The organism is Nitrospirota bacterium (assembly GCA_026387665.1).
Classification (GTDB): Bacteria; Nitrospirota; Nitrospiria; order Nitrospirales; family Nitrospiraceae; genus Palsa-1315.
In genome coordinates, this window is sequence record JAPLLG010000002.1 from 1 (window position 1) to 56,853 (window position 56,853).

Here is a 56,853-nt window from a genome sequence, read left to right on the forward strand (position 1 = left end):
ATGGTGCGCCCGGCTGGAATCGAACCAGCGACCCTCGCCTTAGAAGGGCGATGCTCTATCCAACTGAGCTACGGGCGCCTGGATACTAGAGGTGCTTATCCCGTCGCCTTAATTGTAAGGCTCCGGGTCGGGTCAAGCATGGTATGGTCGGGGCGACAGGATTCGAACCTGCGACATCCTGCTCCCAAAGCAGGCGCGCTACCGGGCTGCGCTACGCCCCGACTCAGAACTTACACTGACTTGTTGCAACTGATATTTCGGCTAGGTACGGACTCAACGGCTTTCCGTTATACAGGAACCCTCGCGGAGAGTCTAGGCGTCGATCCTCCCGGACCTCGACGAAGGGCCACATAGGCCATGGACCATTGGGGCAACCAGCGACTAACCTAGCCGTCCATTGCCTAAACGCTTCCGAAACATGCCACCAGTCAGCGATTCCAACATGAGCCCAGCCCATTTTCCTGCCACCTTGCATCGCCGATGGACAAAATGCAGTTTTTTTATGATGTCATCCATGTTAACCTGTTTTCCTGAGCAGACTGCCTAGGAGCTAAAGCCCTAGAGATCACGCATCTAGCCCTCACCAATTCGGTTGCATCATAAAAAACTCAGACTACATGTGCTCGACAGTACTAAATCTGCCTGTTTTCACTGGAGAGCTTCCGACATGCTGAGATGGGCCCAGGCACGACCGTGGGTGCAACGATCGCTGCTTCTCGCTGCATTCATCGGCGTTGTCATGCACGGCTACCATACTGCGTTTGTTCGCATCCCCCTTGGCCGTGACTTCGACGTCCACCGGATCATGGGAGAAAGGTTTCTCGCACACGCAGACGTATATGACGGCGGCGCAGGCTTCGGCTACCCCTACATGCCGATCGCATCCATGTACTTTGCTCCGCTGACATTTTTCGACCGTGATACCGCATTGGCGCTTCGCTATACCCTTGCCATTGCCTGCTTATGCTTCACGCTCATAATGTGTTACCGGATGACCCGCGTTCAATCCGGCACGACGCCAACGGCAGGCATGTGGATGGGTGCAATCTCTATCGTCCTGGCCCTCCAGTTTATCCTCCAGGATTTAGACGACGGTGGGCCCCACCTTATCCTGCTTGGCATCCTCATCGCCGGTATCTACTCGATCTGGAAAGGACGTGAAAGGCTCGGGGCTCTGTGGTTCGGCCTTGCTATCGCACTGAAAGTCACGCCTGCCCTATTTCTGCCGTTCTTCCTCTGGAAACGCCGATGGAAACTTGCTGGCTATACAACCCTGGCCACGATGTGCTGGATCCTACTTCCAGTCCTCTATATGGGGCCGAGCTGGTGGTGGTCGCAGCAGAGGGACTGGACGCAAGTTGCGGTCGGGGCAGTTCTGGGGCACGAATCACCGGCAACCCAATCAAACGAACAGCAGGTCAGAAACCAATCGCTGAAGCAGACCCTGCTGAGATACCTCGTGACTACTCCCGAAGACCATCCCCTTCGTCAGAAAGATCCTGGCTATGTCCCAGTCCTGAACCTGCCTCCCGCAACCGCTAAAATAGTGGTGTTCGCGGTCATGGCGAGCCTTCTAGCCTTCTTTGGCTGGACGACACGCCGTCCGTACGAAGGACGAGGGGACCCGATGTGGCTGCGTGATTCCAGCGCGCTGCTCATCATCGCGCTCCTTCTTTCGCCGGTCACCTGGGTACAACATCTAGTCTGGCTCGTGCCAGCCCTGTATCTGATTGCGATGGACGCCAGAAGCAAAGAAGGATTGAGTCTCCCGGTCAAGCTTGCACTGGCCCTCTACGTTCTCTTGGCGGTTGTTCTCAATTATGAGCTACTGGGCAGAAAAAACTTTTCGTTATTCTTAACCATTCACCCCTTTGCCATAGGTATGTTGTTGCTATTGGGGATACTGCTATTCGATCGCAGACATGCAGCAATTGGAGCCTGCTCGCTCAGCGAGCAAGGCAACCGCATCATCGCCCGTGAGCCTAAAATACAATGAGAACCGTTGTCGTCATTCCGACGTATAACGAGCGCATGAACATCCTACCGTTGATCGAACGGTGCATGGCCCTGCCTATTCCCCTCGATCTCTTTTTCGTGGATGACGGATCCCCAGACGGCACGGGCGAATATCTCGAGTCGCTTCGCAGCACCTATCCATGCCTGAGGGTTATGCATCGCTCTGGAAAATTAGGATTAGGCACTGCCTACCGCCAGGCGTTCCGCTCCCTGCTCACAGAGCCCTATGATCGTTATGTAGCGATGGATGCCGATCTCTCCCATCCCCCGGAATCGATTCCTGACTTGCTTCGCGCATCGGCTGAAGCGGATCTTGTGATCGGCAGCCGCTATATGCATGGCGGCGTCTGTAAGAACTGGTCCGCTGCCCGCCGGTTGCTCAGTCGCACCGCCAACAACATGGCTCGCGCCATGCTTTCCCTCGAGGTGATGGACGCCACAGCCGGCTTCCGCTGTTATCGACGAGAGCTGCTCGATGCCCTCAATCGGGTCAACGTGCGCTCAAACGGCTACTCCTTCCAAATCGAAATGGCTTACTACAGCCAGCTCATGGGGTTCCGACTCACAGAAGTCCCGATCGTGTTTGAGGAGCGAGTTCGGGCCAAAAGCAAGATGAGCCATTCTGAGATTACCGGAGCTATCCAGACCCTAGTACAGCTCTCCCTCCACCGCTGTTCCGGGCAATCGCTGCCGAGTGACATACCGCTGCCTGAGAAAATCCGCGACTAGGACCTCTCTCTAAAACCAGCCAAGGCTGATACCTCATAAAAAAGGGACTGCCGATCCTCTTAAGGACTGCGGCAATCCCTACACGATGATCTGGAGCGGACGCGCTCCCGGCTGCGCTACGCCCCGACTCGAGTATCTGGAAATTCCATCTCTTGCAACAGGTCTTTGGCCTGAATGAACGCTTTGGCGCGATGGCTGATCCTGTTCTTGTGATCCGCCGACAATTGAGCCAGGGTCTTCCCCAACTCCGGAACGAAGAACACAGGATCGTACCCGAATCCCAAGGTCCCGCTCGCATCTTCTGCAATCACTCCGTCCAACAGGCCTTGCGCCACTCTCACTCCGTCTGACGGGAGGGCAATCGCTGCGACGGTCAGAAAGCGAGCGGTTCGCCGTTCACGAGGCACGCCGGCCAATTCCTGCAAGAGCTTCCGGCAATTGTCTTCATAGGTCGCGCCTTCGCCGGCATAACGGGCCGCATAGACACCGGGCCGCCCCCCCAGCGCATCCACTTCCAGCCCCGTGTCGTCCGCCACAGCCGGCAATCCCGTAAACTCGGCGATGGCCCGCGCTTTTTTCACGGCGTTGGCCTCGCAGGTGACCCCGTCTTCGACCACGTCCGGGGCGCCGGGAAATTCGTCGAGGCTGCGAATCGTGATCCCCAGGCCGCCTAACAGCGCGACGAGCTCTTCGACTTTATGCCGATTACGCGTGGCGATGACCAATTCACGAATCATCGTCTGCCTACTCCAATTCCCCGATCAGATCCTTCTGCAACGACGTCAGGGCTTGAATCCCGCTCCAACCCATCGCCATGAACTCATCCATCTCCTGCTTGGCAAAGGGAGTCCGTTCCGCGGTGCCCTGCACCTCGACATAGCAGCCTTTTCCCGTCATGACCACATTCATGTCGACATCCGCCATGGAGTCTTCCGTATAGGCCAAATCAAGGAGGATTTCTCCACCCACTTTGCCGACGCTAATGGCGGCCAGATAGTCCGTCAAGGGACGTTTCTTGATCACCCCTCGTTTTTTGAGCAGGGAAAACGCGTCGGCCAACGCAATGAACGCACCGGTAATGGAAGCCGTTCTGGTCCCTCCATCCGCCTGGATCACGTCGCAATCGAGCCAGATCGACCGCTCCCCCATCTGACTCATATCCGTCACCGCACGAAGGGCTCGCCCGACAAGGCGTTGAATTTCAAGCGTTCGGCCACTCTGCTTCCCTTTGACCACTTCACGCGAGGATCGGTCATGGGTCGCACGGGGAAGCATCGAATACTCCGCCGTGACCCAGCCCTGCCCTTTCCCCTTCAGGAAGGGGGGCACCTTTTCCTCAATCGAGGCCGTACAAATCACTTTTGTATCGCCCATTTCAATCAACACAGACCCTTCGGCATGTTTGATAAAATTCCTCGTCACTTTCACCGGACGGAGCTGATCTTTTCTCCGTCCATCGACACGCAATAATCCTGCTGCACTGCTCATGGGTGGCTCCTATAAATTCCCGCAAATAAATATCACGCATTATAGGGGAAGGCTCTGCCAAAGCGCAATAAAACTGCCTCTGGCATAGGCCCCCCGACGAAAGCCCGGCAAACAGGACATCGGATTGTGATCATTCCGGTCCATCAACTTGAATGAAAAAGCGCAGAGAATTCACAGCACGTGACGGCCCTTACAATCCATTGATGCACAATAGGCGCGCCTCTATATTGTTGTTCGAATCATCTTAAGATCCGACAGGAAATGTCCGATAGGAATACACGGCGGTCCACCGGCGAGGACAGTCCCCTTATCCATCGACGATTGCGCGAACACAACGCACCATGATGTTGCCCCTTGACCGACCGAGCCTGCAATCCCTCCTTGAGCTCAAGCGCATCCTCATCGTCGACGACGAAGAGGGCATCCGTCGGCTCTTGGGATACATGCTCCAAGCCCAAGGTTACGAAACGGTGATGGCATCCGATGCGCGCGACGCGCGGGTGAAATTAGCCGAACAAGCCTTTGCGTTGATTTTGTGCGATGTGAATATGCCGGGCGAATCCGGCATGGACCTGGTCCGCGACATCCTGCAGCAATATCCCCATACAGCCGTCATCATGGTGACCGGCCTCGACAGCTCGGTGCTGGCGAATGCGGCGCTGGAGATCGGGGTCTTCGGCTACATCGTCAAGCCCTTCGAGTCCAATAAAGTGATGATCGACGTCGCCAATGCGCTCCGCCGCCGCAAACTCGAACTGGAAAATCGCCTCCATCGGGAAAACCTGGAAGATGTCGTCAAAACCAGGACGCTAGCCCTTCAACAAGCGCTCGAATGGCTCGAACGAAGCGAAAAGGAGCTGCGCCTCTCGCGGGAAGAAACGATTCAACGCCTCGCCATCGCCGCGGAATACCGGGACGGCGCCACGGCGCAACATATTCAGCGCATGAGTCACTATTGTGAATTGCTCGCCAGGAAGTATGGCCTGCCGGCCGAACGGTGCGATCTGATTCGCACCGCCAGCCCGATGCATGACATCGGAAAAATCGGGACGCCGGATCACGTCCTCCTCAAACCGGGCAAGTTCACGCCGGAAGAATTCGACGTCATCTCGCAACATGCGGAAATCGGCTATCGCATCCTCAGCGGATCGGATGCGGAGATCCTCAAAGTGGCGGCGTCCATTGCCTGGACCCACCATGAACGTTGGGACGGCAACGGCTATCCCCGCAAGCTGAAAGGCGAGGAGATTCCCATCGAAGGCAGAATCGCCGCAATCGCCGATGCCTTCGACGCCCTCACCACGCAGCGGGTCTATAAGCCGGCCTTCACCCTCGATTACGCCGTCGAACTGATGAACAAACACCGGGGCACGCATTTCGACCCGAAACTGCTCGACATCTTCTTCGCCTCACGAGATGAAATCCAGCGCATCTATGACCAATATGGCGATCCCCTGTCGGACCAAACCCATGCCGATGCTGCGTGACCCCCTCTTACCCGCCTGGCTCATAGTTCAGATTCGGCCCCAGCCACCGTTCTAGCTCTGACAGGGGCATCCCCTTTCGCGCCTGATAGTCGAGCACCTGATCCTTCCCGATTTTCCCCACGGCGAAGTATTTGGCGTCCGGATGGGCGAAATAAAATCCGCTGACCGACGCGGCAGGCCACATCGCAAAGCTTTCAGTCAGAGTGATACCTGCCTGCTGCTCAACGGACAGGAGATCGAAGAGCAGCCGTTTCTCCGTATGGTCTGGACAGGCCGGGTAGCCTGGCGCAGGACGAATCCCCCGATAGCGCTCACGAATCAAGTCCTCCGTCGTGAGGCCCTCGTCCTTGCCATAGCCCCATTCCTGCCGCGCGCGCGCATGGAGCCACTCGGCAAAGGCCTCGGCCAAACGGTCGGCCAGCGCTTTGGCCATAATCGAATTATAGTCGTCGTGGTCCCGCTCGAATTCCTCACACAAGAGATCCACCCCGATGCCCGTCGTCACGGCGAAGGCGCCGATATAATCGGCCCGGCCCGACTCCTTGGGTGCGACAAAATCCGCCAGAGCAAAACTGGATTGCCCTTGCGGCTTCTCCGATTGCTGACGCAGGGTATGGAGCGTCGTCAAGACTGTCGTGCGGCTGTCGTCACGATAGACCTCGATATCGTCCCCCACACTGTTGGCGGGAAAGAACCCATAGACTCCATTGGCGGTGAACAAACGTTGCTCCACAATCTTGCGAAGCAGGGCCTTGGCATCCTCGAGCAACTCCTTGGCCTTCGAGCCCACGATCGGATCTTCCAAGATCGTCGGGTAGCGTCCGCGCAATTCCCATGTGTGGAAGAACGGCGACCAATCGATATAGGGAACCAGCTGCTCCAACGGCTGCTGCGGCAGGACCTTCCCCCCTGTAAAGGCCGGCACCGGGATATCGACCTCCGCCCACTTGGATTCGAATCGATTGGCACGAGCCCGCGTCAGGGGCCAGAGGGTCTTCGCTCCCTTATCGTGATGGGTCTGGCGTATCTGGTCATAGTCGGCGCGCACCTTCGCGGAAAAGTCGGCCTTCACATCGTCATTCACCAGACTTCCCACGACACCCACAGCCCTGGAAGCATCCAGCACATGCACCACTGAGTGGTTATAAGACGGAGCGATCTTCACTGCCGTATGGGCCTTGCTCGTGGTGGCCCCTCCGATCAGCAACGGCAGGTCGAAACCCTGGCGCGTCATCTCGCGCGCCACATGCGCCATTTCATCCAGCGACGGGGTAATGAGTCCGCTCAATCCGATGACCTTCACTCCATGCTCTTTCGCCGCAGCCAGGATCTGTTCGCAGGGTACCATCACCCCCAGATCGATCACCTCGTAGTTATTGCAACCCAGGACCACCCCGACGATGTTCTTGCCGATGTCATGCACATCGCCCTTGACCGTCGCGAGCAGGATCTTGCCGTTCGAGCTCGACGCGCCGGACGTCCTCTTCTCTTCCTCCATAAAGGGCATGAGATAGGCCACGGCCTTCTTCATGACCCTGGCGCTCTTCACCACTTGCGGCAAAAACATCTTGCCGGACCCGAAGAGGTCCCCCACGATGTTCATCCCTGCCATCAAGGGCCCCTCGATCACATGGAGCGGCTTGGCATATTTCAGCCGCGCTTCCTCGATATCCTGCTCGATAAAATCGGTCATGCCTTTCACTAACGCATGGGAGAGACGCTCTTCGACCGTGCCCGAGCGCCATTCATCGTCCTTCACTGCCACTTTGCCCTGTTGCTTGACGGTCTCGGCAAAAGTCACCAATCGTTCCGTCGCATCGGGCCTGCGGTTCAGCAATACATCTTCGACCAATTCCAAGAGATCCTTGGGAATCTCCTCGTAGACCGCCAACTGGCCGGCGTTCACGATCCCCATGTCCAGACCGGCCTTGATGGCATGATAGAGAAAGGCCGCATGCATCGCTTCCCGCACCCGGTTGTTGCCGCGGAATGAAAAGGAAATGTTGCTGACGCCGCCGCTCACTTTCGCCAGAGGCAGATGCGCTTTGATCCAACGAGTCGCCTCAAGGAAATTCACCGCGTAATTATTGTGCTCCTCGATACCGGTCGCCACCGTCAGGATGTTCGGATCGAAGATGATGTCCTGGGCGGGAAAACCGATGCGCTCCGTGAGGAGGCGATAGGCCCTCTCGCAGACCTCGATCTTACGCTCATAGGTATCGGCCTGGCCCCGTTCATCGAAGGCCATCACCACCACAGCAGCCCCGTAGCGATGCACTAATTTGGCATGCTCGAGGAGCTTGACTTCCCCCTCTTTGAGGCTGATGCTATTGACGACCGGCTTGCCCTGGATGTTCTTCAGCCCTGTCTCCAGAATCTCCCACTTCGAACTGTCCACCATGATAGGCACGCGGGAGATATCAGGCTCCGACGCCACCAATCGCAGGAACTTCTCCATGGCAGCCTGGGAGTCGAGCATGCCTTCGTCCATATTGATATCGATGATCTGGGCGCCCCCCTCGACTTGCTGGCGCGCCACCGAGAGGGCTGCATCATAGTCGCCAGCCAGAATCAATTTGGAGAAGGCCGGCGACCCGGTGACGTTGGTCCTCTCACCAATATTCACAAAGTTCGACTCAGGCCTGATCGTGACTGCCTCCAACCCGCTCAACCTGGTATGGGGCTCGACGACCGGAGGCACGCGCGGCGCGATCCCCTTCACCGCCTCGGCAATCAGCTTGATGTGGGCAGGAGTCGTTCCGCAGCAACCGCCGACGATATTCAACCAGCCGTTCTGCGCCCATTCTTTCAATTGAGGCGCGAGACTCTCGGGCGTCTCAGGAAATCCCGTCGGCAACAAGGGATTCGGGAGTCCGGCATTCGGATGGCAACTCACATAGATCGGGGCCAACTGCGACAGCTCTTCAATCAAGGGACGCATTTCCTTGGGGCCCAAGGCGCAGTTGATGCCGACGCTCAGCAGAGGTACATGGGAAATGGAATTCCAGAAGGCTTCAATCGTTTGGCCCGTCACCCCGCGATTGCTGCCGGCCTGAATGAACGTGACCGAGGCCATGATGGGAAGTTTGAGTTTGCGGTCTTCGAAAAACTTATCGATAGCGAAGAAGGCAGCCTTGGCATTGAGCGTATCGAAAATCGTTTCGACCAAGAGAATATCGACGCCGCCGGCCACCAAGCCCCGGACCTGCTCGTAGTAGGCCGTTACCAGCTCATCGTAGGTGGTGCCGCGCGCACCGGAATTATTAACATCGGTGGAAATGGACGAGGTCTTCGTGGTCGGTCCGATCGCCCCGGCCACAAAACAGGACCGGCCAGGAACTGCAGCCATGACTTGCTGTGCCGCGCGCTTGGCACATTCTCCTCCGGCTTTTGCAAGTTCATAAGCCAGGGACTCCATCCCATAATCGGCGAGGGAAATGGCTTGCGCATTGAACGTGTTCGTCTCCACGATATCGGCGCCTGCCTCGAAGTACTGGCGATGGATCTCCTCGATGATGGCGGACTGGGTGAGGTTCAAGAGATCGTTGTGCCCCTGTTGATCCTTCTTGCAGTCTTTGAACCGCTCGCCTCGAAACGACGCCTCGTCCAGTTTCTTTCTCTGAATCATGGTGCCCATGGCCCCGTCGAGGACGAGAATCCGTTGCTGCAATAACGCCTCTAACGAACCACTCATAGGTCTAGTCTCCGCAATCGAATGTACTGTGATGGTAAGGAAAGCCGGGCCATCATAACTGACGGGTCTTGCACCGGCAAGCAATCCAATCTCCTCGCCTTGACAGGGGGAAGAGCCGCCGATACGATGCCGGCACTAGCTGGAGAGAACCTGTGCTCCTGCATCTTTCTACCCCCACGATCATCGTCTCATTCCTGCTTACTCTATCGACTGCCGTCTGGTTTCATCCTGAAACAGTCCTCGCAGCCCACTATTTCGAGGACGGGTACCTCGGCCTGACCCAAACAGAGCTCCATCACACACTCGGCATGCCGCAGGCGGTGCGCGACCGCAAGTCCGCCCTGCGCGTCTTCACCTACTACGCCATCACCGATTGGGAAAAGTATTTCCGAAAGCTCGTCTCGCCGGAAAACGGCGAAGACGTCTACACATTTAAACGCGACGGCATCGAGATCCGCTACTCGTTCAGCTACACCGCCGATCCCAACGATGCCAACGAGAATCGCCCGTTATTCGTTCGCCTCGTCGACATTGAATTCTCTCCCTCCGTTCCCCTCTCCCAAATCCCCTCTCTCGTTCCGGAATTTCATCCCTCAGACGATCCTACTGCACCCTCATTCCGATCGAACATCTGGGTGCTCTTGTTCAAAGGCGCCCCATCCCCACAGGCTCGCTTTATCGTAAAAGAGGCCACCAAGGACAAACTGGCCTGGACCCTGGCCTACCAGCTCTTTTCGTTGCAAGGATTGCCGGACCCGCTCACGGCCAAGTCTCTCATCGATCGGATGGAAATCAGCGCCCAAAGCATCGACCTGGTGACACAGCGCCAGCGGCACACCCATGAACCCATCCTCAATCCCTACTCGCGGGAATTTTCCCAGCGCCCACTGACGCCGCCCTCGCCCGCCACTAAAAAAATTCCCCTGCCCAAGTACGCGGAGTAACTCGCTCGCGAGGAGCGACCTTGCCCATTGCATCGATTCGACAGGGTAAACCACCTCGTTTTCTTGACTCTCTTCGAGTCACATTGCTACGATGCCCCCCGTCACACATCCATCCACTGTTGCGACTCAAGAACCCATGAACACTGTTTCAACTGATCTCACGGAACCGACCCCCTTCCTCTGCCGACGCCCGGTTCGGCTCATTATCTACACAGGACTGGGGCTTTTTCTGCTCCTCATCGTCATCTGGCCGCTGGTCGCGCAGCTCAAAGACCCTGACTTTCAAAAACATATCGCGGAACATCGCGTCATGGTCGGCATGTCGAAGGAGCAGGTGTTACAGGCGTGGGGCGGACCGCAAACGATCAACACGACCTTCACCAAAGAAGGCCTCCGGCGCGAGGAATGGATTTTTGAAGATTGGGAAAACGCGGCAGTCCTCAAGCACCGCTACCTATACTTTGAAGAAGGCCGCCTCATCGGTGGATGGTTCCAGGGCTCTGGCGAACGGCTGCCTACTCAGACCCCGTCCAATCCGCACAGCCCGAAACCGCGAAGCTAGCGACGAATGAAACGGCAGGCTACGGAGTTTCCGTAATTTGCACGCGGCGCAGTTTTCCCGGGCCGCCCGAGATGGTTAACACCCGTTTCCATTCTCGAATCTGGTACACTGCCCAGGCAGGTGATTCGCCCTTGTACGAGGCATCAGGATCTTCCCCGCTGGCGTTGAGAAAAATCGGCTCTGTGAAGCCTTCTTCCAACACATAGTCGAGGAGACAGTCGGTGACGAAGCCGGACCCTTGCAGGGACACTTCGGCCAGCATCGTCAGAATATCTTCCGGATTTTGGATCGTCACGTGCTTCATGAAGGACCTCCGCGTCATCGAATTGTAACGAGCCCCTCAGCAGGAAGGCAACAGACATGACTCGCCCCTTGACGAAAAGCCGACTCCGAGAAGAAATCTTGCGCCTCATGGATCGCAAACACCATTGGGCCTGGCCGGTATTCGCCGATGGCACGGTCACCGTCGATCAACTCAAACGCCACTTCCAACAGGAATACGGCGTCTATGTGCGCGACTTTCCCGTGTTCCTGGCCCGTATTCACGGACAGAATCCTCCGGCCCCGGTCCGCCGGATGCTGGCCGACAATATTTACGAAGAAGACACAGGCGGGCTCTCGCTGGGCAAATCGCACCCGGAACTGTTCCTGACCATGATGGCAGGCCTTGGATTGCCGGCGCGCGACTTTGACAAGGTGCGCCTTCTGCCTGCCAGCAAACGGTACCGCGCCTGGCTGGACAAGGTCTCGAACCACCGGGACTGGGTGGTCGGAGCCGCAGCCCTGACCATCTTCGTCGAAGGCAGCGTCAAGGATCGCGCAGAAATTGCCGACCCCTCCAAACCCAAGACCGCCGAAGAAATCGAAGCGATCGTCCAATGTCACCCGCTGGTGAAATACCACGGGCTCTCCCCCGATGCGATGGATCTGATTCGCGCGCACCAATTGGTCGAAGCGGGGCACCGCCACGATGCCTATGCGATGGTGGTGAACTACGCCACGACCCGTCCGCAGCAACAGGCCGTCCTGAGCTGCCTCAAGAAATGCCTGACCCTCTGGCAGGCCTACCGCGACGCAGTCGCCAAGGCCTGTGGAGTGACCAAGACCGCCCTGTGAACCGGTCGCTCGCGCTCCTGCTCGGTGTGCTGACAATCGGCCAGCCATGGGCCCTCAGCTTCCCTGCCTCCGATAGCATGACGCTGATTCCTGCCGGGGAATTCCTGATGGGGAATCCGGCAGGCAGCGATGGCCTTCTCGACGAACAGCCGCAGCGCCTCATCTCCCTCTCCCCATTCTGGATCGACCGTGACGAAGTCACAAATGATTCCTATGCACGATTCGTCGTGGCAACCGGCCATCGCGCGCCGGCAAACGCCAACCCTGCCTCGACCTTATGGGAATCCAACGTCCCGATCTCCGGTATCGGCAACCATCCCGTCGTGAATGTGAGCTGGGACGATGCCGTCGCCTATTGTTCCTGGGCCGGCAAACGCTTGCCGACCGAAGCGGAATGGGAAAAGGCCGCGCGCGGAACCGATGGCCGTCTCTATCCCTGGGGCAACGACTGGGACATCGCAAAAGCCAACAGCGCCAGCTATTGGGCGGGACGCACCATCGACTTCGAAAGCGGAGCGGACTGGGAATCCTTCTGGATTAAAGGAGCGGGAGCGCAGATTACGAAAGCAAAGGGCTTGAAGGGAGAAGTGCTCACCCTTCCGGTCGGCAGCTTCCCCGAAGGCAACAGCCCCTACGGACTCCATGACATGGCAGGCAACGTCGCCGAGTGGGTGCAGGACTGGTACAACCCGAACTACTATAAAGAGGCGCCCCTCTCAGACCCTCAAGGACCTCCTCGCGGGGCCATCAAGGGGATGCGCGGCGGGTCCTGGCTGAAGCCTGCTATCAGTCTTCGCGTGAGCGATCGGGACTGGGGCCTGATGGACAGCCGCCCCAGCGGGGCTGGCTTTCGCTGCGCGAAGGATGCCTTCTAACAGGCTGCTCAAAAATACCGCCAGGCGCGGTTTCGTCCCGGCCGATCCCACGGTCAGAAACAACAGGGCCAGAACCACAAACACCCACAGGGGATGAGATCACTCCGTCGCGGTTGCAAGGGCCCGATCGAAACTCGCGCACAGGGCCGCGACGTCCGGTTGATCGTCCGTCAACACGCCACAGTCGATCAAGAGGGCCAGGCGAGGGTTGGGATCGAGACGGCGCAGGGCCTGTTTGGTGAGGCCGGCAGACTCGATGATTTTCCGATAGGTGCCGAGCCAGGAACCGGTCACGGCTTTCAGCCCTGCATCGGTCGGTTTCATCCGTCCGAGTTTCACCTGCTCAAGCAGTTTGGTGATCGGATCGGACTGGGAGATCGCGGTCATCGCGCGCTGGAGAATCTGTTCGCCTGATTCCATGATCAATTGGTGGAACAGGAACCGGGGCCGCGCGGGTCGCCGCAACTGCCGCAGGAGCCGCCCCCGTTGCCCGGCAGCACCCACCCATCCGTGCCGCCCACCCCGAACCCGGAGATTTGTTTCTCCAGCTTCGTGGCCTGACATTTCGGACAGGCTGCTTGCGTGGAGCCATAGACTAACAGCTCAAAACGATGTTTGCATTCTCCACAGACATATTCGAAGATAGGCATAGATCGTACTCCTTATTGTACCGAGCATTATAAGATCGGACCGGCCAGTTCGCAATCTGTGGGACGACGTATGTACCAAGAAGAAAAAACCTTCACCCTGCGCTTCAGCCTGGAAGCCTCCTTCCCCGACGACTATGAGGGCGAAGAGGAGAACCAGGCCTGGGTGCGGGAATGGGAAACGAAGATCAAAGCGGAGCTACTCAAGGTGGTCTTCGAATCGTTGCGTCAGCACCAGTCCTGGCAGGCCCGCATCCGCAATCGCGGCAAATCCCCTTCCGATGAAATTGAAATTGTCCTCGCGCGGGACTTTTCGCAGGACATCCCCAAACCGCAAGGATTCACTCTGCCGTGATCACGCCTCCTCTCGGCCTGTACCTCCACATCCCCTTCTGCCGGCAACGTTGCGACTTCTGTTCCTTCTACCTGGAAATTCATCGAGAGGGCCGTGCAGAGACCTTTGTCCGATCCCTCATCCATGAGATTGGCCTATCGGCGCAGCAACATGTCACCCCCGACCGTCTGATCCAGTCGGTCTATCTTGGTGGCGGCACACCGACAGTCCTGGCCTCGGCGCAACTGACCGCAATCCTTTCTGAGATACGCAATTACTTCACCCTCGCTGCCGACTGTGAAATCACCGTTGAAGCCCACCCCTCCACGATCTCCGAGCAGGATCTCGCGCAACTCTATCAGACCGGTGTCACCCGTATGAGCTTCGGAGCAGAATCGATGGAGGATGGCGACCTGACCAGGATCGGACGGCCCGGCGCAGTTTATGAAACAGTCACCGCTATGACTCAGGCCAGAGTAGCAGGCTTCACTAACATCAACCTTGACTTGATGTATGGGCTCCCAAGCCAAAGCCTGGACAGTTGGAAACTGACGCTGACTAACTGTCTCGCACTGAATCCAACACACCTGTCTTGCTATGCCCTCACAGTCGAACAGGAAACCAAACTCGCCTCCAATATCCAACGCCACCGCAGTCCGGCGCTGGACGAAGGGCTTCAGATTGAAATGGACGAGGCAGCGCAACGGATCTTGGCTGACGCAGGCTATGAGCGGTACGAAGTATCGAACTATGCCAAGCCCGGCTATGCCTGCCGGCACAATCTGCTCTATTGGACCAACGGCGAATACCTCGGCTTTGGCCCGAGCGCCCAGTCCTATCTGGGCGGGACCAGATTCGGCAACGTCGCAGACCTCACGGCCTATGACGCAGCCCTCGCGGCAGAGAACCTTCCCATCGAAGATCGCGCCACACTTTCGAAGGAAGAACAGCTCCGCGATGCCGTGATTTTCGGGTTACGGCTCATTCAAGGCATCCCCTCGCAGCATCTGCATCAGCATGCAACAAACTACGGACACGAGACAGTCACAGCCCAGTTGCTGGCGCAGCAGTTGATCGAAGAGGACGGAGGGCGCAGCAGACTCTCGGCAAAAGGCCGGCTTCAGGCGGACACCATCGCCGGGCAGTTGTACTAGGACTGCTGCGAGAGACGCGCGGGACTGGCGGGACGTGCGAGACATGCCAGGCAAGGCTTGAGCCCAATCTGTCCATGTCGCGCCTTTCTCGCAACTCTCGCGTTTCACGCGCCGCGGCCCATGGCCGCTGCCGGACAGGGGCCGCATCCTGCCTCCTCCATTGACTTTTCGCGTGAGCGAGGTGGAAACTGAAGCCAGATCACGTCGGAGGTGCCATGCCAGTTAATATGGATCCTGCCAAGAAGCGAAAAAGACAGCCACTGCCAGAAGCGGTTGCCGCCGCCTCTGAGAAAGAAACTGCCCTGCCGACCAAAGTGGTTCCTTTCGGCGAAGAGACGGAAGAGGATCGGGTAAAGGATCTGGCAGATGCAGAGCTCAAGAATCTGTGGGAAGCCACAGAAGTCATCGATATGGATAAAGTCTGACCCTCGCTGATCAGAGAGCCCCGACCAGCAGCACGCCTTCCATCCCGTGCGAAACGCGCCCGGCGCACAGCGGCCCCCTCATCATGTGACCGGCTCCCGATGAAACAACTACGAATACCCCAGGCCCTGTTCTACCCCTTTCATCTGTGCCATCCGGAGACCCTGGCCAGGCTCCTGACTCGCTTTGCGACTGTCCACTTTCGCGACTTCATGGCGCTCCAATTGACCCCCATGTCCGGGATGACGGCATTCCAAGACCGGATGGGCATGAGCTTTCCGGACCTCGTCGAGTCAGGACGGCTCCGGCAAGGGTACGATGTGAGCGGACCTCTGTCACCGACAGTCGCAGCCGCCGTCGATCGAGACCTTCGCGATCCCCTCTGGCGCTCCTGCTTTCACCGCGCGTTTCGTCAAGACCGTCGGCTCCAACGGGGATTGTTCGAACCGTCCCACAGTCTTCGTATCGGCGACAATCTCGTGCCAGGCCCTGCCGCACTCCTCCACCTCATGGACGATTCGTTCAGACAGGAGGACTATGATCTCGCGAAGGTCAGAGGCTTATGCAGGAGTAACGTGACGCTTGAGGAGGGATACCGCTTCGAATATGGGCTGGCCCTCGTGAAGACCTCCGCCGCACTCGTCTATACGCAGACCCTGGCATTGGTGCAGCAGCTTCAACCGGTCACAGACTCCCCTGCACACTTCGCCCTCTATGCGCAATCCTGCACTCGAGAGAACTGGCCGAGCACCAACCATCTGCTCGTGCGCACCGGATATTAAAGTCGGGACAAATTCTGCTAGAATTCCCCCCTATGGCAGGCATCAAGACTCCCCTCGCACCCCCCATCCCGACAGAGATCGCCAGTACCGGCACCAATATTGGGCTCGACGCCCGTGTGATTGTGTTCAATTGCGAGTGCCATACCTACCAGCAAGTGATTGCCCTCTTTTGCCAACACATTCCAGGCATGACCAGCTCGAAGGCTTTCGAGCTGGCCTGGAAGATCGACCATGATGGGGAAGCCATCGTGTTTTCTGGGGCGCTGGAACAAGCGGAAGAAATCGCCGCCAAACTGGCGGGAGGGGGACTCCGGGTAGCCGTCCAATAGTCGCAGTCTGCTACTTCTTGTGTTTCTTTGCTGCGACTTTCGCTGGTTTCGCTTTCGCTTTCGGCGCAACTTTCGGCGTGGCCTTCGGTTTCGCTGTGGTCTTCGCTGGCACCACTTTCGCTGGAGCCGGCTTCGCCGCTACTGGTTTCGCCGGAGCAGCCTTTGCTGGAGCGAGCTTCGCAGGTGCCGTCTTTTTGCCGTGGCTTCCTCCCCCGCCCTTCACTGGTTTCCCTTCAGCGAGCTGTGCCTGAAGTTTGTGTGTGGCAGAGGTTTTATTCAGCTTCTGAACCATATCGCCACTATGGATCCGCACTTGATAGAGTTCTAAAAGCTTGCCAATGGCCTTCTGATCGCCCCGTTTCGCGGCATTCAGCAGCTTGCGGCGATGATTCATCTCTTCTTCTTCGGTATGAGAAGCAGCCCGTCGTTCCATAGCCATCCTTTCGTTCTACGTGGGAATAAAGCCCCCGCGCGGCGCAGTATAGCGGAAATGCTCAATTTCTTCCAGATCTTCTAGCCCCAAGCGGGAACGAGGCGCGGGAGGCGCGAGGCCTGCGAAACCAGGGTTTGCGCCTCGCGCCTGTCACGCCAAGCCGCCTATCGCGGCATGAGAGCGCTTGTGGCTGGTTTTCCCCGAAGCGTATAATACGCATCTTATTTTGAATCACTAAGGAGACCCCCATGGAACATGAGAAGCCGAATGCACCGACCGTCGCCGATGACCCCAACGCCCGCGAAATGCTGCGCCAGGCCTTCGAGAAAACCGCGCGCTGGGAAAAAGACTTCAAGGGATTCACGGCCGACCTGACCGTCAACGTGAACGGGAAGGAAACCAGCGGACCGATCATGGTGAAGGGCCCTCGTGAAGTTTCGGTCCAACTGGGCGATGCCGACGTGCAGAAGTGGGCGCAGGAACAGCTCGGGATGATCGCCGTGCACCGCGGCCCGCGAAGCTTCGAGGAGTCGGATGGCAAGTACTCCCTGACGATGGAAGAGGACGGCCATCCCTTCGGCACGAAACTGATCATCCACGGATCGAACTCGTTCTATCGCCTCAAAGACAACCGCATCACCCAGATCAACCGCAAGATGGCCCATCCCGGCATGACGCCCTTTGCCTTCACGATCAACGTGGAAGAAAGCGCCGTCACCCAGGACCAGAAGAACCTGACCACCAAGTACAGCGTGTACTACTACTCCCCCACCGACGGAAAGCTGACCAACGCGGAAAGCATCACCGACACCTACGTCCGGATCGGATCAGCGGATCTCCCGGCCACCCGCCGGAACATTTCCTACGAAAACGGCGAAGTCGTCGTAAAGAACCTGACGTTCAAGAATCACAAGTTGGTCTAAGCCTCTTATCTCACGCCTCTCCCCTCATGGGGAGAGGCGTAGTAGAGCCCGCACAGGAACGATCAATGGATCTACGGCAATCATTTCCCCGCAGCATGCGCGCCACCCTGGAAGGCTACGTCCACCTGGCACGGATGATCGATAAATGCTGCGCCACGCTGGCAGGCACCGAAGGCGAATACATCTATCCCTGCCCCATGGATGACCGGCTCCTGGAATTCGCCGGCATCACGGCCGAGCAGTTCACGTCCGCCGTCAAAGCCAATCCCTCAGACGAAGCCGTGGTGAGCTGGTTCATCCGGACGGCCAAAGCCCATCCCCAAGCCGAGCTGGAATCATGGAACAGGGAGATGCTGACTCGCGGGCCCAGCACACCAGAGAAACAGGACTACTTCAACAAACTCAGAGACGCCATCGACCCCTCCCGCACCGACCTCACTGCCTGGGCCGACCTCCAAGATCTCGAAGAAGGCCGGACAGTTCCGAAGCGAACGTCTGCCCCTTAGTCTCAACCCTCGATCCCCTCCGCACCAGCACCATCGCGCCAGACGCCAGGCAACAGATGCGGAGGGATTATGCCTGCCTGAAAATGGAAAATACTTGCAGATCTACGTAAGTGCACTATCCTGATACCTTGCGCATTTCAGCCAGATTTCCCACGATTGAAGCCGTCGCCACCGCAATGACAAGAGGCTGCCCAATTGGTGTCTGACCGCAGAGATCCAACACTCCCACTGTTTCAAACTCCCATGAACATGGGCCGCTATCGCGTCCAGGTCCTCATGCTGCAGAGTCTCGTGTCCATCGTGCTCGCCTATCAAGTCCTCTATACCCCGGAAACGATCCTCCCCCGCCCGGTCCAGGAAGTGCTCGTACTAGGGCTCTTGTCTTTGCTGGCAGCCGCGTTTCTCCTGCCGATCCGCGTGATCGAGAGCCGCGCCTTCACGATCGTCCTGCTGCTCATCGACACCGCGATCACCTCCAGCATTATCTACGCCACCGAACAATTGGGGTCCGACCTCTACCTGGCCTATTTCCTGATCATCCTCATTTCCGCCTCGATGAGCACGCTCCAACTCAAGATCGCCTTCTCCGCCATCATTGCCGCCCTCTACGGAGCCATGCTCTACCTCTCGATAGGCAACGCGCTGTTCCTCGAAGGCCACCTCATTCGCATTTCGATCCTCCTGATCATGGGCGTGGTCTATAGCGTCATGAGCGAGAGCCTGGACCAGGAGCGCAAGGGCAAACAGGCCCTCCTGGAGGAAATGCAGGAGCGCCGCCGGGCCGAGGACACGCTCAAGACGAGCGAGACCCTCCTCCGCGCCCTACACGAAATCACCGTGGATGCCGCCGACTGGGAGCAGCGGCTCCGTCGCGTCTTAACGTTAGGCTGCAGCGCCTTGGCCTTGCCCACCGGCATGGTGACGCGGATCGACGGCGACAGCTATGAACTCCAAGAAATTGTCAGCCCGAAATCGAAATGCCCGGCGGACACACGACATCCGTTGCGCGGAAGTTATTGCGAATGGACGACCCGGTCCCGGGAAGCCATCACCTTTTCGTCTCCGGAGCAGTCCGAATGGAGCCCGCCGGCTGACGACATGGTGTCTGCCCCGCAAGCCTTTGCAGGCATCGCCATTTACGTGAACGGCACCCTCTATGGATCGTTGAGCTTTTCCTGCGAGGAACCGCGGGAACGGCCCTTCGCCGGCTACGAAAAAACGTTCTTGAAACTCACCGCCCAATGGATCGGGCACGAGCTGGAACGAAAGGACGCGGAGGCCAACCTCCATCGCGCGAAGGAGCAGGCGGAAGCGGCCAGCCGGGCCAAAAGCGAATTCCTCGCGACCATGAGCCACGAAATCAGAACCCCGATGAACGCCATCATCGGCATGTCGGATCTCCTCGCGGAAAGCCCCCTGCTGCCCGAGCAGCAGGAGCATCTCGGTATCTTGCGGCGGTCGAGCACCAACCTCCTCGATTTGATCAACGACATTCTCGACCTCGCCAAAGTCGAATCGGGGCACATCGACCTCGAACAGATCGGCTTCGACCTCCATGAAGTCCTGGACAAAGCCACGGAACTCATGGCGCTCAGGGCGCAAGAAAAAGAGATCGAGCTCCTGGTCTCCGCCGCGCCGGATGTGCCGGTCGAACTGATCGGCGACCCCCAGCGCCTGCGGCAAATCATCGTGAACCTCGTCGGCAACGCCATCAAATTTACCGATCGTGGAGAGATCGCCGTCCGCGTCACCAACGATACCGAGGCGAACCAGCCTGGCGCCTTGCGCTTCGCCGTGTCGGATACGGGCATCGGCATCCCGGCGGAAAAACTCCACCATGTCTTCGACCGCTTCACCCAAGCCGAGGGCTCGACCACGAGGCTCTACGGCGGCACCGGATTGGGCCTGGCCATTTCCAAGCAGTTCGTCGAGCACATGAAGGGAAAGATCTGGGTCGAGAGCACCCTGGGAAAAGGCAGCACCTTCTACTTTACCGCCCGCTTCGCCATGCCCGAGAACCCAAACGCAGCCGCTTCGTCGCCCGGCAACGAACTGACTGGGATGCAAACCCTGCTGGTCAGCAACAACGACGGCTGCCGCAGGCTCGTCGGCGAAGCCCTGCAATCCTGGGGCGCTACCGTCAACGACGCGAGCGACGAAGACTCGGCCTTGGCCCTCCTGACCAACACGGAACCAGGCGCCCCCTCCGCCCCCACATTGATGTTTCTCGACCTGGGGGACCTCTCCCTGGACCACACGCCGCACCGCATGAAACTGATCCAGATCGCAAAAGACCGGGGCGTGATGGTCATTATTTTCGTCTCCGACGTGCGCAGCATGAACATTCGGCATGCCTACAGCCAAGGGCTCGGCGGCTACGTCACCAAACCCCTGACCAAGCGGAAGCTGTCCCATGCCCTCGGCATGGCCATCAAACGCACGGCGAGCGCCTCCGAATACGACTCAGCCACCAGCCCCGCCAGGACTGAGATGCAGGCGACGATTCTCATCGCAGACGACTCAGCCGACAACCAAGTACTCATCCGGTCCTACCTGAAACAATCCGGCTACCAGCTGGATATTGCCGAAACAGGGGAAATGGCAGTCGACATGCACCGGGCCAAGCACTACGACCTAGTGCTGATGGACGTGCAAATGCCTGTGATGGACGGACATACCGCCACCAGAACCATCCGGGAATGGGAGAAATCCTCCAACCGAAAACCCACCCCCATCATCGCCTTGACCGCCCATGCCTTCCAGGAAGAAATCCAACGGAGCTTAGCCGCAGGCTGCTCCGACCACCTGACCAAACCCATCAGAAAAGACACCCTCCTCGACGCCATCCACAAGTGGCTCTCGCAAGCAGCCTAGAATCCGCACCAACCGGGCCGCCCTCTAAGCCCTAGAGGAAGGCCAAACCGTTCCTCTCTACGCGCAATCGCGCCAAGGCTTTCAGAATCTGGCTCAGGACATCAGCAAATTACGATGCAAGACTAGCACTAGCCTTGCGATTCGCTCACTCCACAGAGTGATGGATACATCTACGTCTTTGCAGTAGACTCGCCGCGGCAAATATCATAATCGGACGTAGCGAATCAGCACATGAGTGATAACGTTCTATCGCATAACGAAATGTGTCGGCGCGAAGGTATCAGCCTCCAGCGGGGAATGAATTTCGGCCTTGGCGGCAATCACTCCGTCATTCTGATGTCGGTGCGCCGTAATGCTCCCTACCGTGATCGTCTCGAAGACGGAGGAACAACGCTGATCTATGAGGGCCACGACCATCCAAAGGTCACGTCCTGCCCTAACCCAAAGGTGGTTAATCAGCCCGGAGCCCTTCCATCAGGGAAACTCACCCAGAACGGTAAATTCCATGAGGCCGCGCAGAGATTCAAAGTCGGAGAACGTGCCCCAGAGCGGGTTCGCGTCTATGAAAAGATTCGCTCAGGCATATGGTCATACAACGGGGTCTTTCATCTCGTTGATGCCTGGCAGGAGCGCGACGACCATAGAGTTGTCTATAAGTTCAAACTCGTGGCGGTAGAGGGGGAAGAGGACTTTGCTCAGCCAGTTCATATGGACGCGGAGCGGCGCCGAATAATCCCAACTGCTGTCAAACTTGAAGTATGGAAAAGAGACGGTGGGAAATGTCGGCTATGCGATGCACACGACGAACTTCACTTTGACCACATCGTCCCATTCTCAAGAGGTGGCACTTCGCTCACAGCCGAGAATGTCCAGCTACTGTGCGCGCGTCACAACCTGCAAAAGCGGGATTACATCGAATGAGCGCTGAAGAATGATGAAGCCGATGCTAGGAAACTTTCTCTGCGCGCAGAGGAATCACCGCTATCAATGCTCCCTCCAAGCTCGCTCGCTTCCACTCAAAGGTAGTGCGGCCTGGTTGATCCTCTAGTACGCGCATCGAGCGCGAGCTGGTTCATCTGGTCTATCTGGCTTGTCTGGTTGATTAGGCTGGAAATTCATCCAGGAAAACTAGACAGACGAACCGGGGCACGTTTCTCTACAGCCATCAGCCCCCCTCGTCCCTTCAGGCTCAAGAATACGGCGAAAAACGCCGATACGTCAGGGTAAAAGACTTTCACGTATGGGGCCAATATGCTGACAGCAATCGGCGATGTAATGCGACGCGTGTATGAACGCGGCTGGATTACGACCAGAGACGGCAACATCAGTATGCGAAAGCGCGAGGGAAAGTATCTCTACATCACCCCCTCAGGATGGCGGAAGACCATCGTGCACCCGGAACATATCGTGCGGATTGAGATTCTGACGGACCCTCAGACCGGCGCTCAGACTCCGAACGTCCGCGACGGGCAGCAGCCATCCGGCGAACTCTGGATGCACTGGAATTTGCAGCGCGATACGAGAAAAACCCGAACCGTCGTACATGTCCATGCCACGCACATCGTTGCCGCCATCTATGCCGGCTGCGACCTCCAGGCCATCAGCGCGGAATTCCCTGAAATCTCACGCTATACGCGCGTGGGGCCAACGGTCCCTGCGTTGCCGGCTTTGTCTCGTGAATTAGCAGACGTGACAGCTGACTGTTTCGGACTCGGGAAGGATGGAACGCTTGCTTTCGATATCGTCGGGCAGGCCAACCATGGAGTCTGTGCCGTCGCAGCCGATCCCTGGGCCGCCTACGAACATATCGAACGCCTCGACCACATTTGCGAAATTGTCCTCAAGAGCGGTGTGATGAAGGCCGCAAAGGTCAAACCCTCCCGCGCAGCCTAGCAGGATACTGGAAAATCTCACCGCAGCGCTCTCGCTTCACGAGAAAAGAACAACGCTATAGATGCTCCGTCCAAGCTTGCTCGTTTCCGCTCAAAGGTAGTGCGGCCTGGTTGATTCTCTAGTGCGCGCGTCGAGCGAAAGCTGGTTCATCTGGTCTATCTCGTCTATCTGGTTTGTCTGGTTGATCGGGCTGGAAATTCATCCTGGGAAACCAGATAGACGAGGTAGACCAGCCAACCAGACAGACAAGCCCCCGCGCGTTGCACGAGCACAGGAGATCATCAGGTCTGGCCTCTCACGGGCTAGCGAAATAGACTTTATAGAGGCGGAAAGGCTCGTCTCGCTACAGTGTCCGAGCGCAGAGCACTTCATCTTCGCGGAGAGCTTCGAGAGCGGAGGCAGGAACGGCAGTCACGGTAATCGTATCGCCGAGAGCGTTGAAGACTTCAATCGAGTATCCTTGCACACCGTCAGGAGCCGTGTGGCGATCCACTAGCTTCACGATGTCGCCACGACGGAGACGATGAGCCGGCAGATCGCACGCTAATGCCACATCAGTGTACAACTCGAACTTCATTCTGCCCTCCGTTTGCCTGGAATCAGTGTAACGAACTTCGTGATTCCCGACAAGTGTTCCGTCATCCAAATCGTACGAACGGCCAGCTTTACGCCATTTGGGCCGATAAGAGTGCTGCAGATCTCGTAATATTGCCCGAACTTATTGGACTCCACTGGCACCGCATCGACGGACACAATCTGTGTCCGCAAATCGTGCAGCAGTTGACCGGCATTTTCCAGGACATAGCCAGCCTGCGCCAGAAAAGCCGACTTATCACCACGTACTTGCGGCAATAGCAGATAGCGCATGAGCTTGTCTTCGGCAATAATTGTGTCGACCGGCAATCTCATATTAAGTCCGTGGCGCTTATTCCCAGATAGCCTTTCCAGACATGCAGGCCGTCCTCAACCTTCTCCCTTGAGCCCAGGCTAGAGGGTCTCCCACTGCGCGTGCCCAACGAGGGTCTTCTACTCCACATCTCCCAAAGGAGTCGCCAGACTGGCCTTCAGTGCGCGCATCGGACGAGCACAGTTTCATCTTGCGCGTTCTGCGAGCAAGAAGGACGGTCTGGCGGCTCCTTTCCCATCCCTCCAAGCTCGCTCGTTACTCCCCTCTCAATGGGGAAGGGTGGTCTGATGGTCTCCCATTGCGCGCGTCCAACGAGGGCCTTCTGAGGCCGCGCGTTGCGCGAGCACAGCACTACTGCGATTGCTTAGATGCGCCCAGCCTGCCTTCCCAGTAACCGGGACGGCGACGGAGATGCATAACGGAGACGACAACAATTTCATCGACGGTGGCAACATAGAGAATGCCGAAAGGGAACCGCTTCAAAAGGCGACGGCGGATGTTCCGTTTTACTTTCGGGGCGGCTTTTGGATGCAGGGCAATTGCAGCAATCGTCTGTTCTACTTCAGCGAGAAATTCTGCGCCCAACCCTAGTGATTGGGTTTGGTAGTAACCTGCTGCTGCAGTCATCTCCTCCTGGGCAGGAGAAAGGAAAACGATTGCGGTCATTTGAGTTGGGATTTTGCTTCGCGAAAGACTTGCTCGGCTGGCTTAGCAGTCAGTGTTCCCTGGCGATACGCTTGGTAGCGTCTTTCTGCTTCCTCCAGCCAGACTGCTTCCGCATCGACATCTTCGCCGGGATCGATGCTCGCGATGAGATGATGCGCCAACAACGCACGGTCTTGCGTCGGCAAGTGCCGCGCCTCCTGCTCAAGCTGTGCAACGGACTTTGGCATAAGCATCACTCCATTCTAGGGGTGACATAACTTTACGGCGATTTCATGCTCTTTGCAACGGGTTCATCTGATCGGTGCAATCAGGAAACATCGTTATCAATGCTCCCTCCAGGCTCGCTCGCTTCCACGCAAAGGTAGTGCGGCCTGGTTGATCCTCTAGTGCGCGCGTCGAACGAGCACATTCTGATCGTGCGCGTTCCGCGAGCACAGAGACCATACCAGTTGCCTCGCTATCCCCTATCTCCACCCGTCGCTTCCCGTCCCCCCTCCGAATCCCCCGAAATTCCCCCCGAATCCCCCCTGCCCCGTTCCCCAATACTCGCCTTTTTGGATTCGCTTGTAGGGATGCCGGAGGTCCGGTCGGCTGATCCACCAGAAGAAGGAGATGGCCCCGATGCTGGTAAAGAGGGTGATCCAGAAGCCGACGCCTTTGAAATGCGTCTTCGAGAGGGTCCCGACCCGGATGTTTTGCGCGGGCGCGGCTAACGAGACGACCGTGCGATACAAGGCTTCGCCGAAATGGCCCCTATCGATCAACGGCTGCAGATGCTCGTGCCCGACTTGATTCATCACCGTGGGGGTAATCACCGGCAGCATCTGCCGGCCCAGCGTAATGGCCGCCTGCCGTTCCTCCACTGCTACCAGCACCAACACGCCATGCTCCTGTTGCGTGGACCCGATGCCCCACTTGGCATAGAGCGCCGTCGCGTATTCGTTGACCGTCCCGAAGGGTTTGATGTTCGGAACCGTCACCACCACCATCTCCACGCCGGTCTTCCGTTCCAAATCCTGACAGACGGATCGGATCCGTTCCTTCCACTCTCCATCGACCACCTGTCCATGGTCGCTCACATAGCCTCGCGGCTCCGGCAACTGGATCTTGGGCCGATCGTAGGGCACAGCCTGGGCGATCCCCGCAACGAGGACGAGACAGAGGGCCGTTGCTATGACAACGATCTTCGTCATCACTGCCCCGCCTGAGGCAATCGTTCGACTGTTCGAGTGAGCAACGTCATGGTCTGCAGATACCGGTCGAAGAGACGAGGCACTTCCTGCGGTCCGGGAGAAATCTGGCCCCGCTTGAGCAATAACCCGTCAAGCAGCCCCTGCAGATCCAGCTTCAACTGCTCGGCCACATCCTTGATCACGGCGTCGGACTGAGAGAGAACCGGACGACCGAGGAGCCGCTGCACCCCTCGCAAAAGCGGAATCGTCGAAGTGATCGAAAGCGGCAGCAAAATCGTCGTGGCATCGTCGCTTCCGCCCCCTTCCACATAGCGTTGACGCAGCCGTAACAGATTGCTTGTGAGGCCCTGGACCACGGCCTCTCGCAGCCGGTCGCTCTTCACGTGAAAGCCGATAAAGGGATCGCGCCCTCCCAGGACTCGATGTTGTTCCTGAATTTCCAGAAACTCCAAGGGGAAGACCCCTGCCGAAGCGCGCAACTCCTCTTCCGTCAGGAAAAGCGGCACCAGGATCTGTTCCTTGCTCCATTTACGGTGCAACGAACTGTACTGTTTCAGGACGGCGCTGTCATAGGACGACACCAGGAGAAGAATATTCAGGTTGGACCGCCCAGGAAGAAACTCCCCTCGGACAGCGCTCCCATAGAGCAGCATCCCTTCCAACTGGTCCCCGAAGACGCCTTTGACGTCTTTCGTATAGGCCTGCAACAGATTCTGGGTTTCGCCAGGCAGTCCCTCGATCACACGTTCAGTCATAAACTATTCCTCACGAAGACTTCGGATGTGGAGTTTTTTCGTTTATGCGGAAATCCGGCAGGAACCCTGCGGCGATGACGCGATCGATCAAATCGAACGGGGCCGTTGTCCGCAACCCTGCCGTGGTGGAGAGGACCTGATAACGCAGCCGCTCATTCCGGTCCAAGGTCTGAAACACGCGGTCGCGCAGGAAGGCCACCGCTGGATTACCCGTATTCCAATAGAACACTTGCTGGTCGGCCAATCGCTGCAGCATGGTGACATGAGGCCGCCTGATTCGCTCGAACTCTTTCAGCCTGGCGGCTGAATAGTCCCGATCGACCAGACAGCCAGGCAAGAGATCGGAGAGGGCCATGGCATCGACCATCGCCTGCATGCGCCCCTGCGAGGCATGGGGATTCATCGCATGGGCTGCGTCGCCGATCAGGACTGCTCCGTCCGCCACCCAGGTCGGAGTCCGTACCCGCCCGGTCGGCATGTAGGCCGTCTGGCTCCAGTCGCTGAGACGCCGGAACAAGCCGGCAAATTGCGGCGCGATCTTCGTCCACACTTGTTGTAGCGCGGAAATGCCGCGCTGCTTCACGGCCTCCATCGAGCCGCTGGGGATCATGTAGAAGAGATAGACCTTGTTCCCCGTCGCGGGAAAGAGACCCAAAATCGTTTTGTGCCCAACATAGTAAAAGGATTCCGAGACCGGCTCATCCGATTCGAGAATCGCGATGAGATAGCCGTCCGGATAGAGATGCAGATCGGCGGGGATCTTCAGCGCCTCTCGCACTTTCGAAAAGGCCCCATCTGCGCCGACGACGATCTTGGCGCGGATCTGCTTCGTCCCTTCCGGCCCTGTCGTGGACAGCCCTACCACCTGATTGCCCTCGCGCAACAAACCCGTGAAAGACGTGCCGTAACGGAGCGTCACGCTCTTCTGTTGCTGCACCGCCGCGACGATGGCCTGGTGGGCCACGTTCGGCAGGGTCACGATGGCGCGATTGTAGGGAGCAGGCAGGTCGCCATAGTCGATGCTGCAGAGGCGCGTCCCTCCAGCCCGGCAAAAGTGAAAGTGCCGCACGGATCTCGTGGCCTCAGCCGGCAAGGATTGCAAGATGCCCAGACGATCCAGGACTTGCTGCCCGTTCGGCTGGAGGATTTCTCCCCGCAAGCCCTGAGGCGGGCCGGCGGCTTGATCCAAGACGATCGTGCTGATGCCTTGCTTGGCCAGGGCCAGGGCCAGGACGGCTCCACCGCCCCCCGCCCCCACCACTGCGACGTCTGTCTGTTCAATCATATCTGCCATGCTATTCAATGCGCGTCCCAGGCCCGATACCGGCTGTGATCGTTCCACATCGCCAGGAATTTCTCACGCGCTTTGACGCTGATCGCGTGATCGGTCATGACGTCCAGCCGCTCATCGTTATAGTGGTTGCCGCTCGTCGTATGGTTCATCGAGCCGGAGGTGTTCACCTCATCGTCGATCACGACCTGCTTCAGATGCATGAGCCCGTCGTGCTCGTTGATCAAAATGGGAATGCCGGCCAGGTGCAACGTATGGAGCGCCGCCCGCTGCTTCACGTCCTCGGTGCGTTGCCGGTCGGTAATCAGACGCACATCGACGCCCCGCTTCTTCGCCGCGACCATCGCCTCCACGGCGCGGGGCGAGGTCAGCCCATAGACCGAAACATAGAGATAGCGTTTCGCATGGCCGTAGAGCGTTGCCAATCGATCGAGCGGCGCATCCTCCGGCGCATAATAGACCTCCACCGTCGCGCTCCAGCCTGCCCCGACCGGAACCGTGAGCAGCGCCAAGACGAGAGAAAAGGATCGCAGGATGGAGTGGGAGCGGAGGGCTCTCATAGAATGTTAGTCGAGCTCGAACAACATCTTGAAATGCTCGTCCGTGGCCTCCCAGGCCTGGGGCGCTGCGGTGGTAAGCCAGTGCTGGAGAAATTGCTTTTGGCCCGGCGTGAGCAACTGTTTGATCTGATGTGTGCGGCCTTGAAGGGGCTGGAGAAAACCCACCCGCTTGGCAAAATCCAACGTCGCCGTGCGGACATACATATTGGTGAAGGCCGTCGGTTTTTCGTCCTCCCCGTCGCCTTGAATCCATACCGATAAAAACTTCTCTAATTGGAGTCCGGCGCTGTCCATGGCGGGATCGGTATCGTGAAACAGCTCGTTTTCTGATTCTTTGAGCGGAGTGGCCTCAGCGGACCGGAACATGAAATTGCGTTTCCACATGCAATCGCTCCTCCAAAAGACGGCATAGTGGCGGCCTATGGCGGACAAAGTCAAGCCGCGAGGCGGCTGGTTTCGTTGCCTTGACAATGGCAAAGTCGCTTTGATAACGTGTTGAAATTGTTTAATCTCTGGGCCATCTTAGGAGTCTTCATGCAGGTCAAAATCAATGGCAAAGCAGAAGAGATTTCTGGGGGAACCGTCCTCGACCTCCTCCAGGCCAAAAAGATCGAACCACAAATGGTTGCGGTCGAAGTCAACGACACCATGTTGGACCGGAATCACCTCGCCACCACCAGCCTGAATGACGGCGACCGGGTCGAGTTCTTGTTTTATATGGGAGGTGGCCGGTGACGATGCAACTGCACAAAGACATTACGGAACTGATTGGACGGACTCCCCTGGTGCGTCTGAACCGGTTATCTCCAGCAGGCGGAGCCTCGATCTACGGCAAAGTCGAATTCTTTAACCCGGGCGGAAGCATCAAGGACCGGATCTGCCTCAATATGATCAACGAGGCGGAACGACTCGGCACCTTGAAGCCTGGCGGCACCATCGTCGAACCGACCAGCGGAAACACCGGGATCGGACTGGCCTTGGTCGCAGCGGTCCGTGGCTATAAGCTGATCCTCGTGATGCCGGAAAGCATGAGCATGGAGCGGGCGAGTCTCTTATCGTCCTATGGCGCGCAGCTCGTCTTGACGCCGGCCTGGGAAGGGATGAAGGGCTCGATTCGCGAGGCGGAAAGCATCATCGCGCAGAATCCGTCGTACTATATGCCGGATCAGTTTTCGAACCCGGCCAATCCGGCCATGCATAAGAAGACCACGGCGCTCGAGATTCTGGAAGCGCTCGATGGAAAGATCGATGCCTTCGTGGCGGCAGTGGGCACGGGCGGCACCATTACCGGCTGCGGGGAATTGTTCAAGGAGCGGAATCCCGACGTGAAGATCATTGCAGTGGAACCGGCCGGATCGCCGGTCTTATCCGGCGGAGAGCCAGGCCCCCACAAGATTCAGGGCATCGGCGCAGGGTTCATCCCGAAAGTGCTGAACCGGGCCATTCTGGATCGCGTGATCACGGTGACCGACGACGAGGCCTATCAAACGGCCAAGCAGCTCTCGAAGAAGGAAGGCCTCTTGGTGGGCATCTCCGCTGGAGCCAACGTGTTTGCCTCGCAGAAAGTGGCCCAGGAACTCGGGCCAGGCAAAAACGTTGTCACCATCCTCTGCGACACGGGCGAGCGGTATATCAGCATCGAAAAGTATTTTAACATTTAGCGCGTGAAGCGCACCTCGTGAAGCGTATCTCGTTCGAGCATTCGGACGTTTCACGAACGACGAGCGACGAGTATCGAAATGGAATTTACCGAAGATCAAATATCCCGCTACAGTCGGCATATTCTATTGCCTGAAGTCGGTGGCAAGGGACAGAAGAAGATCGCCAAGGCCAAGATCCTCCTGGTCGGCGCTGGCGGCCTCGGTTCGCCTGCCGCCCTCTATTTGGCTGCGGCCGGGATCGGGCACATCGGCCTCATCGATGGCGACGTGGTGGACCTGACCAATCTGCAACGCCAGATCCTGCACCATACGTCGGATGTCGGACGGCCCAAGGTCCTCTCAGGGAAAGAAAAGATCCAGGGCTTGAACCCCGACGTCCAGGTCTCGATGTACGAAGAGCGGCTCACGGCCGCCAATGCGCTGAAGATCATTAGCGATTACGACGTCGTCATCGACGGGGTCGATAACTTCACGGCCAAGTTCTTGATCAACGACGCCTGTTTCTTTGCCGGGAAGCCGCTGGTCCATGGCGGCATCCTGCGCTTCGACGGGCGTGTGACGACCATTGTGCCGAAGCAGTCCGCCTGCTATCGTTGCGTGTTCAAGACGCCGCCGCCTGCCGGGTTGGTCGCGTCCTGCCAAGAAGCTGGCGTGATCGGCGTGTTGGCCGGCATCATCGGCACGATTCAAGCGACAGAAGCCTTGAAGCTGATCCTGGGCATCGGGCAGCCGCTCACGAACCGGCTCCTGGACTTCGATGCGCGCAAGACGCTGTTCCGAGAGATTAAAGTGAAACGCAATCCCGATTGCGCGCTCTGCGGCGCGCACCCGACGATTACCGAGTTGTTCGACGACGGCGATCCGTTTGCTGGCTGTACCGTCCGGCCATAACCCTATGACGTTGTGACGTAAGGTGGAGGCACCATGGCGAAGATGAAAGCGCTGGTTTGTCGCGAGTGCGCAAAAGAATATCCGACGAAGGCGATCCACGTCTGCGAGATGTGCTTTGGCCCCCTCGAAGTGAAGTACAACTACGAGGAAATCAAAAAGAACATTTCCCGCAAGAAGATCCAAGATGGGCCATTGAGCATCTGGCGCTACGCCGATCTCCTGCCGGTTGAGGGACCGAACTTTCTCGGCCCCCATGCCGGCATGACCCCGCTGGTGCGCGCGAAAAATCTTGGCGCCTTTCTGGGGCTGGATGAGCTCTACATCAAGAACGACACGGTGAACCATCCCACCCTCTCGTTCAAAGATCGGGTAGTCGCCGTCGCCATCACCAGGGCGCGCGAACTGGGATTTGAAACCATCGCCTGCGCCTCGACCGGCAATCTGGCCAATTCCGTCGCAGCCCATGCGGCTGCCGCCGGCATGCGCGCCTACGTGTTCATTCCCGGCGATCTGGAAGCGGCCAAGGTCCTCGGCAACTTGATCTACAAGCCGAACGTGGTCGAAGTCGAAGGCAACTACGACGACGTCAACCGCCTCTGCAGCGAAATTGCCGGCGAATATCCCTGGGCCTTCGTGAATATCAACGTGCGCCCCTACTATGCGGAAGGCTCGAAGACGCTCGCCTACGAAACCGTGGAGCAACTCGGCTGGCGCACGCCGGATCAAGTGGTCATCCCGATGGCCTCCGGCTCGCTCCTGACCAAGATCTGGAAGGGTCTCCATGAAATGAAAACCCTGGGGCTGGTCGACGAGGTGCGCACCAGGATCAACGGCGCGCAAGCCGAAGGCTGCTCCCCCATTTCGACGGCCTTCAAGGCGGGACGGGATTTCTTCAAGCCGGTAAAACCGAAGACCATCGCCAAGTCGCTGGCCATCGGCAACCCGGCCGACGGCTACTACGCGCTCAAAGCCACGGCCGAGAGCAAGGGCTCCATGGACATGGTGACGGACGAGGAAGTAGTCGAAGGGATCAAGCTGCTGGCGCAAACGGAAGGGATCTTCGCGGAAACGGCCGGCGGGGTCACGATCGGCGTGCTGCAGAAGCTGGTCAAGCAGGGCACGATCAAGAAAGGCGACGTCACGGTCGCCTATATCACCGGCAACGGATTGAAGACGCAGGAAGCGGTGATCGATGCGGTCGGCAGGCCTCACCGCATTCAGCCGAGCCTCGCGAGTTTCGAGAAAACCTTTAAGATGGGGAAAAATGGTGGTGGTGACGCATGATTAAAGTTCGCATTCCAACCCCGCTCCGTCCCCTCACGAAGGGACTGGGAGAGGTCGAGACAGAAGCCACGAGCATCACGGCAATGATCGATACCTTGAACAGCGCCCATCCCGGGATCAAGGATCGCCTCTGTGACGAAACCGGTGAGCTTCGCCGTTTCGTGAATATTTACGTCAACGAGGAAGACATTCGATTCCTCAAGGGCAAAGAGACCTCGCTGAAAAGCGGCGACGAAGTCTCGATTGTGCCAGCCATTGCAGGAGGCTAGTCATGGCAAGCATGAAAGTGCATATCCGGTTTCCGGAAGACAAGATCAAAGAGCCGGTCATCTATCAGATCGGGCACGAGTTCAAGGTGGTCACAAATGTCCGGCGGGCGGACGTGCGGGAAACCACCGGCTGGATGGATGTCGAGCTGACCGGAGAGAGCGCGGAAGTCGAACGGGCGGTCGCAGGCCTTCGCAAGAAAGGCGTCATCGTCGACCCGATCGAATTGGATGTGGTCGAATAACGCGGCGTGAAACGTGAGACGCAAAACGTGAAAGGCACAGGAAGCATAGAGGCCTCATCCTTCACGTTTCACCTTTCACGTTTTACGTGTAACAGGGCATCATGGAACTGACCGAACAACAGATTCAACGATACAGCCGCCAGATTATTCTCAATGAGATGGGCGGCAAGGGCCAAATGAAGCTGCTCAAGGCGAAAGTCTTGTTGATCGGCGCAGGTGGGCTCGGCTCCCCTGCCGGACTCTATCTTGCGGCAGCCGGCATCGGCACCATCGGCTTGGTCGATGGCGACGTCGTCGATCTCTCGAATTTGCAGCGGCAGGTCATGCACTCGACCGCCACGGTGGGCATGCCAAAGGTGGAGTCTGGCCGCAAAACCCTCTCGGCCATCAATCCTGAAATCACGATTAAGACCTACCACCAGAACGTGGATAGCGATAATATTCTTGCGCTGGTGTCCGAATATGACATCGTGCTGGACGGGTCCGACAACTTTGCCACGCGCTTCCTCGTCAACGATGCCTGCTTCTTCGCCAAGAAGACGCTCATCTCCGCCAGCATGTTCCGCTTCGAGGGGCAGCTCACCACGATCAAGCCCCATGCAGGCTATCCCTGCTACCGTTGCCTCTACCCAGAGCCGCCGCCTGCTGGCTTGGTTCCGAATTGCCAAGAAGCTGGTGTCCTGGGAGTCCTCGCCGGGACCATGGGCATCCTGCAAGCGTCGGAAGCAATCAAGGAAATCCTCGGCATCGGCGAAACCATGGCTGATCGCCTGATGATCTACGATGCCCTGGAGATGAAATTCAGGAAGGTTCGCCGTCCCAAAGACCCGGCCTGCCCGCTCTGCGGCGAGAATCCGAAGATCAAAGATCTCAGCATGGACTATGTCGTCAGCTGCACCATTTAACTATCGTGGCTGATCTCGTCATTCCTCAAGCAATCCTCGACGACATGGTAGCCCACGCGAGGGAACTCGATCCCTACGAATGCTGCGGGCTCCTGGCCGGAAGCCACGGCACTGTCACCCAGATCTATCGGATCAAGAACATCGTCGCGCTTGAGGGAGCAGAGAAACTGTCGTCCTTCGACCCGGCAAAGGCTGCGCATCTGGAGCGGCTCTCACCGGCCGAACGGGCCGAGATTGCCTTTGTGATGGACATGGCTGACTTTTCCGCGGCCAAGAAGGACATTCGAAACAAGGGCCTGGATCTGCAAGTGGTCTACCATTCCCATCCACATGACCCGGCTCGCCCCTCCGTCACCGACATCAAGATTGCCACGGACTACGAAGAGATCTGGCCGAAAATCAACCTGCCGATCCCGGCCTATCTGCTCGTGTCGCTCATGGATAAGTCGAAACCGGACATTCGCTGTTACTGGATCAAGGGCGGGACGGTCATGCCGACGCAAATCACCACAACCGCCTAGTGGCAGGCTGAAAACTTAGGCGAATTTCCAATTTGTTTCCTCAATACATGAATGCGATAATGCCCACCTGATCGATTTCACAGAAGGAGCGCTCGTCATGCCACATTTGCGTACGACTCTTCTCACCGCCGCCTTCAGCTTCTTCCTCATCACCCTGACCGCTTCGCCAAGCTTCGCCGAAGACAAAAGCTTCTACAGCCCCATCATTTATGTCGATGCCGAAAACCACCGCATTCTGATTTCCACGCTCGGATCGGTCTTTTACATCGATGTGCCGGAAGCCGCGCGGCCCCACATGGAAAAGCTGCAGGTCTCAAGCCTGGTAGACTTCGTCGTGGAAATGCGTGGCGAAGGACAGATGCCGGTGATCAAAACCTGGAAGGTCAAATCCGGGGAATCGGCCTGCATGTACTTCAATGGGAAAGAGTGCAAGTAGGACTAGAAGAATCCACCGCTAGGAAGTCTGCTCAAAAAGTCCGGCTGGCGAGGCTGCAGCCGATGGAAGCACCCGAGGCGTACCCTTCAGGCTACGTTGAGGATGCTTTCGAGGCGAGAACGACGCTTGGTGAAAGGCGCGTCTCGGCGCGCCAGGGGTGGGCGGGTGAGAAGAGAGGCTTTTTCAGCAGCCTCACTCGGAACTGCCGAGCATGTCGTCGATGAGCGGCCTGTTAATATCGGTACAGCCCATACAGATTGTATCGAACAGCGCTTCATGGTCAGCCACGAAATTCCTGGCGTCAGTTAACTTCTCTTCCATAACCTCTCCATAGCAGGTCTCGCAGAGCATCATCAGCCCGCGAGAGACGGATACGGTTTTCCTGCCTGCACTTCCAGCCATTGTGAGCTACACCGACCCTTTCTGCCTCGCCAGCCAAAAATCTTCGGCTTCGAGATCAATCTCACAGACGGGACATTCGTAAACCATTTCACCGGCCGGAAGCTGAATTTCCGTCCGATCGATTCGTCCGCGGCAGACATGATAGAATCGCCCACGCGCGTCTTCATTGTCCAACGGATCGCTTTCGTAAATCAGCACCATCGCTCTATCCCCCTCACGTGAAACTTAGTATACCGACGAGCACGATCCATCCGCAACGGCCTCTCATTCTTCACCCGTCGTTCGTGAAGCGTCGTTCGTCTCTCGTCCAAAAAAATGGCATATCGCGTATAGCTAATAGCGCATGGTCCGGAATGAAGAAGGGTATCTTTATTCCAGCTATAAGCTATTAGCCATACGCTCTTATCCCCAACGAGGTGCGCTTCACTAGAGACGCTTCACGTCAAACTTGGAACTGGGCTTCGTACAACCGCGAGTAGACTCCGCCTCGCCCAATTAAGGCCTCGTGCGTCCCGTCTTCGACGACATGACCGTGATCGACGACGATAATGCGGTCCACATCGTGGATCGTCGACAGCCGATGGGCGATGATAATCGTCGTCCGTCCCCTGGTCAGCTCATTGAGGGCTTCCCGAATCTTCACCTCGGTTTCGGTATCGATATTCGAGGTCGCCTCGTCGAACAGGACGATGGGAGGATCTTTCAGGAGGACCCGCGCGATCGACACCCGCTGTCTCTGCCCGACTGAAAGCTTGACGCCCCGCTCCCCGATCCAGGTGTCATAGCCCTCCGGCAGAGCCATGATGAATTCATGAGCACGGGCGGCTTTAGCGGCGGCTTCCACCGCATCCTGTCCCGCCGACAGATTCCCATAGAGGATATTCTCGCGGACCGTGCCGTTAAATAAAAACGGCTCCTGTTGCACCAAGCCAATCTGGCTTCGCAGAAAGTCCAACGGAAGCTCACGGATATCGTATCCATCAATCGTAACCGATCCATCCGTCACATCGTAGAATCTCGGAATCAGCTTGAGCGTCGTACTCTTTCCCGCTCCGCTCGGTCCGACCAACGCGACCCGCTCCCCGGCCTGCACGGCAATACAGATATCCATCAGAATCGGCACATCCGCCCGATAGTGGAACTTCACATGCTGAAAGGCCACTTCGCCCTTCAGCCGGTTCGGCGGCGTCGCCAGCCCGAGCCGGTCATGCACGTCCGGTACGATATCGAGAATGTCGAACACTCGCTCGCTGGCCGCCAGAGCATGTTGCAACATGTGATTGACGGAATGAATTTGATTGATCGGCACATAAAACAGAGCCGAATAGGATATGAACATTACGAGTTCGCCGACCGAAAGATGCTGTTGGAGGACTTCGGCGACTCCAAACCACAGCACCAACACCCCGCCCAAACTTCCGATCAGCGCCATGCCTGGCGAATAGAACGACCAAAGATACATCGCCTGCAGCGTCTCGTGGCGGCACCGGTCACTTTTTCGCCCGAAGCGTTCCTGTTCATAGGATTGCCGGTTGAACCCCATCGTCTCGCGAATGCCGGCCAGCGCATCCTGTAACAGCGCGTTGAGCTCGGCCGCTCCCTTGCGGATGGCCTGGTAATGCCCATGCACCCGCTTGGTAAACTCGGCAGCCCCGAGCACCAGCAGCGGGATCGGCAGCAAGGCCAACAGAGCCAGCTTCCAATTGAGCCAGAAGAGAACCGTCATGATCCCGATGAGGGTGAGGCTGGCCGTAATGGTCTGCTCCAACCCATCGACAAAAATCCGCTGCATATGTTCGGTGTCGTTCAAGACCCGCGACATGATCTCGCCAGTCGGACGATTTTCGAAGAAGCTGATCGAGAGCCGTTGCAATGAGGAAAACACCTGCACGTGCAGATCGTGCACGACTTGCTGTTCCAGCGAATTGTTCAGCCGAATGCGCATCGAACTGCAAAGATTACGAAGCAGATAGGCCGCCACCAGCCCGCCGAACACCCACGACAGCAGCTCCGTGCGATGGGCCTGAATCACCTCGTCAATCAGCACCTTGATGAGCCACGCAGGAATCAGTTCGAATGCCGTCGCCAAACCGGCAAAGAGAAACGTGCCCACCACCATGGACCGGTAGGGGCTGAGGTACTGAAGCACGCGCAGAAGGATTTTCACAGGGACGGTCTATTCACGGCGGGTTAAATGACCGGGGTCGATTCTTTTTGCCAATAGCGACTGAACTCCGCGAGTTGCGTGAGCGTGGACATATCGGTCATCCGATCCACGAACAGCTTGCCGATCAGGTGATCCATCTCGTGCTGGATACAAACCGCATAGAGACCGGTCGCTTCGATATCGATCGACTTGCCGTCGCGATCCAGCGCCTGGACTCGCACCAGGGAGGGGCGCGTGACCTTCCCGCGCAAGCCGTCGACGCTCAGACAGCCTTCCCAGTTTTCTTCCTGCTGCGGACCATAGAACACGATCTTGGGATTGATGAGGACGGTATTGGGAAAGGCATCCTCGCCATCGCCCTCACAACCCAGGACCACCAATTGGATCGAGCGGGAAACCTGGGGCGAGGCCAACCCGATGCCAGGCTCATCCAGCATGGTTTCAAAGAGGTCGTCGATGAAGCGCTGCAGTTCTTTCGTGCGAATGTCGCGAGGGTCCACCTTCGCCGCCACCTGGCGGAGAATCGGGTTGCCGAGCTTTGCAATCGGGAGAATAGCCATGAACCTTACCTATAGTCCTTCGAATGAGTCATGAAACGAACGGCGGGCTCTTAAAAATATAACACAGGGTTTTTCGCAGCCGCAAGGCGGAGGCCGACGAGAGAAGAGAGGAGGGTTCGACGTTTGCGGTTCGAAGTTTTTGGAACTTCAAACCCTGAACGTCGAACGTCGAACCGCAGACTTTGAATGACGCGCGGCTACCGCGAATGGGTTGACCGCTTCGGATCCGGCATTTCGAAACTATCCTTTTGGCCGTTCCACCATTCCGACCACTCGACTCCCCATTCTTGGCGGTCTTGCTTGCTTGAGGCCTCCCAATCGTGAAACTCCGTTTCATGCCTGGTCAGGATCCAGAGCGAATGAAGCGCTGAGAGGGCGACAAACCGTTCCTCGTCTGCCACCATCCCGATCAGCACCGGCACCACCGTCTTCTCTCTCACATAGCGGGCCTCGAATGCCGCAGTTTTCCGGATCGACGAATTCGGATCCTTGGCCATGACCTCGATCGCCTCCACCACTTTGGCCGCATCCAATCGCACCGCCACCCGCAAGGCATGTTCCCGCACCCGGGGCACCTCGTTCGGCTCCTTGGCCGCTGCCACGAGGGCGGGGACGGCTGAAACCGCCTTCAACATCGAAATCGTTTCAATGACGTTGTATCGAATGCGCGGCCCCGACATCGTCAGCCCCTTGACCAGGACCGGCACGGCTGGCTCGCCCAGATGCACGAATTCTCCCATTGCCCAGAACTCTTGCTTGCCTTCGAGCAAGGGCAGCAGGGCCTCCGCCCGCTGCACCTCTTCAGGCGTCAAAGGCTTCGTATTCTGCGGGACTGATTCAGCCGGAAGATCTTGCCCCTTCGGAGGCATCTCGTAGGGCATCTGGACCGGGACGACCCATGCCTTGACGACCGATTCAGCCCAAAGGGGTTGCGCCATACCCGCCAGCACCACCGACAAGACGATCCCCCAGACACCTGCATATCGTAGTTGCACGGTCATCCCCTTTCCTCCTCTTCGCTGCTCTTCCGCTCACCGCGTCGATGGACAATTTCATAGAACACCGGCAAGACCACCAAAATCAACACGGCTGCCGTCAGCATCCCCCCCACCACGACACGAGCCAGCGGCTTCTGGGCCTGCGATCCAATGCCGGTCGCGAGCGCGGCAGGCAGCAGGCCGATGGCCGCGCCCAACGTCGCCATGAGGATCGGGCGCATCTGCACGTCGGCTCCCTTCCGAACCGCTTCCCGAAGGGTCAGCCCCGCAAGCCTGAAGTCTTCAATCCTGGAGATGAGCAAGACGCCTCCCAGGATCGCCACCCCCAGCGTCGAAATGACGCCGACTGCGGCTGAAATACTGAAATTCGTGTGCGTGGCCATAAGGGAGAGCACCCCTCCCACCAACGCAAACGGCACAGTGCTCAACACCAAGAGGGCGTTCTTGAGCGAATCGAAGGTGGTGTACAAGAGAAATAAAATGATCATCAGACTGATCGGCACCACCATCGCCAATCGTTTCTGTTCTTCTTTGAGCTGATCGTACTGACCGGCCCATTCCATCCGATACCGCTCAGGCAGGCTCACCTCCTTGACTAGGAGCGCTTGCGCCTCCTCGACCGTACTTTGGAGGTCACGATCCCGCACGCTGAACTTGATCGGAATATACCGTTCGTTGTTCTCGCGATAGATGATGAAGGCGCCGGTCTGCGTTGTGATCGTGGCGACCTGTTTTAATGGAATCCGTGCCCCATCCGGCGTACTGACCAGGATATTGCCGATCGCATCGACATCCTGTCGAAACTCCGGGAGAAACCGGACGACGAGATCGAACAACCGTTCCCCTTCATACACCTGGGTCACGGCCTGCCCTCCGACCGCCGCCTGCACGACGGCATTCACATCTGACACTTGCAGCCCGTAGCGCGCGCTCGCCTCGCGATCGACCTGGATCACCAGATTCGGTTGCCCCACAAGACGGAAGATCCCCAAATCTTTGACGCCATGAACCTTCCGCATGACATGCTCGATCTCGATGGCCTTCGCCTCCATCGTCTTCAGATCGGGACCGAAGAGCTTGATGGAATTCTCCCCCTTCACCCCCGACATGGCCTCTTCCACATTGTCCTGAATCACCTGAGAAAAATTGAAGATGACACCGGGAATGTCTTTCAGTCGTCCCTCGATCTCTTCGATCAGCGCATCCTTACTCAACCCGGGACGCCATTCCTTTTCCGGCTTGAGATTGGCCAGAAACTCGGCATTGAAGAAGCTCGTCGGGTCTGTGCCGTCATCCGGACGACCCAGCTGCGACACAATGGTCGTGACTTCCGGCGATTCGCGAAACAGCTTGCGAATCTCGCTCGTCAACTTCGCCGCCTGGTCGAAGGAAATATCCACGGGCATCGTGGCGCGCACCCAAAGATTCCCCTCTTCCAGCGCCGGCATGAACTCTCCGCCAATCGACTGCAGCGCCACGAAGGTCACGGCCAACAGCCCGACGCAGAAACTGACGACGGTCGAGCGATGGTCCAACGCCCAGGCCAAGACGGCATTGTAGGAGCGGCGAACCACCCGCACGATCGCCGTATCCTCTTCGCTGATCGTACCCTTGAGCAAGAAGGAACAGAGCACGGGCGCCAAGGTAAACGCCATGAGCAGCGCGCCCAGCAAAGCAAATCCATAGGTGATGGACATCGGCGCAAAAATTTTCCCTGGCACACCCGTCATCGTAAAAAGCGGAATGAACGCGACCACGATAATCGCCGTGGAGGAGAAAATCGGCTGTCCCACCTGCCGGGCCGCCCGCACGATCTGCTGATGGACCGTCAAGCCTTGGATCTTTCCATGCGCCAGATGGAAGAAGATGCTTTCTACCATGATCAACGTGGCATCCACGATGATGCCGAAATCGATGGACCCGAGCGAAATCAAATTCGCCGACTGCCCAATGAGAACCATCATCGTAAAGGTAAAGAGCAACGAGAGGGGAATGGTCAAAGCCACGATCAAGGCCGCGCGAAAATGCCCCAGGAACACGAACAAAATGATAAACACCAACACCATGCCGCTAATGAGAATGTCCGTGACCGTCTCTACCGTCGTATGAATCAAGGCTGTGCGGTCGTAGAAAGTTTTGACCTTGACCCCGGCCGGCAACTTCCAGGTATTGAGGTCCTCAACTTTCCCTCGAACCTTCTCAAGGACATTGAGCGCCTTGTAACCCCGCTGGAGCAGAATGACGCCTTCGACGACATCGTCGCGATCATCGATGCCGACCTTGCCCAAACGGATCCGCGGACCCACAGCAACCGTCCCCAGCGTCTTGACGAAAATCGGCGTCCCCTCTTTTTCGGCCACCATGACGTTTTCGATATCTGCAATCCCGTTGATGAGGCCGAGTCCGCGGATGTTGTAGTTCTGCGCGCCGATCGTCAGGTAATTGCCGCCGACATTGGCATTGCTATTGGTCAAGGCGGACATCACTTGCGACAGACTGACGCCGTAGCTGATCAATCGTCCCGGATCGATATCGACATGGTACTCCTTGGTCGTGCCTCCGAACGCGGTCACGTCGATGACGCCGGGAATACGCCGGAACTCCCGACGGACCTGCCAATCCTGAATCGTTTTCAGGTCCATGAGGGTGGTCTCGCCAGCCCCCGTCAGCTCATACCGGTAAATTTCCGCAATCGCCCACCAGGGCGACAGTGACGGAGCCGCCCCAGGAGGCAATTGCACCGAACCCAGTCGATTTAAGACTTCCTGACGGTCGCGAAAAATTTCCGTATTGAAATCGAAATAGACCTTGATGTCGCTCAACCCGAAGATCGAGAGCGAGCGAATGTCCGTGAGGCCCGGCATGCCGTTGAGCGCGACTTCAATGGGGATCGTGATTTGGCGTTCGATCTCTTCGGCCGACCAGCCCGGGTACTGGGTGATCAGCTCGACCATCGGCGGCGAGGGGTCTGGATAGGCGACGATATCGAGGGTATGAAAGGCGTAGAGCCCGCCAAAAAAAAGCAGAAAGCCCAAGATGCAGACCATGACCCGCTGAACCAGCGAGAGCTCAACGATTCTGGCTAACATGGGGTACGATTACATTCCAATGTAAAGAAAGAGAACACCACGAGAGGACTACCCTTTGACTTCCTGTCCCTTGATTAAGACTGCGCCTTTCACGACGATGCGCTGTCCCGACACCAGGCCTTCCAGGACCCGCACCTGATCCGGTGAAATCGTGCTCACTTTGACTTCCCGTTTGGCGTAACGATCGACGCCTTCGACGACATACACAAACTGTTTCCCGTCCACTTCCAGCACGGCTTCGCGGGGAATCATCAGCAACGGCGTGGACTCTCCGACCTGGATATGGAGCCGCGCAAACATTTCCGGCTTCAGCCGATGATCCTTATTGTTGACCCAGGCGCGGAGCTTGATAGTTCGGGACGTCGGATCCACCACGTCACCGATCGTGGCCACGGTCGCGGGGAAACTCACGTCCGGGTAGGCCTCCACGCTGACCTTGGCAAACTGCCCCTCTTTCACCAGGGCAAGATCCCGTTCATACACGTCCGCCACGACCTGCAGCATATCGAGATCGGCCACCGTGAACACGACCAGACCGGAATCTCCCCCGATCGACTGGCCGGGCGTCACGTTCCGTTCAACGACGATCCCGGTCAAGGGGCTCTTCATTTCGAATCGCGACGTAATTTTCTGCCGTTCGAGCGGCTTCTCCAATTCCTGTGCGGGAACCCGCAACGACAACAACCGCTCTTTCGCGCGGCGGAATTCCGCGCGCGCCTTGATCAGCTCATTCTCCGCCTGTTTGAGATCCTTCAACGGCAGCGCTTTATTCTCATACAGATCCTTGGCCAACTCGCGGGCACGGGTCGCATATTGAAGGTCCGAGTCTTCCTTCACATATTCCGAGTAAGCTTGCGCAATCTCCTGACTGTCCAACACCAACAGCACACTCCCCGCCTGCACCCGCTCGCCCAAATGCGCCCGCACCTCAAGAACCCGTCCTTGAATGGGAGAGGAAATTCTGGAATAGCGATCCTCTCCGTAGGCCACCTTCCCGACCAGCGTCAGGTCATGAGCGCCCGATCCGACTTCAACCAAAGCCGTCTCCACCCGCGGATGTGATTCCGCAGCCGATCCTGCCACCTGAGATGGAGTCGTCACAATATTGGAAACGGCTGGCTCCTCTGCGCTCCCGCAAGCAGACACGACGAGCAGGCAGACGGCCGAGGTCACGGGAAATAGGAGCCGGTTCACAGCCACTAGCCTAACCTGAAACTTCATGAAGAAATCTCCTGCCCCACGGCGCTTTCTAGCTGGAAAAGGTTATGCTGATAATTGAACAGGGCTTCGATATAGTTTTGCTGAATCAACCGCGACGTACGCGCGGCATCGAGCAAATCCAGAATCGTCGCGCCGCCCCGCTCATAAGCCCGTTCGACGATCGTCACGGTCGAGCGGGCATCTTCCAATACACCGCCCACATAGGCTTCGACCAATCGCCGGCTCTGCAGCAAATTGCGGTAAGCGACTTCCACTTCGTTCTCCACGAGATTGACGGTCTTATTCAAGTCGGCCTCGGCCGTCTGCACCGCGACCTCCGCCTGATGAATCCCGCCCTGATTCCGATTAAACACGGGCAACGGCAACCCTAAGTTGAGCGACCACTGCTGGGGATTATCCGGCCCCTGCGCTCCCTGCACGGCATACCCGGCCCCGATCGTCACATCGGGAACCCGGTAGGCCTTCGCCAGCTTCAGGTCGGACTCGCGCTGCGAATAGGTAAACCGCCTGGCCTTGATATCGGGGCGAAGATCGAGTGCGGCCGTACGCAGCTTGCTGATATCAGGATCGATGCGCCGGAAATCTAAGTCCGTCGTCAACTCCAGCGTGATTTTCGGCGACAGCCGCAAGAGCTGTCGAAGATCTCCGCGGGACGTTTCCCCTTCCTGCAACGATTGAATCACCTGCGATTGAAAATCGACCATCTGCAATCTGATGCGAATGAGGTCGACCTCCGCAATATACCCCTTCTTAAACCGAATCGTATTGATATCGAGGATGCGGGAAAAGCGGTCGCGATTCTCTTCGGCCAACACCAGCCTGCGCTGAGCCAACTGGATCCGGTAATAGGTGTCCTTGACGGTGAACCCCAATTGGCGCACGGCATCTTCAAACGATGCTTCTGCCGACTGGCTGCCATAGCCCGCGCTTTCAATCCGGTAACCGCGCTTTCCGGCTAGTTCGAACAATTGCTGAACTTGGCTGATCAACGCCCCGCTGTTCGACGATGTCCGCCCTTGCGTGAACGAGCTGAGCGTTCCGATCGTCGCCACAGGATTGGGGAAGAGCGCGGCGGTAATCTGTTGGCCCTTGCTATATTCAATGCCGTACTTGGCAATGAGCACATCGAGATTCTGGCTGATGAAGAGCGCCAGCGCGTCGTTCACGCTGAGACGCAGCGCCTTCGAAGGCACCGTGGCTTGTTCAGGAACCGGAGCTGGCGAGGCCGCGTGGGCTGGATCAACGGAAAAATTCAAAACAGTGAGCACGATGATATAGCAAAGAAGACGTACTAGTCGATCCACAACCACAGCCCCCCCCCGTCGAAACTACAACGCCGTTATCTCAACTGCTTGCGCATTATACAGTGAATGAAATACGAAGCAAAGAATCTCTTGCGAAATAAGCACTTAGCTCCATCCGTGCCTAGCGCTCTGGCCCAACGAGAGGACAATGAACAGGCTGTTCAAAAAGTCTGTCCAGCAAGGCCGCAGCCGATGAAAGCACCGGAGGCGTAGCCTCTGGCTACGTTGAGGATGCTTTCGGGGCGAGAACGAAGCTGACGGACTTTCCCAATAGCCTGCTAGCGCATCTTCAGCTCTGTCCACGCCCTGTCATAAAGCCGCAGCGCCTCGCCCACGTCAGTCATCCATTCCAGCCGGGGCAGCAACTCGACGGGAGGATAGATGGCAGGATTGTCCAGGATATGCACCGGCACGAAGAGCCTGGCCTCTTTGTTGGCTGAGGCAAAGAGCAACCGCTCTGCTGTGCGCGCCGCCACCTGCGGCTCCAATAAATAATTGATGAACTGCATCGCCAGCTCTTTCCTGGGAGAGGACTTGAGCACGACCAGACAATCCGCCCACAGCGTGCCGCCTTCTTTCGGCACGACATAGCGAATCGACGGACGATCCTTCATCGCCCGCGCCACCGGCCCTCCCCACCCATGGGCCAAGACCACATCGCCCGACGCCAGAAGCTGGTCGTAATGGTCGCTGGCATAGGCCTTCACCAACGGCTTTTGCGCCAGCAGTCGCGTCTTCGCTTCCTCGATCAAGGCCGGGTCCTTCGTATTCATCGACGCCCCCATCGACCGGAGGACCGCCCCAAAGACTTCGCGCTGATCGTTCAACATGCTGATCTTTCCTGCGTAACGGGAATCCCACAGGACGGCCCAACTGTCCGGAGGCGTCGAGATAACGGCCGAGTCATAGCCGATTCCGACCGTGCCCCAGAGATAGGGAGTCGCGTAGCGCTGCGTCGGATCGAACGGCAGGTGCTGAAGATGGTCTTCCAGCGTAGCGGCATTGGGCAACCGCGCGGGATCCAGTTCTGCCACCAGCCCCTGCTGAATCATGATCGCCGCCATGAAGTCAGACGGCACCGTGACATCGTAACCTGTCGCTCCGCCCTGAAGCTTGGCCAACAGTTCTTCATTGCTGCTGAACGTATCTACGACAACCCGCACTCCATGACGTCGCTCGAACTCCGCCAGCAACTCAGGCCCGACGTAATCGGACCAGGTGAAGTAATGGAGCGTCTTCTGGTCCTCGTCCCCGGACATGCGCTGACAGGCCAGATTCCCGCAGAGCAGCAACAGAACCAGACCAAGAGAGAGGATCATCTCTTTCACGCGCATGGATCTCCTACCGTCGTTGGAGCAGAAGCGAAAACCCGATCAATCCCATGGATACGACCACGAACAATGCCGACAGGGCGTTGATCTCGGGAGACAGTCCGGACTTGATCATGGAATAGACTTTCAGCGGCAGGGTCGTCGCGCCGGGGCCTGCGGTAAAGAAGGTGACGATGAAGTCGTCGAGCGAGATGGTGAAGGCCATGAGCCCTGCGCCAAGGATGGCAGGCCTGAGCAATGGAAGGGTCACATATCGCAACGCATCCCAATAGGAGGCCCCCAAATCCGCCGCCACCTCTAGCAGCCGTGGATCCAACTTTCTGAGGCGCGCCCGCACGATGACCATCACGACTGGCACGTTGAACGAGGCATGGCCGAGTATCACCGTCGTCAGGCTCAGCGGCACGTTCACCAGCAGGAAGAACAATAACAGCGACACCCCCATCATCACTTCCGGAATCACCAGCGGCAGCAGCAAGGCCTGTTCGATCTGGCGCTGCCGCCTTCCCGGCAGACCCTCCAGCCCCACGGCCAGGCTGACACCCAGCAGCAACGCGAGCACCGTCGAAACCGTCGCCACCCACAGACTGTTCACTGCGGCAGCCTGCAAGGCCTGATCCGCCCAGAGGGCCCGGTACCATTGCAAGGACCAACCTTGCCAGGTCGCAGACAGACGAGAGGCATTGAACGAAAAGAGAATCAGCGCGGCGATCGGTCCATAGAGAAAAAACAGATTCGCCACACTCGCACGCCACAGCCAGCCGCCGGACTGTTTCATGATTCAGACTCCGGTTGCACCACCGATTTTGCTGCGCGAAGGGACCAGCTCATCATCCCCACCACGAACAACATCAGCAGGCAGGAAATAGCCGCGCCCAGCGGCCAATCGCGCGCGACGAGAAACTCATGCTGAATGAGGTTCCCGATCATCATGCTCCGGGCGCCCCCGAGCAGGTCCGGCGTGAGAAAGGCTCCAAGCGAGGGAATAAAGACGAGGAGACAGCCGGCCACGACCCCCGGCTTGGCGAGCGGCAGAATGATCCGCCCAAAGACCGTCCACCTCGTCGCGTAGAGATCCCAGGCCGCCTCGACCAACGTCCGATCCACCCGCTCGAGCGCCACATAGAGCGGCAACACCATAAAGGGCAGATACCCATAGACCAGTCCGATCACGACAGCAGTATTGGAGTAGAGCAATTCGATCGGCGTGGTGATCACTCCCAGCTTCAACAACAACGTATTGAGCAGACCCTCCGTGCGCAGGATAAACATCCAGGCATAGGTACGGACGAGGAAGTTAGTCCAGAAGGGAATCATCACCAGCAGCAACCAGATCCCCTGCCGGCTTGGCGCCGCCCGAGCAATATGGTAGGCCAAGGGAAAACCCATGATCAGACAGAGCAGAGTCGTCACCGAAGCCAGGAGGATCGACTGGCCAAGGATACGGGCATAGAGAGGGTGGAGCAGATCGAGGTAGTTCGTCAGGCTGAACGACCAAACAATTCCGCCGTAGGTGCCACGGCCAGCAAAGCTGATTACGAACATGAGACAGAGCGGCACAACAAACAAGAGCCCCATCCAGACCAGGCCTGGTCCAAGGAGCCACCAGGACGGGGCCTGCCCGACTGGAACAGACATCTTCATTCGCTCAACACCACAGCATCGGCAATCAGCCAGCGCACATGGACAACATCGCCGCGCTGGAGTCCGTTTCGACCGGACTCATCGTTCGGCACGCGCACGCTCCAGACCAGACGCTCGCCAAGCCGCACCAGATACCGGCGATCGCTTCCACTGTAGAGGACCTTCTCGACTGAGCCAGCCAGGCTCTGCTCGCCATTCAGGCCCTGGGCCTCAGTCGAAAGACGAAGCCGCTCCGGTCTCAAGAGAAGCGTCACGGCAGTCCCCTCGTGGAGCGCCGTATGACCTGGCAGGGCAATCTGAGCCTCTCCCGGAAGCTCTGACGGCTGTAGCACCGCCCGGCCTCCGTCGATGCGTCGAACGATGCCGCGCAATTCATTCGAGACTCCGATAAACCGGGCCACAAAAGCCGAGTTCGGCGACTCATACAAATCTTGCGGGCGTCCAATCTGCAGTACCCGCCCCTGATGCATGACCGCCACACGGTCCGACATGGTCAAGGCTTCTTCCTGATGATGGGTGACGCAGACGAAGGTGCAGCCGGCTCGCTCTTGGATGGATTTCAATTCGACCTGCATCTCCTGCCGGAGTTGTTGATCCAAGGCCGACAACGGTTCGTCCAACAAGAGCACCGCCGGCCGATTCACCAAAGCGCGGGCCAGCGCCACGCGTTGTTGCTCCCCACCGGACAACTGGGCCGGCAGACGCTCCTCTTTCGACGTGAGCTTCACCATGTCCAACGATGCACGGACGCGGGACGCAATCTCGCCTCGCGGTACTCCTTGCATCCTGGGACCGAACGAGACGTTCTCCGCGACCGTCAAATGGGGGAAAAGGGCATAGGATTGGAATACGAGGTTGACTGGGCGACGGTTCGGCGGAACCGCCTCCATTGAGCGGCCCTCGATGCGAATGGTCCCCTCGTCCGGCGTTTCAAATCCGGCGATCATGCGCAAGACGGAACTCTTCCCTGCCCCGCTGGGACCGAGGAGCGAAAAGAATTCCCCTCGCTGCACGGTCAGCGACACATGGTCGACGGCCAGCGTGGCCCCATGCCGCTTCACCAGCGAAGTAATGTCGATGCTAGTTGGTTGTTCGGCCATCCTGATCCATGGGCCTAGCGCCGGATCGACCGGCCCTGGTCCCAAAAACACTGCGACAGGGGATCGTTACAGACCCGGCACGGCGGGAATAATACAGGAGGGCTGATTCGTGATCCATGAGGACGGGCTCACCGACCACTGGCGTAAACGTCGAGGCCCGTCTTAGACATTGGAGTCGCGAAGATGCTTACGAACCCGGACTTGCTCCTGGTGCTTACGCAACAACTGGCGCCGAATGACGTCACGATCCTCCGCCACGATGCGCACCAGACGATCGACATCCTCCGCATGCTCGCGGACCAACTCAGACAGCTTCGCCATTTGATTTTCAAGATGCTCTAACCGCCACAGTGCATCCTTCCCGAGTTCCCCCGCCGGCTTCTGGACCGGCTTCTGATCCAGTTTCTGCTTCACGAGCGACGTCACCAGTACATCCCGCTTCATGCTCACTCCTTTGCTCGACGACTCACAAATATTTCAACGTTGTCTGCCGTAGTATCGACTCAGATTCCTGCGATGTCAACGAATCTGCTTTCTTTCTATTTCCTCAATGTCCTGCTACAATTCTTCAACATGCCAAACATTTTCACCATGGTGTTGGCCGGCGGGAAGGGCGAACGTCTCCAGCCCCTCACTGAGCATCGAGCCAAGCCGGCTGTTCCCTTCGGCGGGAAATACCGCATTATCGATTTTACCCTCAGCAATTGTCTCAACTCCGGAATTCGAAAAGTCGCCGTTCTCATCCAGTACAAGTCACACTCGCTCGACCGTCACATCCGCACAGGCTGGAACATCCTCAACGCCGAGCTTGGTGAATACGTCGCCTCAATTCCACCCCAGCAGCGGATCAGCGAAGAGTGGTATCAAGGCACCGCCGACGCCGTCCATCAAAACCTGTTCCTCCTCGACAACGAACAACCCGACTATGTGCTCATCCTCGCCGGCGACCATATCTACAAGATGAACTATATGGAGATGTTCCATTGGCTCATCGCCAAAGGCGCCGATGCCGTGGTCGGCGCAATCGACATCCCAATCGACGAAGCACATCGGTTCGGCGTGATGAGCGTGGACGAGGATTTCCGGATTACGAACTTTGAAGAAAAGCCGGCACACCCACAGTCGATCCCCAACGATCCGACCCATGCCTTTGCCTCGATGGGCATCTACCTGTTTCGCACCAAGGTCCTTCGCGAATACTTGATCGCCGACGCCCAGGAAGGCGGGAGTCACGACTTCGGGAAAAATATCATTCCCAAGATGATTCGCGATCGGCGCGTTTACGCCTTCAAGTTTGTCGACGCCAACAACAAAGACGTAAAATATTGGCGAGACATCGGCACCTTGGACGCCTACTGGGAGGCGAACATGGACCTCGTCGCCGTGGAGCCTCAATTCAATCTCTACGACCAACATTGGCCGATCCGGACCTATCAGGGGCAATACCCCCCGGCCAAATTCGTCTTCGCGCAGGACTATCAGGGCGGCAGGATGGGCGTGGCCCTGGACTCCATCATCTGCGGCGGGTGCATCATCTCCGGTGGCCGTGTGCAAAACTCTGTGCTCTCACCGAACGTCCGTGTCCAGGACCATGCGGACGTACGGGATTCCATCGTCATGGAAAACGTCATCATCGGCGAACAGAGCCGGATCAAACGGGCCATCATCGATAAAGACGTCATCATACCGCCCAAGTCAGAAATCGGATACGACCGGGCAGCCGATGCCCAACGATTTACCGTCACAGAATCCGGCTTGGTCGTGATTTCAAAGGGAATGAAACTGCATGCCTCCCTCGATTCATCCGGTTGACCTCATAGTCGCTCTTCGCGAGAAGCACTTGACCCCTGCCATCGTCTTCCTCACATCGCGCCGTGCCTGTGATGAGGCGATGCAGGCCTTCGACCATAGTCACATCGTCCTCCCGCCGGTTCGCCAGGAGGCCATCGCCGCCGTGCTGGACAAGGTGATCGCCCAGTATCCCAGCATCGCCGAGCACCCGCTCATTCCGATCGTCCAGCGCATCGGCGTCGCGGCGCATCATGCAGGCCATCTGCCCTCGTGGAAAATCGCAGTCGAGGAACTGATGCGTCACGGTTGTCTCGACGCCGTCTTCGCCACGACGACGCTGGCCGCCGGGGTCGACTTTCCCGCGCGCACCGTCATCATTACCCAGTCCAGCATCCGCAAGTCCCGCGACTTCATGGACTTGACGATCGGCGAGGTGCAGCAGATTGCCGGCCGCGCCGGCCGCCGTGGCAAAGATCTCGTCGGGTTCGCCATCGTGACCCCCTCCCCCTACATCGATCTGACTGTGCTGACCAAAGGCTTCACCGGCCACCCGGAAGCGATCAACAGCCAATTCGTCATCAGCTATCCAATGGTCCTGAACCTCTTGAAAGCGCATCCCCTGGATCAAATCCAGCCGATCCTCGCCAAAAGCTTTGCGCAATTTCAGCTCAACCAGCGAGCGGAAGTCCTGGAACGCAAGCTGGACGATCTGCGCGTTCAAATGGACCCGTTCGGACCGCGCGTCTGCACCGACTGGATCGCCGAATGGCAGACCTTCGACCAGGTCCGCCGGCAGAAATCACACCGGGTCCCGATCCGGAAATTTGAGTCGCCGGAGATCGCGGCCCGCTTTCACTTCCTGACCCCCGGTCGCGTGGTAGGATTCGGTCGCAGCCGAGGCGTGGTCCTCCGCCAATATCGCAGCAAGGGCCAGAAGAGCCCGATGATCACGGCGCTGCGTCAAGGCGGAGGCATTACCGAATCCCCCGCCTCCACCGTCACCGAAATATCCGACCGCATCCTCGACTGCGTGGACGCGCCAGTCTATCCCTGGTGCACACCGGAAAGCGTGGAGGACTTGCTCCATAACCTGGAAGAATTACCGACCAAGCTGCCGGAACTTCCCATCCTGGTTCCGAAGGACAACGAACCGATTCCTGACGCCATCGTGCAAACACTGGGCGACTTTGCCTGTCCGACCTGCCCGTCCCGTTCCGCCTGTCAGAGCGACTATCCCCTCGCCTCCAAGCTTCGACAGGAACAGCATCGACACGTCAAATCGATCCAGGCTCTGCGTACCAGTCTCTGGCACCGGTTTCAGGAGAAGATCGACGTCCTGCAACAGTTCGGGTACCTCACGCCTGCGTCCCGCCTGACCGATGACGGGGAATGGGCCAGGCTCATCCGCATCGACCACTCGCTGCTCATCACGGAATTGCTCCGGGCCGACGCCTTTAACGGAGCCGACCCAGCCATGCTGGCCGCTGTCATGTCGAGCATCTCGAATGACGACGATCGCCCCGGGTCCTTCCCCCGCGTCAGTTCGGGGCTGGCCTCATTGCTCGGACAGGTACGCAAACTGGCAGCCTCCCTGTCGCCGCATGAAGAGCCTCCGCTCTTGCGGGCCGATATTGCCGCAGTGACGGAACGATGGATCGGCGATCCCACCCTCACCTGGATCGGTCTCTGCAAAAGCACCTCGATGGCTGAGGGGGATATCTATCGTCTCTTGGCGCGGACCTTGGAATTCTTGTCGCAGCTCCACACGCTCAAAGGCACGCATCCGGGATTGGCAGACACAGCCTCACGGGCCATCGCCGCCCTCCGCCGCGGTGTACTGGAGGAATTGCCATGAGGATGTCGCTCGTCGCTCGCACACTATCTCTCGTGCATGGATTCGGACATTTCACGTTTCACGTTTCACGCTTTACGAGGCAGCGATGACGACCGAAGAACTCGAACAGCTCCTGGCTCAACAACCGATCGCCCTCTTGCACCGTCTGGCGCGAGGACGGGTGCAGCGGCATTTCCGCGCAGGCAAACGCCGCTTGATCGAAGTCTTGCTGCGCCACTCCGCGGAAAATCGCGCAGGCTTCGAATCCGACCTCATGATCTTAATCGGTGAGAAACCGGTTCGACCAGCTCCAGCCCCGGCTCAAGCCCCAACCGCAAGGAAGCCCAAACCCTCGGCCCCGCCGCGTCGCCCAGGACAAAGGCCGACGGAGCCGGAATCCCAGGAGCCCGGCATCACCCTCTCCACCTGGCTGGAGGGATTGGGAGTGCCGTCGTCCTCGCAGCCCTTTATCCCGGATGCCTGGCAAGAAGACGCCATCGCCAAATTACGAGAGAGCGACGTGGTCGTGAGCGTGCCGACGGGAAGCGGCAAGACCTATGTCGCAGTCGAAGCAGCCCGCCGCGCCATCGCGGAGAACCGGACCGTCATCTACACCTCGCCGCTCAAGGCCCTCTCCAACACCAAGTACACGGAGTTTTCGAAAATCTTCGGCGCAGACCAGGTCGGCATCCTGACCGGCGACCGGCGCGACAACGGGCAAGCGCCCCTCCTGATCATGACGACGGAAATCCTGCGCAATCTGCTCTACGACGCAGGAGGCGGTGAGATCGACGTGCGGCTGGATACATTGGGTTTGGTGATTTTGGACGAGTCGCAATATATCGCGGACCCGGAACGGGGCGTCGTCTGGGAAGAAACGATCATCTTCTGCCCGAGCCAAGCGAAGCTGCTCTTGCTCTCGGCCTCGATCGGCAATCCCCATGACATTGCCAACTGGCTCACGTCGATCAGACAGACGCCCTGCCACTTGATCAAGCACAGCACCCGCACCGTGCCGCTGCGCGCCGGCTACCTCCACCCGAACGGCAAACTCTCCCCGCTCTTCCGCACCGCCGGCATTCCCCATGGCCATCCGGGCCATCTCCATCCGGAAGCCAAGCGGCTCTTTGACCAATACGAAGACGAAACCCAGCCATCAGGGCGCCGCCGCTAGTCCTTCAACACTCTGTGGAGAAGATAAAAAAACGGTGGAAGCTGCTGAGAAAATACGAAGGCGCTGGCCGAACGACCAGCGCCGAGACCTGCCGGCCCATCCCTTTGATTCGCGGAACCGTCACCGCCTCATACCGCCCCGCTGAATCACGACTGTATCCACACAACGTTGCACCGTCTCAGGCATGACCCTCTGACAAGCGGCACGAATCTCGTCTTCCACAAATTGCCGCTGCAGATGCATCGCCCACCAGACCAGCCACGACCCAATGAGGAGAGCGAGGATCGCGCCGACGGCCCAGGGCAGGAGAAACGGAACCCTGCCGAAGAGGCCACAGAGAATATCCTTCACACAAATTCCTGATTGACTGCCTTGCTGGTCTGACATCGCGCCTCACGTCTCTCGGTAAAATTTCCCGCTTTCCGACCTGCCGTCATCCTACCGCAGAGAGGAAAGCCTGAACATTTTTTTCCCCTTCTTCGCCGAAGGGTGCAGAAAGAGAAACTGATATGCGCAATCTGGCGGGCTTTCCCCAGCATCTCACCACAAGTCCCTTGACCCGCCGCCCCTGAGCCCTGTATAACCGCTTGCTGGCAGCAGTATCCGATTGCCCCTCCCATTCTCTGTATGATCGTCAGAGCGTGCTGTCTGGGGCCCGGTGAAACTGTACTTTCTCCGATGCGCCCGTAGCTCAATGGATAGAGCATCTGACTACGGATCAGAAGGCTATAGGTTCAAGTCCTATCGGGCGCACCACTTCTTCTTTACACCTACGATTACACGCCAGACGACGGATCCTGGCCTATCATATTCAGTCCGGTCAGGCGCGCCATTCCTCTCATACCGCCGCGAGTAGCCAGGCACGAGAGACTAGCGCTCTGCTCTGACGCTCTAATGCGTTTTCCTCTTCCATTCCTGACTCGCCCCTCTTACGATACAGCCTATGCACTGAGGAGTCTCCTCCCATGTCAGGCTTATCGCTCGAACAACTCGAACAACTCGTCCAGGGGCACCACTGGAATCCCCTCGCGATTCTCGGCGCTCACCCGATAGCCCAGGGCAATTCCCCAACCGTTGCGATTCGCTGTTTCTTACCGGAAGCCAAAGAAGCGGCCCTCCTCCTCAGCGGGAACGGCCGCCGACCCATTCCCATGTCGCGCCTCCATGAAGCCGGTCTGTTTGAAGCTATCGTCCAGGGGCCACTCGGAACCGACCCCTATCGTCTCCGCGTCACCGACTATGCAGGTCAGATCTCTGAGCGACATGACCCCTATGCTTTCCCGCCTCTTCTCACAGACTTCGAGCTGCATCTCTTCGCCGAAGGGACCCTCTTTAAAGCCTATGAGACGATGGGCGCCCATCTCCGGACGGTGCAGGGTGTTCAGGGAGTCCATTTTGTCGTCTGGGCGCCGAACGCCGCGAGAGTCAGCGTCGTGGGCGACTTCAACCAATGGGATGGCCGCCGCCATCCTATGACGAGCCGCGGAGCAACCGGCCTCTGGGAGCTCTTCATTCCCGAACTCACAGACGGCACACTCTATAAATATGAAATTCGGTCTCGCCATCATGAAGCGCCGCTCTTGAAGGCCGATCCCTATGCGGTCGCCTCGGAGCTGCGCCCCAAGACCGCCTCGATCGTCCGCTCACTCGCTTCCTATCGTTGGAAGGACCAGTCCTGGATGGCGGCGCGGGCACAGCAAGACCCCCTCGCCATGCCCCTCTCCATTTACGAGGTCCATCTCGGTTCCTGGATGCGTGTCCCTGAGGAAGGAAATCGCTGGCTTACCTACGCAGAGCTTGCAGCAAAGCTCATCCCGTACGTGAAGGATATGGGCTATACCCATCTCGAACTGTTACCAGTTACCGAACACCCGTTTGACGGATCCTGGGGCTATCAGACCACCGGCTATTTTGCCGCCACTAGCCGGCACGGCGCTCCCGAAGACTTTATGGCCTTCGTCGATGCGGCACATCAGGCCGGAATCGGCGTGCTGATGGACTGGACCCCCGCGCACTTTCCTGACGATCCGCACGGGCTCGCCCAGTTCGACGGCACGCATCTCTACGACCATGCAGACCCACGGCTCGGGTACCATCCTGACTGGCACAGCCGCATCTTCAATTATGATCGCGTCGAGGTCCGGAACTTCCTCCTGAACAGCGGGCTCTTTTGGCTGGATCGATACCATATCGACGGCTTGCGCGTGGATGCCGTCGCCTCGATGCTCTATCTCGACTACGGCCGGAAAGAGGGAGAGTGGATTCCCAATCAGTTCGGCGGGCACGAAAACATCGGAGCCGTCACGCTGCTGAAAGACTTGAATGTGCTGGTCCACAGTGATTTCCCTGGCGCCATGACCATCGCGGAAGAATCCACATCCTGGCCGGGAGTCTCACGCCCCACCTATGCCGGAGGACTGGGCTTCACGTTCAAATGGAACATGGGCTGGATGCACGACATGCTGGAATACTTCGACCGCGATCCCGTCCACCGCCCCTTCCACCAGAACCAGCTGACATTCGGGCTCCTCTATGCCTTTAATGAAAACTTCGTCCTGGTGCTCTCGCACGATGAAGTGGTGCATGGGAAACGGGCACTGCTCGATAAAATGCCCGGTGATGAGTGGCAACGCTTCGCCAATCTCCGTTCCCTCTATGGCTTCATGTATGGGCACCCCGGCAAAAAAATGCTGTTCATGGGCGGAGAGTTCGGGCAGTGGTGTGAATGGAACCATGACACCAGCCTGGAATGGCATCTCTGCGAGCAGGAGCGGCACGTGAGTCTCCAGCGGTTCGTACGAGACCTCAACTGTCTCTACCGCCAGGAACCGGCGCTGCACGAGCTCGATCACGAATGGACCGGTTTCCAGTGGATCGACTTTTGTGATGCGGCCCATTCCGTCATCGCCTTCCTAAGAAAAGCGAAGAATCAGGGCGATCACATATTGTGTGTGTGTAACTTCACCCCTGTTCCGCGCTACGACTATCGAGTCGGCGTGCCGAAGACAGGCTACTACCGTGAACTGCTGAACAGTGACGCCTCGACCTACGGAGGGAGCAACCTGGGCAATGGAGGCGGGCTCCAGACGAGCGCTGTCCCCTCCCACGACATGCCCCATTCGCTCACCCTCACACTCCCGCCCCTATCGGTGCTGTTCCTCAAACGAATCTGAGTGAGCCGGCTGCGAGAAAGTTCCGCCAGCGATCCGTGCAACGTCACATGTGAACGATTCTGAAGAAAGGGCACTCGACAGCCCTACGTTTCACCTTTCACGTCTAACGTTTTACGTATCGTGAGCGTGAGGCGAGAACGAAGCTGGCGGACTTTTTCAGTAGCCTGCGGGAGGGAAACTACCAGGTGCGGAACGGCCCACAATCGAGATGGATGAAATGTTTGCGCGGATAGAATCCAATCCCGCCGTACTGGAGCCGTAAGGCGGCACGGCGA

The 56,853-nt window shown here is 58.0% G+C and carries 61 protein-coding genes and 3 tRNA genes (1 of these 64 only partly in view); 31 read left to right on the plus strand and 33 right to left on the minus strand.

Annotation, left to right across the window (positions count from 1 at the left end):
- Window position 1: 1 nt before the first annotated feature.
- Together NT179_00065 and NT179_00070 are read right to left on the minus strand one after the other, a co-directional pair.
- Window positions 2–78: transfer RNA gene (locus NT179_00065), tRNA-Arg, on the minus strand.
- A 66-nt stretch (window positions 79–144) separates the two neighbouring features.
- A tRNA-Pro gene (locus tag NT179_00070) sits at window positions 145–221 on the minus strand.
- A gap of 476 nt (window positions 222–697) precedes the next feature.
- Between NT179_00070 and NT179_00075 the strand changes: the two genes are divergently transcribed.
- Window positions 698–1,996, plus strand: a complete 1,299-nt coding sequence (locus NT179_00075) for a glycosyltransferase family 87 protein (protein ID MCX5720413.1) — start codon at window positions 698–700, stop codon at window positions 1,994–1,996.
- A complete protein-coding gene (locus NT179_00080; GenBank protein MCX5720414.1) occupies window positions 1,993–2,745 on the plus strand; it encodes a polyprenol monophosphomannose synthase in 753 nt (250 codons plus the stop codon). Before NT179_00075 ends, NT179_00080 begins: the two co-directional genes overlap by 4 nt.
- 116 nt (window positions 2,746–2,861) lie before the next feature.
- On the opposite strand, the gene NT179_00085 is transcribed toward NT179_00080, so the two are convergent.
- The gene (locus NT179_00085) at window positions 2,862–3,482 is read right to left on the minus strand and encodes an XTP/dITP diphosphatase (protein MCX5720415.1); all 621 of its coding nucleotides are present in this window, start codon (window positions 3,480–3,482) and stop codon (window positions 2,862–2,864) included.
- 7 nt (window positions 3,483–3,489) lie between these two features.
- Entirely contained in the window at window positions 3,490–4,212 is a 723-nt protein-coding gene (gene rph, locus NT179_00090) for a ribonuclease PH (GenBank protein MCX5720416.1), read from the minus strand.
- A 362-nt stretch (window positions 4,213–4,574) separates the two neighbouring features.
- Here rph and NT179_00095 point away from each other — a divergent pair, with 362 nt between their 5' ends.
- A complete protein-coding gene (locus NT179_00095; protein MCX5720417.1) occupies window positions 4,575–5,720 on the plus strand; it encodes a response regulator in 1,146 nt (381 codons plus the stop codon).
- 7 nt (window positions 5,721–5,727) lie between these two features.
- On the opposite strand, the gene metH is transcribed toward NT179_00095, so the two are convergent.
- The gene (gene metH / locus NT179_00100) at window positions 5,728–9,414 is read right to left on the minus strand and encodes a methionine synthase (protein MCX5720418.1); all 3,687 of its coding nucleotides are present in this window, start codon (window positions 9,412–9,414) and stop codon (window positions 5,728–5,730) included.
- Between the two features lie 152 nt (window positions 9,415–9,566).
- On the opposite strand from metH, the gene NT179_00105 reads away from it, so the two are divergent.
- Entirely contained in the window at window positions 9,567–10,358 is a 792-nt protein-coding gene (locus tag NT179_00105; protein MCX5720419.1) for a hypothetical protein, read from the plus strand.
- A 136-nt stretch (window positions 10,359–10,494) separates the two neighbouring features.
- The gene (locus NT179_00110; protein ID MCX5720420.1) at window positions 10,495–10,920 is read left to right on the plus strand and encodes a hypothetical protein; all 426 of its coding nucleotides are present in this window, start codon (window positions 10,495–10,497) and stop codon (window positions 10,918–10,920) included.
- Between the two features lie 19 nt (window positions 10,921–10,939).
- Here the strand turns inward: NT179_00110 and NT179_00115 are convergent, their stop codons facing one another.
- Complete coding sequence (locus tag NT179_00115; protein ID MCX5720421.1) at window positions 10,940–11,224, minus strand: hypothetical protein; 285 nt, start codon at window positions 11,222–11,224, stop codon at window positions 10,940–10,942.
- Window positions 11,225–11,280: 56 nt separating this feature from the next.
- Here NT179_00115 and NT179_00120 point away from each other — a divergent pair, with 56 nt between their 5' ends.
- A complete protein-coding gene (locus tag NT179_00120; GenBank protein ID MCX5720422.1) occupies window positions 11,281–12,036 on the plus strand; it encodes an iron-containing redox enzyme family protein in 756 nt (251 codons plus the stop codon).
- Window positions 12,033–12,911: a formylglycine-generating enzyme family protein gene (locus tag NT179_00125; GenBank protein ID MCX5720423.1), complete on the plus strand. Its 879-nt coding sequence runs from the start codon at window positions 12,033–12,035 to the stop codon at window positions 12,909–12,911. The genes NT179_00120 and NT179_00125 overlap by 4 nt, the downstream gene beginning before the upstream one ends.
- Window positions 12,912–13,010: 99 nt before the next feature.
- Here the strand turns inward: NT179_00125 and NT179_00130 are convergent, their stop codons facing one another.
- Window positions 13,011–13,331 (minus strand): hypothetical protein, encoded by a 321-nt coding sequence (locus NT179_00130; GenBank protein MCX5720424.1) that lies wholly within the window; start codon window positions 13,329–13,331, stop codon window positions 13,011–13,013.
- A 2-nt stretch (window positions 13,332–13,333) separates the two neighbouring features.
- The gene (locus NT179_00135; GenBank protein MCX5720425.1) at window positions 13,334–13,561 is read right to left on the minus strand and encodes a zinc ribbon domain-containing protein; all 228 of its coding nucleotides are present in this window, start codon (window positions 13,559–13,561) and stop codon (window positions 13,334–13,336) included.
- Between the two features lie 70 nt (window positions 13,562–13,631).
- On the opposite strand from NT179_00135, the gene NT179_00140 reads away from it, so the two are divergent.
- The 5 genes from NT179_00140 to NT179_00160 all read left to right on the plus strand — a co-directional run bounded on the left by NT179_00140 (window position 13,632) and on the right by NT179_00160 (window position 16,580).
- A complete protein-coding gene (locus NT179_00140) occupies window positions 13,632–13,913 on the plus strand; it encodes a hypothetical protein (GenBank protein ID MCX5720426.1) in 282 nt (93 codons plus the stop codon).
- On the plus strand, window positions 13,910–15,046 hold the full coding sequence (hemW, locus tag NT179_00145; GenBank protein ID MCX5720427.1) for a radical SAM family heme chaperone HemW: 1,137 nt from the start codon (window positions 13,910–13,912) through the stop codon (window positions 15,044–15,046). The genes NT179_00140 and hemW overlap by 4 nt, the downstream gene beginning before the upstream one ends.
- Window positions 15,047–15,261: 215 nt before the next feature.
- Window positions 15,262–15,471, plus strand: coding sequence for a hypothetical protein (locus tag NT179_00150; GenBank protein ID MCX5720428.1), 210 nt, complete (start codon window positions 15,262–15,264; stop codon window positions 15,469–15,471).
- A 99-nt stretch (window positions 15,472–15,570) separates the two neighbouring features.
- On the plus strand, window positions 15,571–16,251 hold the full coding sequence (locus tag NT179_00155) for a hypothetical protein (GenBank protein ID MCX5720429.1): 681 nt from the start codon (window positions 15,571–15,573) through the stop codon (window positions 16,249–16,251).
- A gap of 32 nt (window positions 16,252–16,283) precedes the next feature.
- Window positions 16,284–16,580 carry an ATP-dependent Clp protease adaptor ClpS gene (locus NT179_00160; GenBank protein ID MCX5720430.1) on the plus strand — a complete coding sequence of 99 codons (297 nt, stop codon included), beginning with the start codon at window positions 16,284–16,286 and terminating at the stop codon, window positions 16,578–16,580.
- 10 nt (window positions 16,581–16,590) lie between these two features.
- Here NT179_00160 and NT179_00165 read toward each other — a convergent pair whose 3' ends face one another.
- Window positions 16,591–17,013, minus strand: coding sequence for a hypothetical protein (locus NT179_00165; GenBank protein MCX5720431.1), 423 nt, complete (start codon window positions 17,011–17,013; stop codon window positions 16,591–16,593).
- Between the two features lie 248 nt (window positions 17,014–17,261).
- Between NT179_00165 and NT179_00170 the strand changes: the two genes are divergently transcribed.
- From NT179_00170 to NT179_00190, 5 genes are all read left to right on the plus strand, one after another.
- Window positions 17,262–17,936: a DUF3386 family protein gene (locus NT179_00170; protein ID MCX5720432.1), complete on the plus strand. Its 675-nt coding sequence runs from the start codon at window positions 17,262–17,264 to the stop codon at window positions 17,934–17,936.
- Between the two features lie 65 nt (window positions 17,937–18,001).
- Window positions 18,002–18,442 carry a DUF5069 domain-containing protein gene (locus NT179_00175; GenBank protein ID MCX5720433.1) on the plus strand — a complete coding sequence of 147 codons (441 nt, stop codon included), beginning with the start codon at window positions 18,002–18,004 and terminating at the stop codon, window positions 18,440–18,442.
- 198 nt (window positions 18,443–18,640) lie between these two features.
- Window positions 18,641–21,316: an ATP-binding protein gene (locus NT179_00180; GenBank protein ID MCX5720434.1), complete on the plus strand. Its 2,676-nt coding sequence runs from the start codon at window positions 18,641–18,643 to the stop codon at window positions 21,314–21,316.
- 231 nt (window positions 21,317–21,547) lie between these two features.
- Complete coding sequence (locus NT179_00185; GenBank protein ID MCX5720435.1) at window positions 21,548–22,237, plus strand: HNH endonuclease; 690 nt, start codon at window positions 21,548–21,550, stop codon at window positions 22,235–22,237.
- Between the two features lie 330 nt (window positions 22,238–22,567).
- Window positions 22,568–23,209, plus strand: coding sequence for a class II aldolase/adducin family protein (locus tag NT179_00190; protein MCX5720436.1), 642 nt, complete (start codon window positions 22,568–22,570; stop codon window positions 23,207–23,209).
- A 343-nt stretch (window positions 23,210–23,552) separates the two neighbouring features.
- Here the strand turns inward: NT179_00190 and NT179_00195 are convergent, their stop codons facing one another.
- From NT179_00195 to NT179_00235, 9 genes are all read right to left on the minus strand, one after another.
- Entirely contained in the window at window positions 23,553–23,786 is a 234-nt protein-coding gene (locus NT179_00195) for a DUF4926 domain-containing protein (protein MCX5720437.1), read from the minus strand.
- Entirely contained in the window at window positions 23,783–24,118 is a 336-nt protein-coding gene (locus NT179_00200; GenBank protein ID MCX5720438.1) for a hypothetical protein, read from the minus strand. The genes NT179_00195 and NT179_00200 overlap by 4 nt, the downstream gene beginning before the upstream one ends.
- A gap of 349 nt (window positions 24,119–24,467) precedes the next feature.
- Window positions 24,468–24,782 carry a type II toxin-antitoxin system RelE/ParE family toxin gene (locus NT179_00205; GenBank protein MCX5720439.1) on the minus strand — a complete coding sequence of 105 codons (315 nt, stop codon included), beginning with the start codon at window positions 24,780–24,782 and terminating at the stop codon, window positions 24,468–24,470.
- Window positions 24,779–25,009: an addiction module protein gene (locus NT179_00210; GenBank protein ID MCX5720440.1), complete on the minus strand. Its 231-nt coding sequence runs from the start codon at window positions 25,007–25,009 to the stop codon at window positions 24,779–24,781. The genes NT179_00205 and NT179_00210 overlap by 4 nt, the downstream gene beginning before the upstream one ends.
- A 237-nt stretch (window positions 25,010–25,246) precedes the next feature.
- Window positions 25,247–25,975 (minus strand): TPM domain-containing protein, encoded by a 729-nt coding sequence (locus NT179_00215; protein ID MCX5720441.1) that lies wholly within the window; start codon window positions 25,973–25,975, stop codon window positions 25,247–25,249.
- Complete coding sequence (locus NT179_00220; protein MCX5720442.1) at window positions 25,975–26,730, minus strand: hypothetical protein; 756 nt, start codon at window positions 26,728–26,730, stop codon at window positions 25,975–25,977. The genes NT179_00215 and NT179_00220 overlap by 1 nt, the downstream gene beginning before the upstream one ends.
- Before the next feature lie 10 nt (window positions 26,731–26,740).
- A complete protein-coding gene (locus NT179_00225) occupies window positions 26,741–28,015 on the minus strand; it encodes an FAD-dependent monooxygenase (protein MCX5720443.1) in 1,275 nt (424 codons plus the stop codon).
- Between the two features lie 14 nt (window positions 28,016–28,029).
- Window positions 28,030–28,581, minus strand: coding sequence for a phospholipase D-like domain-containing protein (locus tag NT179_00230; protein MCX5720444.1), 552 nt, complete (start codon window positions 28,579–28,581; stop codon window positions 28,030–28,032).
- A 6-nt stretch (window positions 28,582–28,587) separates the two neighbouring features.
- Window positions 28,588–28,965 carry a hypothetical protein gene (locus NT179_00235; GenBank protein ID MCX5720445.1) on the minus strand — a complete coding sequence of 126 codons (378 nt, stop codon included), beginning with the start codon at window positions 28,963–28,965 and terminating at the stop codon, window positions 28,588–28,590.
- 150 nt (window positions 28,966–29,115) lie between these two features.
- Here NT179_00235 and thiS point away from each other — a divergent pair, with 150 nt between their 5' ends.
- From thiS to NT179_00280, 9 genes are all read left to right on the plus strand, one after another.
- Entirely contained in the window at window positions 29,116–29,316 is a 201-nt protein-coding gene (thiS, locus tag NT179_00240) for a sulfur carrier protein ThiS (GenBank protein ID MCX5720446.1), read from the plus strand.
- A 2-nt stretch (window positions 29,317–29,318) separates the two neighbouring features.
- Entirely contained in the window at window positions 29,319–30,242 is a 924-nt protein-coding gene (cysK, locus tag NT179_00245) for a cysteine synthase A (GenBank protein MCX5720447.1), read from the plus strand.
- Between the two features lie 78 nt (window positions 30,243–30,320).
- The gene (gene moeB, locus NT179_00250) at window positions 30,321–31,133 is read left to right on the plus strand and encodes a molybdopterin-synthase adenylyltransferase MoeB (protein ID MCX5720448.1); all 813 of its coding nucleotides are present in this window, start codon (window positions 30,321–30,323) and stop codon (window positions 31,131–31,133) included.
- A gap of 33 nt (window positions 31,134–31,166) precedes the next feature.
- Complete coding sequence (thrC, locus tag NT179_00255; GenBank protein MCX5720449.1) at window positions 31,167–32,417, plus strand: threonine synthase; 1,251 nt, start codon at window positions 31,167–31,169, stop codon at window positions 32,415–32,417.
- Window positions 32,414–32,686: a MoaD/ThiS family protein gene (locus NT179_00260; GenBank protein MCX5720450.1), complete on the plus strand. Its 273-nt coding sequence runs from the start codon at window positions 32,414–32,416 to the stop codon at window positions 32,684–32,686. Before thrC ends, NT179_00260 begins: the two co-directional genes overlap by 4 nt.
- Before the next feature lie 2 nt (window positions 32,687–32,688).
- Window positions 32,689–32,928, plus strand: coding sequence for an NIL domain-containing protein (locus NT179_00265; protein MCX5720451.1), 240 nt, complete (start codon window positions 32,689–32,691; stop codon window positions 32,926–32,928).
- Window positions 32,929–33,029: 101 nt separating this feature from the next.
- Window positions 33,030–33,833, plus strand: coding sequence for a molybdopterin-synthase adenylyltransferase MoeB (gene moeB, locus NT179_00270; GenBank protein MCX5720452.1), 804 nt, complete (start codon window positions 33,030–33,032; stop codon window positions 33,831–33,833).
- A 5-nt stretch (window positions 33,834–33,838) separates the two neighbouring features.
- A complete protein-coding gene (locus tag NT179_00275) occupies window positions 33,839–34,354 on the plus strand; it encodes a M67 family metallopeptidase (protein ID MCX5720453.1) in 516 nt (171 codons plus the stop codon).
- A gap of 97 nt (window positions 34,355–34,451) precedes the next feature.
- Complete coding sequence (locus NT179_00280) at window positions 34,452–34,790, plus strand: hypothetical protein (GenBank protein MCX5720454.1); 339 nt, start codon at window positions 34,452–34,454, stop codon at window positions 34,788–34,790.
- Window positions 34,791–34,982: 192 nt separating this feature from the next.
- Here NT179_00280 and NT179_00285 read toward each other — a convergent pair whose 3' ends face one another.
- From NT179_00285 to NT179_00345, 13 genes are all read right to left on the minus strand, one after another.
- The gene (locus tag NT179_00285; GenBank protein ID MCX5720455.1) at window positions 34,983–35,111 is read right to left on the minus strand and encodes a hypothetical protein; all 129 of its coding nucleotides are present in this window, start codon (window positions 35,109–35,111) and stop codon (window positions 34,983–34,985) included.
- 87 nt (window positions 35,112–35,198) lie between these two features.
- Entirely contained in the window at window positions 35,199–35,393 is a 195-nt protein-coding gene (locus NT179_00290; protein MCX5720456.1) for a hypothetical protein, read from the minus strand.
- Window positions 35,394–35,634: 241 nt separating this feature from the next.
- Window positions 35,635–37,359 carry an ABC transporter ATP-binding protein gene (locus NT179_00295; protein ID MCX5720457.1) on the minus strand — a complete coding sequence of 575 codons (1,725 nt, stop codon included), beginning with the start codon at window positions 37,357–37,359 and terminating at the stop codon, window positions 35,635–35,637.
- 23 nt (window positions 37,360–37,382) lie between these two features.
- Window positions 37,383–37,919, minus strand: a complete 537-nt coding sequence (gene def, locus NT179_00300; GenBank protein ID MCX5720458.1) for a peptide deformylase — start codon at window positions 37,917–37,919, stop codon at window positions 37,383–37,385.
- A gap of 197 nt (window positions 37,920–38,116) precedes the next feature.
- Window positions 38,117–38,920 carry a HEAT repeat domain-containing protein gene (locus NT179_00305; GenBank protein MCX5720459.1) on the minus strand — a complete coding sequence of 268 codons (804 nt, stop codon included), beginning with the start codon at window positions 38,918–38,920 and terminating at the stop codon, window positions 38,117–38,119.
- Window positions 38,917–42,006, minus strand: a complete 3,090-nt coding sequence (locus NT179_00310) for a CusA/CzcA family heavy metal efflux RND transporter (GenBank protein ID MCX5720460.1) — start codon at window positions 42,004–42,006, stop codon at window positions 38,917–38,919. Before NT179_00310 ends, NT179_00305 begins: the two co-directional genes overlap by 4 nt.
- Window positions 42,007–42,054: 48 nt before the next feature.
- Window positions 42,055–43,227, minus strand: coding sequence for an efflux RND transporter periplasmic adaptor subunit (locus NT179_00315; GenBank protein ID MCX5720461.1), 1,173 nt, complete (start codon window positions 43,225–43,227; stop codon window positions 42,055–42,057).
- The gene (locus NT179_00320; protein MCX5720462.1) at window positions 43,224–44,531 is read right to left on the minus strand and encodes a TolC family protein; all 1,308 of its coding nucleotides are present in this window, start codon (window positions 44,529–44,531) and stop codon (window positions 43,224–43,226) included. Before NT179_00320 ends, NT179_00315 begins: the two co-directional genes overlap by 4 nt.
- A 278-nt stretch (window positions 44,532–44,809) precedes the next feature.
- Complete coding sequence (locus tag NT179_00325) at window positions 44,810–45,865, minus strand: spermidine/putrescine ABC transporter substrate-binding protein (protein ID MCX5720463.1); 1,056 nt, start codon at window positions 45,863–45,865, stop codon at window positions 44,810–44,812.
- A 7-nt stretch (window positions 45,866–45,872) separates the two neighbouring features.
- Window positions 45,873–46,640 carry an ABC transporter permease gene (locus NT179_00330; protein ID MCX5720464.1) on the minus strand — a complete coding sequence of 256 codons (768 nt, stop codon included), beginning with the start codon at window positions 46,638–46,640 and terminating at the stop codon, window positions 45,873–45,875.
- A complete protein-coding gene (locus NT179_00335; GenBank protein MCX5720465.1) occupies window positions 46,637–47,506 on the minus strand; it encodes an ABC transporter permease in 870 nt (289 codons plus the stop codon). Before NT179_00335 ends, NT179_00330 begins: the two co-directional genes overlap by 4 nt.
- On the minus strand, window positions 47,503–48,606 hold the full coding sequence (locus NT179_00340; protein MCX5720466.1) for an ABC transporter ATP-binding protein: 1,104 nt from the start codon (window positions 48,604–48,606) through the stop codon (window positions 47,503–47,505). Before NT179_00340 ends, NT179_00335 begins: the two co-directional genes overlap by 4 nt.
- Before the next feature lie 162 nt (window positions 48,607–48,768).
- Complete coding sequence (locus tag NT179_00345; protein ID MCX5720467.1) at window positions 48,769–49,050, minus strand: hypothetical protein; 282 nt, start codon at window positions 49,048–49,050, stop codon at window positions 48,769–48,771.
- A gap of 129 nt (window positions 49,051–49,179) precedes the next feature.
- On the opposite strand from NT179_00345, the gene glgC reads away from it, so the two are divergent.
- The 3 genes from glgC (at window position 49,180) to NT179_00360 (ending at window position 53,405) form a co-directional block, all read left to right on the plus strand.
- The gene (gene glgC / locus NT179_00350) at window positions 49,180–50,418 is read left to right on the plus strand and encodes a glucose-1-phosphate adenylyltransferase (GenBank protein ID MCX5720468.1); all 1,239 of its coding nucleotides are present in this window, start codon (window positions 49,180–49,182) and stop codon (window positions 50,416–50,418) included.
- Window positions 50,393–52,252 (plus strand): hypothetical protein, encoded by a 1,860-nt coding sequence (locus NT179_00355; protein MCX5720469.1) that lies wholly within the window; start codon window positions 50,393–50,395, stop codon window positions 52,250–52,252. The genes glgC and NT179_00355 overlap by 26 nt, the downstream gene beginning before the upstream one ends.
- A gap of 85 nt (window positions 52,253–52,337) precedes the next feature.
- Window positions 52,338–53,405: a DEAD/DEAH box helicase gene (locus tag NT179_00360; protein MCX5720470.1), complete on the plus strand. Its 1,068-nt coding sequence runs from the start codon at window positions 52,338–52,340 to the stop codon at window positions 53,403–53,405.
- Between the two features lie 120 nt (window positions 53,406–53,525).
- Here the strand turns inward: NT179_00360 and NT179_00365 are convergent, their stop codons facing one another.
- Window positions 53,526–53,792 (minus strand): hypothetical protein, encoded by a 267-nt coding sequence (locus NT179_00365; GenBank protein MCX5720471.1) that lies wholly within the window; start codon window positions 53,790–53,792, stop codon window positions 53,526–53,528.
- 293 nt (window positions 53,793–54,085) lie between these two features.
- Between NT179_00365 and NT179_00370 the strand changes: the two genes are divergently transcribed.
- Both NT179_00370 and glgB read left to right on the plus strand, forming a co-directional pair.
- Window positions 54,086–54,161 (plus strand) — tRNA-Arg (locus NT179_00370).
- A gap of 209 nt (window positions 54,162–54,370) precedes the next feature.
- Window positions 54,371–56,578 (plus strand): 1,4-alpha-glucan branching protein GlgB, encoded by a 2,208-nt coding sequence (glgB, locus tag NT179_00375; GenBank protein ID MCX5720472.1) that lies wholly within the window; start codon window positions 54,371–54,373, stop codon window positions 56,576–56,578.
- 178 nt (window positions 56,579–56,756) lie between these two features.
- Here the strand turns inward: glgB and NT179_00380 are convergent, their stop codons facing one another.
- Window positions 56,757–56,853, minus strand: the end of a protein-coding gene (locus NT179_00380) for a DUF882 domain-containing protein (protein MCX5720473.1). The gene runs 470 nt beyond the window's last position; the window shows 97 of its 567 coding nt (coding positions 471–567); its start codon lies beyond the right edge, outside the window — the gene reads right to left on this strand; the stop codon is at window positions 56,757–56,759.

Coding starts and splice junctions, on each gene's coding strand:
- NT179_00205 (MCX5720439.1), bottom strand. CDS start 24,782: ATGACCGCAATCGTTTTCCTTTCTCCTGCCCAGGAGGAGATGACTGCA.
- NT179_00280 (MCX5720454.1), top strand. CDS start 34,452: ATGCCACATTTGCGTACGACTCTTCTCACCGCCGCCTTCAGCTTCTTC.
- NT179_00185 (MCX5720435.1), top strand. CDS start 21,548: ATGAGTGATAACGTTCTATCGCATAACGAAATGTGTCGGCGCGAAGGT.
- NT179_00080 (MCX5720414.1), top strand. CDS start 1,993: ATGAGAACCGTTGTCGTCATTCCGACGTATAACGAGCGCATGAACATC.
- NT179_00330 (MCX5720464.1), bottom strand. CDS start 46,640: ATGAAACAGTCCGGCGGCTGGCTGTGGCGTGCGAGTGTGGCGAATCTG.
- NT179_00110 (MCX5720420.1), top strand. CDS start 10,495: ATGAACACTGTTTCAACTGATCTCACGGAACCGACCCCCTTCCTCTGC.
- def (MCX5720458.1), bottom strand. CDS start 37,919: ATGGCTATTCTCCCGATTGCAAAGCTCGGCAACCCGATTCTCCGCCAG.
- metH (MCX5720418.1), bottom strand. CDS start 9,414: ATGAGTGGTTCGTTAGAGGCGTTATTGCAGCAACGGATTCTCGTCCTC.
- NT179_00135 (MCX5720425.1), bottom strand. CDS start 13,561: ATGCCTATCTTCGAATATGTCTGTGGAGAATGCAAACATCGTTTTGAG.
- glgB (MCX5720472.1), top strand. CDS start 54,371: ATGTCAGGCTTATCGCTCGAACAACTCGAACAACTCGTCCAGGGGCAC.
- NT179_00220 (MCX5720442.1), bottom strand. CDS start 26,730: ATGACTGAACGTGTGATCGAGGGACTGCCTGGCGAAACCCAGAATCTG.
- NT179_00175 (MCX5720433.1), top strand. CDS start 18,002: ATGGATCTACGGCAATCATTTCCCCGCAGCATGCGCGCCACCCTGGAA.
- NT179_00335 (MCX5720465.1), bottom strand. CDS start 47,506: ATGAAGATGTCTGTTCCAGTCGGGCAGGCCCCGTCCTGGTGGCTCCTT.
- NT179_00155 (MCX5720429.1), top strand. CDS start 15,571: ATGAAACAACTACGAATACCCCAGGCCCTGTTCTACCCCTTTCATCTG.
- NT179_00195 (MCX5720437.1), bottom strand. CDS start 23,786: ATGAAGTTCGAGTTGTACACTGATGTGGCATTAGCGTGCGATCTGCCG.
- NT179_00230 (MCX5720444.1), bottom strand. CDS start 28,581: ATGAGAGCCCTCCGCTCCCACTCCATCCTGCGATCCTTTTCTCTCGTC.
- NT179_00215 (MCX5720441.1), bottom strand. CDS start 25,975: ATGACGAAGATCGTTGTCATAGCAACGGCCCTCTGTCTCGTCCTCGTT.
- NT179_00170 (MCX5720432.1), top strand. CDS start 17,262: ATGGAACATGAGAAGCCGAATGCACCGACCGTCGCCGATGACCCCAAC.
- NT179_00365 (MCX5720471.1), bottom strand. CDS start 53,792: ATGTCAGACCAGCAAGGCAGTCAATCAGGAATTTGTGTGAAGGATATT.
- thrC (MCX5720449.1), top strand. CDS start 31,167: ATGGCGAAGATGAAAGCGCTGGTTTGTCGCGAGTGCGCAAAAGAATAT.
- NT179_00235 (MCX5720445.1), bottom strand. CDS start 28,965: ATGTGGAAACGCAATTTCATGTTCCGGTCCGCTGAGGCCACTCCGCTC.
- NT179_00225 (MCX5720443.1), bottom strand. CDS start 28,015: ATGATTGAACAGACAGACGTCGCAGTGGTGGGGGCGGGGGGCGGTGGA.
- moeB (MCX5720448.1), top strand. CDS start 30,321: ATGGAATTTACCGAAGATCAAATATCCCGCTACAGTCGGCATATTCTA.
- NT179_00190 (MCX5720436.1), top strand. CDS start 22,568: ATGCTGACAGCAATCGGCGATGTAATGCGACGCGTGTATGAACGCGGC.
- NT179_00150 (MCX5720428.1), top strand. CDS start 15,262: ATGCCAGTTAATATGGATCCTGCCAAGAAGCGAAAAAGACAGCCACTG.
- NT179_00315 (MCX5720461.1), bottom strand. CDS start 43,227: ATGAAGTTTCAGGTTAGGCTAGTGGCTGTGAACCGGCTCCTATTTCCC.
- NT179_00095 (MCX5720417.1), top strand. CDS start 4,575: ATGATGTTGCCCCTTGACCGACCGAGCCTGCAATCCCTCCTTGAGCTC.
- NT179_00200 (MCX5720438.1), bottom strand. CDS start 24,118: ATGAGATTGCCGGTCGACACAATTATTGCCGAAGACAAGCTCATGCGC.
- glgC (MCX5720468.1), top strand. CDS start 49,180: ATGCCAAACATTTTCACCATGGTGTTGGCCGGCGGGAAGGGCGAACGT.
- NT179_00265 (MCX5720451.1), top strand. CDS start 32,689: ATGGCAAGCATGAAAGTGCATATCCGGTTTCCGGAAGACAAGATCAAA.
- NT179_00285 (MCX5720455.1), bottom strand. CDS start 35,111: ATGGAAGAGAAGTTAACTGACGCCAGGAATTTCGTGGCTGACCATGAA.
- NT179_00260 (MCX5720450.1), top strand. CDS start 32,414: ATGATTAAAGTTCGCATTCCAACCCCGCTCCGTCCCCTCACGAAGGGA.
- NT179_00115 (MCX5720421.1), bottom strand. CDS start 11,224: ATGAAGCACGTGACGATCCAAAATCCGGAAGATATTCTGACGATGCTG.
- NT179_00140 (MCX5720426.1), top strand. CDS start 13,632: ATGTACCAAGAAGAAAAAACCTTCACCCTGCGCTTCAGCCTGGAAGCC.
- NT179_00210 (MCX5720440.1), bottom strand. CDS start 25,009: ATGCCAAAGTCCGTTGCACAGCTTGAGCAGGAGGCGCGGCACTTGCCG.
- NT179_00340 (MCX5720466.1), bottom strand. CDS start 48,606: ATGGCCGAACAACCAACTAGCATCGACATTACTTCGCTGGTGAAGCGG.
- NT179_00290 (MCX5720456.1), bottom strand. CDS start 35,393: ATGGTGCTGATTTACGAAAGCGATCCGTTGGACAATGAAGACGCGCGT.
- NT179_00310 (MCX5720460.1), bottom strand. CDS start 42,006: ATGTTAGCCAGAATCGTTGAGCTCTCGCTGGTTCAGCGGGTCATGGTC.
- NT179_00130 (MCX5720424.1), bottom strand. CDS start 13,331: ATGGAATCAGGCGAACAGATTCTCCAGCGCGCGATGACCGCGATCTCC.
- cysK (MCX5720447.1), top strand. CDS start 29,319: ATGCAACTGCACAAAGACATTACGGAACTGATTGGACGGACTCCCCTG.
- NT179_00325 (MCX5720463.1), bottom strand. CDS start 45,865: ATGCGCGTGAAAGAGATGATCCTCTCTCTTGGTCTGGTTCTGTTGCTG.
- thiS (MCX5720446.1), top strand. CDS start 29,116: ATGCAGGTCAAAATCAATGGCAAAGCAGAAGAGATTTCTGGGGGAACC.
- NT179_00305 (MCX5720459.1), bottom strand. CDS start 38,920: ATGACCGTGCAACTACGATATGCAGGTGTCTGGGGGATCGTCTTGTCG.
- NT179_00345 (MCX5720467.1), bottom strand. CDS start 49,050: ATGAAGCGGGATGTACTGGTGACGTCGCTCGTGAAGCAGAAACTGGAT.
- NT179_00360 (MCX5720470.1), top strand. CDS start 52,338: ATGACGACCGAAGAACTCGAACAGCTCCTGGCTCAACAACCGATCGCC.
- NT179_00160 (MCX5720430.1), top strand. CDS start 16,284: ATGGCAGGCATCAAGACTCCCCTCGCACCCCCCATCCCGACAGAGATC.
- moeB (MCX5720452.1), top strand. CDS start 33,030: ATGGAACTGACCGAACAACAGATTCAACGATACAGCCGCCAGATTATT.
- NT179_00355 (MCX5720469.1), top strand. CDS start 50,393: ATGCCTCCCTCGATTCATCCGGTTGACCTCATAGTCGCTCTTCGCGAG.
- NT179_00085 (MCX5720415.1), bottom strand. CDS start 3,482: ATGATTCGTGAATTGGTCATCGCCACGCGTAATCGGCATAAAGTCGAA.
- NT179_00120 (MCX5720422.1), top strand. CDS start 11,281: ATGACTCGCCCCTTGACGAAAAGCCGACTCCGAGAAGAAATCTTGCGC.
- NT179_00165 (MCX5720431.1), bottom strand. CDS start 17,013: ATGGAACGACGGGCTGCTTCTCATACCGAAGAAGAAGAGATGAATCAT.